The 48,235-nt window shown below is 64.9% G+C and carries 41 protein-coding genes and 2 pseudogenes (1 of these 43 only partly in view); 16 read left to right on the forward strand and 27 right to left on the reverse strand.

Features of this window, described 5'->3' with window-relative positions; all coding sequences use genetic code 11:
- From LB528_RS12645 to exbB, 6 genes are all read right to left on the reverse strand, one after another.
- Positions 1 to 190, reverse strand: partial view of an ABC transporter permease gene (locus LB528_RS12645; protein WP_224517074.1) — the 5' portion only. Its footprint begins 677 nt before the window's first position; the window shows 190 of its 867 coding nt (coding positions 1-190); the start codon lies at positions 188 to 190; its stop codon lies off the left edge, out of view.
- Between the two features lie 19 nt (positions 191 to 209).
- Positions 210 to 812: an ANTAR domain-containing response regulator gene (locus LB528_RS12650; protein ID WP_224516961.1), complete on the reverse strand. Its 603-nt coding sequence runs from the start codon at positions 810 to 812 to the stop codon at positions 210 to 212.
- The gene (locus LB528_RS12655; protein WP_224715122.1) at positions 809 to 1,903 is read right to left on the reverse strand and encodes a transporter substrate-binding protein; all 1,095 of its coding nucleotides are present in this window, start codon (positions 1,901 to 1,903) and stop codon (positions 809 to 811) included. The genes LB528_RS12650 and LB528_RS12655 overlap by 4 nt, the downstream gene beginning before the upstream one ends.
- Before the next feature lie 160 nt (positions 1,904 to 2,063).
- Entirely contained in the window at positions 2,064 to 3,050 is a 987-nt protein-coding gene (locus tag LB528_RS12660; RefSeq protein ID WP_224715123.1) for an energy transducer TonB, read from the reverse strand.
- Positions 3,047 to 3,553, reverse strand: coding sequence for a TonB system transport protein ExbD (gene exbD, locus LB528_RS12665; protein ID WP_224715124.1), 507 nt, complete (start codon positions 3,551 to 3,553; stop codon positions 3,047 to 3,049). The genes LB528_RS12660 and exbD overlap by 4 nt, the downstream gene beginning before the upstream one ends.
- A gap of 5 nt (positions 3,554 to 3,558) precedes the next feature.
- Positions 3,559 to 4,491, reverse strand: a complete 933-nt coding sequence (gene exbB, locus LB528_RS12670) for a tonB-system energizer ExbB (RefSeq protein WP_224715125.1) — start codon at positions 4,489 to 4,491, stop codon at positions 3,559 to 3,561.
- A gap of 203 nt (positions 4,492 to 4,694) precedes the next feature.
- Between exbB and LB528_RS12675 the strand changes: the two genes are divergently transcribed.
- The 3 genes from LB528_RS12675 (at position 4,695) to LB528_RS12685 (ending at position 6,731) form a co-directional block, all read left to right on the forward strand.
- Positions 4,695 to 5,369, forward strand: a complete 675-nt coding sequence (locus LB528_RS12675) for a cysteine hydrolase family protein (RefSeq protein WP_224715126.1) — start codon at positions 4,695 to 4,697, stop codon at positions 5,367 to 5,369.
- A gap of 124 nt (positions 5,370 to 5,493) precedes the next feature.
- Positions 5,494 to 5,820, forward strand: a complete 327-nt coding sequence (locus LB528_RS12680; RefSeq protein WP_224715127.1) for an antibiotic biosynthesis monooxygenase family protein — start codon at positions 5,494 to 5,496, stop codon at positions 5,818 to 5,820.
- Positions 5,817 to 6,731 carry a sigma-70 family RNA polymerase sigma factor gene (locus LB528_RS12685; RefSeq protein WP_224715128.1) on the forward strand — a complete coding sequence of 305 codons (915 nt, stop codon included), beginning with the start codon at positions 5,817 to 5,819 and terminating at the stop codon, positions 6,729 to 6,731. The genes LB528_RS12680 and LB528_RS12685 overlap by 4 nt, the downstream gene beginning before the upstream one ends.
- A 39-nt stretch (positions 6,732 to 6,770) precedes the next feature.
- On the opposite strand, the gene LB528_RS12690 is transcribed toward LB528_RS12685, so the two are convergent.
- The 3 genes from LB528_RS12690 to LB528_RS12700 all read right to left on the reverse strand — a co-directional run bounded on the left by LB528_RS12690 (position 6,771) and on the right by LB528_RS12700 (position 8,245).
- On the reverse strand, positions 6,771 to 7,709 hold the full coding sequence (locus LB528_RS12690; protein ID WP_224715129.1) for an LLM class flavin-dependent oxidoreductase: 939 nt from the start codon (positions 7,707 to 7,709) through the stop codon (positions 6,771 to 6,773).
- A gap of 142 nt (positions 7,710 to 7,851) precedes the next feature.
- The gene (locus tag LB528_RS12695) at positions 7,852 to 8,001 is read right to left on the reverse strand and encodes a hypothetical protein (RefSeq protein ID WP_224715130.1); all 150 of its coding nucleotides are present in this window, start codon (positions 7,999 to 8,001) and stop codon (positions 7,852 to 7,854) included.
- Between the two features lie 55 nt (positions 8,002 to 8,056).
- Positions 8,057 to 8,245 carry a hypothetical protein gene (locus tag LB528_RS12700; RefSeq protein ID WP_224715131.1) on the reverse strand — a complete coding sequence of 63 codons (189 nt, stop codon included), beginning with the start codon at positions 8,243 to 8,245 and terminating at the stop codon, positions 8,057 to 8,059.
- A 52-nt stretch (positions 8,246 to 8,297) separates the two neighbouring features.
- Here LB528_RS12700 and LB528_RS12705 point away from each other — a divergent pair, with 52 nt between their 5' ends.
- A complete protein-coding gene (locus tag LB528_RS12705; protein ID WP_224715132.1) occupies positions 8,298 to 9,065 on the forward strand; it encodes an SDR family NAD(P)-dependent oxidoreductase in 768 nt (255 codons plus the stop codon).
- Between the two features lie 58 nt (positions 9,066 to 9,123).
- Here LB528_RS12705 and LB528_RS12710 read toward each other — a convergent pair whose 3' ends face one another.
- The 7 genes and pseudogenes from LB528_RS12710 to LB528_RS12740 all read right to left on the reverse strand — a co-directional run bounded on the left by LB528_RS12710 (position 9,124) and on the right by LB528_RS12740 (position 17,572).
- Positions 9,124 to 10,068: an ABC transporter permease gene (locus tag LB528_RS12710; protein WP_224715133.1), complete on the reverse strand. Its 945-nt coding sequence runs from the start codon at positions 10,066 to 10,068 to the stop codon at positions 9,124 to 9,126.
- Entirely contained in the window at positions 10,065 to 11,120 is a 1,056-nt protein-coding gene (locus tag LB528_RS12715; protein ID WP_224715134.1) for an ABC transporter permease, read from the reverse strand. The genes LB528_RS12710 and LB528_RS12715 overlap by 4 nt, the downstream gene beginning before the upstream one ends.
- Before the next feature lie 239 nt (positions 11,121 to 11,359).
- Positions 11,360 to 12,610, reverse strand: a pseudogene (locus LB528_RS12720) (ABC transporter ATP-binding protein); the annotation flags it as partial.
- 194 nt (positions 12,611 to 12,804) lie between these two features.
- Positions 12,805 to 13,830 (reverse strand): BMP family protein, encoded by a 1,026-nt coding sequence (locus LB528_RS12725; RefSeq protein ID WP_224516987.1) that lies wholly within the window; start codon positions 13,828 to 13,830, stop codon positions 12,805 to 12,807.
- Positions 13,831 to 14,150: 320 nt separating this feature from the next.
- A complete protein-coding gene (locus LB528_RS12730; RefSeq protein WP_224715136.1) occupies positions 14,151 to 16,226 on the reverse strand; it encodes a 3-hydroxyacyl-CoA dehydrogenase NAD-binding domain-containing protein in 2,076 nt (691 codons plus the stop codon).
- 101 nt (positions 16,227 to 16,327) lie between these two features.
- On the reverse strand, positions 16,328 to 16,918 hold the full coding sequence (locus LB528_RS12735; RefSeq protein WP_224715137.1) for a hypothetical protein: 591 nt from the start codon (positions 16,916 to 16,918) through the stop codon (positions 16,328 to 16,330).
- 45 nt (positions 16,919 to 16,963) lie between these two features.
- Positions 16,964 to 17,572 (reverse strand): TetR/AcrR family transcriptional regulator, encoded by a 609-nt coding sequence (locus tag LB528_RS12740; RefSeq protein WP_224715138.1) that lies wholly within the window; start codon positions 17,570 to 17,572, stop codon positions 16,964 to 16,966.
- A gap of 78 nt (positions 17,573 to 17,650) precedes the next feature.
- Between LB528_RS12740 and LB528_RS12745 the strand changes: the two genes are divergently transcribed.
- Together LB528_RS12745 and LB528_RS12750 are read left to right on the forward strand one after the other, a co-directional pair.
- Entirely contained in the window at positions 17,651 to 18,934 is a 1,284-nt protein-coding gene (locus tag LB528_RS12745) for an MFS transporter (protein WP_224715139.1), read from the forward strand.
- A 265-nt stretch (positions 18,935 to 19,199) separates the two neighbouring features.
- Positions 19,200 to 20,774 carry an alkaline phosphatase D family protein gene (locus tag LB528_RS12750; RefSeq protein WP_224715140.1) on the forward strand — a complete coding sequence of 525 codons (1,575 nt, stop codon included), beginning with the start codon at positions 19,200 to 19,202 and terminating at the stop codon, positions 20,772 to 20,774.
- A 211-nt stretch (positions 20,775 to 20,985) separates the two neighbouring features.
- On the opposite strand, the gene LB528_RS12755 is transcribed toward LB528_RS12750, so the two are convergent.
- Positions 20,986 to 21,273 carry a hypothetical protein gene (locus tag LB528_RS12755; RefSeq protein ID WP_224715141.1) on the reverse strand — a complete coding sequence of 96 codons (288 nt, stop codon included), beginning with the start codon at positions 21,271 to 21,273 and terminating at the stop codon, positions 20,986 to 20,988.
- A gap of 195 nt (positions 21,274 to 21,468) precedes the next feature.
- On the opposite strand from LB528_RS12755, the gene typA reads away from it, so the two are divergent.
- Positions 21,469 to 23,298, forward strand: coding sequence for a translational GTPase TypA (gene typA / locus LB528_RS12760; RefSeq protein WP_224715142.1), 1,830 nt, complete (start codon positions 21,469 to 21,471; stop codon positions 23,296 to 23,298).
- A 50-nt stretch (positions 23,299 to 23,348) separates the two neighbouring features.
- Here typA and LB528_RS12765 read toward each other — a convergent pair whose 3' ends face one another.
- Positions 23,349 to 23,780, reverse strand: coding sequence for a DUF1062 domain-containing protein (locus LB528_RS12765; protein WP_411962155.1), 432 nt, complete (start codon positions 23,778 to 23,780; stop codon positions 23,349 to 23,351).
- Here LB528_RS12765 and LB528_RS30535 point away from each other — a divergent pair.
- Together LB528_RS30535 and LB528_RS12770 are read left to right on the forward strand one after the other, a co-directional pair.
- The gene (locus tag LB528_RS30535) at positions 23,694 to 23,963 is read left to right on the forward strand and encodes a hypothetical protein (protein ID WP_411962152.1); all 270 of its coding nucleotides are present in this window, start codon (positions 23,694 to 23,696) and stop codon (positions 23,961 to 23,963) included. The two genes, LB528_RS12765 and LB528_RS30535, sit on opposite strands and share 87 nt — an antisense overlap.
- 618 nt (positions 23,964 to 24,581) lie before the next feature.
- Complete coding sequence (locus LB528_RS12770; protein ID WP_224715143.1) at positions 24,582 to 25,193, forward strand: LysE family translocator; 612 nt, start codon at positions 24,582 to 24,584, stop codon at positions 25,191 to 25,193.
- A gap of 10 nt (positions 25,194 to 25,203) precedes the next feature.
- Here LB528_RS12770 and LB528_RS12775 read toward each other — a convergent pair whose 3' ends face one another.
- Both LB528_RS12775 and LB528_RS12780 read right to left on the reverse strand, forming a co-directional pair.
- The gene (locus LB528_RS12775; RefSeq protein ID WP_224715144.1) at positions 25,204 to 25,527 is read right to left on the reverse strand and encodes a hypothetical protein; all 324 of its coding nucleotides are present in this window, start codon (positions 25,525 to 25,527) and stop codon (positions 25,204 to 25,206) included.
- Positions 25,528 to 25,720: 193 nt separating this feature from the next.
- A pseudogene (locus LB528_RS12780) lies at positions 25,721 to 26,282 on the reverse strand (peroxidase-related enzyme); the annotation flags it as partial.
- 128 nt (positions 26,283 to 26,410) lie between these two features.
- Between LB528_RS12780 and LB528_RS12785 the strand changes: the two are divergent.
- Positions 26,411 to 31,177, forward strand: coding sequence for an NAD-glutamate dehydrogenase (locus LB528_RS12785; RefSeq protein WP_224715145.1), 4,767 nt, complete (start codon positions 26,411 to 26,413; stop codon positions 31,175 to 31,177).
- Between the two features lie 417 nt (positions 31,178 to 31,594).
- Entirely contained in the window at positions 31,595 to 32,968 is a 1,374-nt protein-coding gene (locus tag LB528_RS12790; protein WP_224715146.1) for an MFS transporter, read from the forward strand.
- 201 nt (positions 32,969 to 33,169) lie between these two features.
- On the opposite strand, the gene purH is transcribed toward LB528_RS12790, so the two are convergent.
- The 4 genes from purH to htpX form a co-directional block, all read right to left on the reverse strand.
- A complete protein-coding gene (gene purH, locus LB528_RS12795) occupies positions 33,170 to 34,786 on the reverse strand; it encodes a bifunctional phosphoribosylaminoimidazolecarboxamide formyltransferase/IMP cyclohydrolase (RefSeq protein WP_224715147.1) in 1,617 nt (538 codons plus the stop codon).
- A 113-nt stretch (positions 34,787 to 34,899) separates the two neighbouring features.
- Complete coding sequence (locus tag LB528_RS12800; RefSeq protein WP_411962153.1) at positions 34,900 to 36,645, reverse strand: heparinase II/III family protein; 1,746 nt, start codon at positions 36,643 to 36,645, stop codon at positions 34,900 to 34,902.
- Between the two features lie 126 nt (positions 36,646 to 36,771).
- Positions 36,772 to 38,151 carry an RsmB/NOP family class I SAM-dependent RNA methyltransferase gene (locus LB528_RS12805; RefSeq protein ID WP_263487237.1) on the reverse strand — a complete coding sequence of 460 codons (1,380 nt, stop codon included), beginning with the start codon at positions 38,149 to 38,151 and terminating at the stop codon, positions 36,772 to 36,774.
- Positions 38,142 to 39,176, reverse strand: a complete 1,035-nt coding sequence (gene htpX / locus LB528_RS12810; protein WP_224715150.1) for a zinc metalloprotease HtpX — start codon at positions 39,174 to 39,176, stop codon at positions 38,142 to 38,144. Before htpX ends, LB528_RS12805 begins: the two co-directional genes overlap by 10 nt.
- 104 nt (positions 39,177 to 39,280) lie before the next feature.
- On the opposite strand from htpX, the gene LB528_RS12815 reads away from it, so the two are divergent.
- Positions 39,281 to 39,502, forward strand: coding sequence for a DUF1674 domain-containing protein (locus LB528_RS12815; protein WP_224517019.1), 222 nt, complete (start codon positions 39,281 to 39,283; stop codon positions 39,500 to 39,502).
- Here the strand turns inward: LB528_RS12815 and LB528_RS12820 are convergent.
- On the reverse strand, positions 39,499 to 40,164 hold the full coding sequence (locus tag LB528_RS12820) for an HAD-IA family hydrolase (RefSeq protein ID WP_224715151.1): 666 nt from the start codon (positions 40,162 to 40,164) through the stop codon (positions 39,499 to 39,501). The two genes, LB528_RS12815 and LB528_RS12820, sit on opposite strands and share 4 nt — an antisense overlap.
- Before the next feature lie 174 nt (positions 40,165 to 40,338).
- Here LB528_RS12820 and LB528_RS12825 point away from each other — a divergent pair, with 174 nt between their 5' ends.
- From LB528_RS12825 to LB528_RS12835, 3 genes are all read left to right on the forward strand, one after another.
- Complete coding sequence (locus LB528_RS12825; protein ID WP_224715152.1) at positions 40,339 to 41,208, forward strand: transglutaminase-like domain-containing protein; 870 nt, start codon at positions 40,339 to 40,341, stop codon at positions 41,206 to 41,208.
- A 432-nt stretch (positions 41,209 to 41,640) separates the two neighbouring features.
- Positions 41,641 to 42,939, forward strand: a complete 1,299-nt coding sequence (locus LB528_RS12830; RefSeq protein ID WP_263487226.1) for a pilus assembly protein — start codon at positions 41,641 to 41,643, stop codon at positions 42,937 to 42,939.
- Between the two features lie 415 nt (positions 42,940 to 43,354).
- On the forward strand, positions 43,355 to 44,623 hold the full coding sequence (locus LB528_RS12835; protein WP_224715154.1) for an SAM-dependent methyltransferase: 1,269 nt from the start codon (positions 43,355 to 43,357) through the stop codon (positions 44,621 to 44,623).
- A 12-nt stretch (positions 44,624 to 44,635) separates the two neighbouring features.
- Here LB528_RS12835 and LB528_RS12840 read toward each other — a convergent pair whose 3' ends face one another.
- Together LB528_RS12840 and acs are read right to left on the reverse strand one after the other, a co-directional pair.
- On the reverse strand, positions 44,636 to 45,400 hold the full coding sequence (locus tag LB528_RS12840; protein ID WP_224715155.1) for an MOSC domain-containing protein: 765 nt from the start codon (positions 45,398 to 45,400) through the stop codon (positions 44,636 to 44,638).
- A complete protein-coding gene (gene acs, locus LB528_RS12845) occupies positions 45,400 to 47,355 on the reverse strand; it encodes an acetate--CoA ligase (protein WP_224715156.1) in 1,956 nt (651 codons plus the stop codon). The genes LB528_RS12840 and acs overlap by 1 nt, the downstream gene beginning before the upstream one ends.
- 303 nt (positions 47,356 to 47,658) lie before the next feature.
- On the opposite strand from acs, the gene LB528_RS12850 reads away from it, so the two are divergent.
- Entirely contained in the window at positions 47,659 to 47,931 is a 273-nt protein-coding gene (locus LB528_RS12850) for an usg protein (RefSeq protein ID WP_224517029.1), read from the forward strand.
- The last annotated feature ends 304 nt before the right edge of the window (positions 47,932 to 48,235 follow it).

Below are 48,235 nucleotides of genomic sequence, written 5' to 3' on the forward strand. Positions count from 1 at the left end.
TGGCGTTGGGCGGCAGAGGCGAGCCTTCGAGCGTCAGGCCGTCGAACATCTGCTCGTTGGGATCGTAGCCGGTCAGCCAGGGCGCGAGGACGGCGCCGGCGACGACGATGGCGATGATGAGGAGCCCGAGCAGCGCCAGCGGCCGCTTGAGCAGCCGGCGCCAGACGCCGGCGCGCGGCTTTGCCGGCATCCGGCCCGCCGCCGGAAGGTCAGGCGCGATGGGATTGGTCATCGCCGTCCTCCGCTTGCGTCATCGCCACGATGCGCCGCGCCGCTTCCTCGACGCTGATTTGCCAGCTCATCGCCAGCGATCTGAGCTGCGCGTAGGCCCGCTCGTCGTCGCCACCTTTCGACAGAGCCGCGACCGCGCGCACGATGGTCTGGCGTTCGCCGACCCGCTGGCGCAGCGACTCGATCTCATCGGCGAGCCGCTTGCGCGCTTCGAAACTCTGCCTGGCGATGAGCAGCGCGCTATAGACGCCGGCGGTGCCCACCGGTTTCAGCAATTGCGCATCGGCCTTGTGCGACAGCGCCCATTCGATGCGGCCCGGCGCTTCCGAGCCGATCAGCGCCACCAGCGGCATCGGCGCCTCGCCGGGCTTCCAGGGAAACTGCTCGTCGAAGCCGAGGTCGGCGTCGAAGAAGACGAAATCCGCCGCCAGCGCCTCCGCCGGCAGATGCGGCCAGCATTCGACCGCTTCGAGGCCGATCGCCGACAATTGCCTGGTGATCGCCTGCACCGTCATATGCGGACGATGCAGCACGAAGGCCTTGGCGCCGCCAAGATTGGGGATGCGCGCCACGCGGCTCACGACACCACCCTGAGCCGCGGACGGCCGAAGGTCTTGGCCGGATCGTAGCGCGAAAGATAGGGATCGGGCGCCACCTCTTCCTCGCGGCTCACCACCTCGAAGAAGCCGTCGGCAATACGCCCGATGATCACCGGCAGCGTCGCGTGTTGGGTGTTTGGATCTATGGCGATCGACCCCAGGCGGGTCGCGAAGCGGCGTTCGGCGAAGGCTTTCGAGAATTCCGCCGGGCCGGCGTCCGGGTTGCCGGAAAGCACGTCCGCCATCACCTCCACCGAGGCATAGGCGGAGGCCTCGAAGGATGAGGCGAAGGCGGCCGGACGCGACGCGAAATAGGGCCCCGCCGACAAATGGCCCTTGCCCGTTTCGCCGATCGCCGACAGTTCGGCTTCGGTGAGATTGCACGAGATCACCGGGCAGGCGTCAGGCTCGAAGGCCGCATCCTCGCGTCCCAGCTCGCGATAGGCGGCGAGAAAGGCATAGGACGAGGTGCCGATCAGGTTGTTGAGGATAAAATCCGGCCGCGTGACGCGGATTTCGTGGATCAGGCGCGAAACGTCGGTCTCGCCGATGCGCAGATAGCGTTCCCCGAGCACCTTGCCGCCGGCGTCGGCGATCAGGTCACGCGCGACGCGGTTCATCTCCCAGCCCCATATGTAGTTCGAGCCGAGCAGGAAGCCGTTGGCGCCGAAACGCGGCGCGACATGAGCCATTAACGGCACCAGATGCTGGTTCGGGCAGGCATGCATGTAGACGACATGCTCGTTGGCCTCGAAGCCTTCATACGGGCAAGCATACCAGAGCATGCCGCCTGCCTTCTCCAGCACGGGAATTGTCTCCTTGCGGCTCCAGGAAGTGATGCAGCCGACGACATGGCGGGCGCTGCTGGTGCGGAAGATGTCCTCGCAGAACGTCGCGTAGCGGTCGGCGTTGCTTTGCGGATCGCGTTCGACCGGAACGAGCTCGATGCTTTGCGCGCGGTCGGCGTTGATGTCGGCGATCGCCCGCATTGCGCCCAGCCGGCAGGCGTCGGAGACGAGCTGATAGCTGCCTGACCGGGAATAGAGGATGCCGATCTCGATACGTCGCTTCAAGCAAGGCCCCAGAAATGAAAAAGCCTCGCAGCCAGCGCCGGACGGGCGAGGCATACGAGGCATTCTTGCCGCCCGGCGACCAAAGCCGGTATTTTCGTGGGTTACCCTATTCCGTACCGTCCACCAGTCAAGCCTGAAAGTTGGGCCCGCCGCGGGCCGTTCAATTGCGCAGGCTGAAGACGAAGGGCGCAGTGCGGGTGACACGGGCACCGAGCTCCGCCGGCGGCGTCGGCACCGAGGCGCCCTGCAGCGCGCCGAGCGCCGCCCGGTCGAGATCGCCGTCGCCCGAGGATCGCGCTAGCCGGGCCGAGACCACCCTGCCGGAGGTGTCGACCGTGAAGGTCACGCTCGGCGTCCCCTCGGCCCGCCTGGAGCGCGCCGCGCTCGGATAGCGGGTGTGCCGCCTGATCCACGCCGCAAGACTGGAATTCCAGCGCGACGGGCCGACGCTCGAGCGCGGCGCCGCATTCGAGGACCGCGGTGCTGCCGCCTTCGCCGCCGCCTTGGCGTCGATGCTGGCGGTGATCGTCACCTTTGGCGGTGGCGCCTTTTCCTTTTTCACCCGTTCTTTCGGCTTTTCGACCGGTTTCTTCTCGGCCTTCTTCTTGGGCTCGACCGGCTTTTGCGCCTTCACCTCTGCTTGCACGGGTTTCGGTTGCGGCAGCGGAATGACGACGTCCGGCGCGATCGCCTCGACGGGGTCGGGCACGGGCTCATCCAGCGGCGGCTGCTCGCTCAGGGCAGCAATTGCAGCCGGCGCGGCCTGCTCGGCTTCTTGCGTGTCGTCGGCGTCGGATGGCTGGCCAGCGACCGGCTCGGTCTGTTCCACCACGGGCGCCGGATCGGTCACCGGTTTCACGTCGAGGGGCTTTTCAGTCTCCTCCGCCGCATCGGGCGGCTCCGGCGTCACCGCGCCCAGCATCGCCGTCTCTTCCGGCGCGGCGGGCGCGACGACCAGCGGCACCATCTCGACCGCCAGCGCCGGCGGCAAGCCGCCATCCTGCAGGTCGGCGAAACTCGAATTCTGCACCGCATAGGCAACCGCCACATGCGCAGCCAGAACGATCGCGGCCGCGCTCGTCCATAGACTGGCTTCGCGCACACCGAAGCGCGGCTGGGAAATGCGGGAAAGGGCGGCGACCGTCATGGCGCCGAACCGCCACCCGGGGCCGGCGCCGAGTTTGCACCAGTTGCCGGAGTTCCAGACGCGGCCGGTCCGCCAGCACTGCCCGACATAGTTTCGAGCCCCACCAGCGCGACCTTGAGATAGCCGGCGGCGCGCAAAAGGTTCATCACCTCCATCAGGTCGCCATAGCCCACGGTCTTGTCGGCGCGCAGGAAGATGCGGGTCCGCTTGTCGCCCTTGGTGCGGCTGTCGAGCACCGCGGCAAAGGTCGGGCGCGGCACGCTGTCATTGCCGATCGCCACCGTGAGGTCGCTTTTCAGCGTCAGGAACAGCGGCGTCTCGGGCCGCGGCGCCGGGGTCGCCGTCGATCCGGGCAGGTCGACATCGACGTCGACGGTGGCCAGAGGTGCGGCGACCATGAAGATGATCAGCAGCACCAGGATGACGTCGATGAACGGCGTGACGTTGATGTCGTGGCTTTCCTCGAGAGCGTCGCCGGAGGTCTCGCGAATGCGCGCAACCATCGCCGCTACTCCGCTGCGATCGCCGTTGCCGGCGGTACCGTGCGGAAATCGAGGTCGCGGCTCACCAGCCGCTCGACGCCGGCGGAAGCGTCGGCGAGGATCTGCCTGTAGCCGGCTATCGAGCGCGCGAAGACGTTGTAGATGACGACCGCCGGAATGGCCGCGACAAGGCCCATCGCGGTCGCAAGCAGCGCCTCGGCGATGCCGGGCGCCACCACGGCCAGGTTAGTGGTCTGCGCTTGCGAGATGCCGATGAAGGCGTTCATGATGCCCCATACGGTGCCGAACAGGCCGACGAAGGGCGCCGTCGAGCCGATGGTGGCGAGCAGGCCGGTGCCGCGCGACATGCGCCGGGACGCCGCCGCCTCGACGCCCGCAAGCCTGGAGGCGACGCGTTCCTTCAGGCCGTCGCCGGAAGCATGGTCGAGCGCGCCGGCCGAAAGCGCCCGTTCTTCTTCCGCCACCCGCACTAGCAGCGCGCCCGGGCCGCCGCTGTGGCCAAGTTCCCGGCTGGCCTGCATCAGCGTCGCGGCATTGCCGATCGCATCGGCGGCGCGGCGGGCCCGCAGCTTGCCGCCAAAGATCTCCAGAGACTTGGCGAGGCAGATCGTCCAGGTAACGAGGGAAGCGAAGGCCAGGCCGACCATCACCGCCTTCACGACGATGTCGGCATTCATGAACATGCCCCAGGGCGACAGGTCATGCGGCAGCGTCAGCGAGATGGACGGCTCTTCGCCGGCTACGCCGTTCGCAGCTGGCTGGAGGCCCGGTTCCACCGATGTCGGAGCGGGCGCCTGTGCCGTAGGCGTCTGCGGGGTTGGAGCGGCCGGCGCCTGCTCGACTGGCGCAGGCATCGCCGATCGTTCCTGCGCCGCGGCGACACCAGCCGAAAGAATGAGCGACGCGGCCAACGCCGCCAAGAGACTGTTTCGGGACAAGGCTCGTCCTCGCTTCATCATTGCAATGCGGCGGCCGCCACAGAGACAAGTGCAGGGCGAGCCATGCCGGTTGACTATGAAACATGAGTTGATGAGTCAACTATAAAGATGACTGTGCTGCTTAACAATCTGGCGATGCTCACCTCGGCAGCGGCCTGGACCGCAGGGCACGATGCGGATGATGCAAGAAGAGCAGGCGACCCATGATCAAGGCGATACCCTTCGACTTCCCCTATGACGGCAAGCTGGAGCCGCAGCATACGGCGCTGCTGGTGATCGACCTGCAGGAGGATTTCCTGTCGCCGACCGGTTACTTCGCCAGGAAGGGCTATGATCCAGCGCCGCTGAGAGCCATCCTGCCGGCGCTCAACCGGCTGATTGCCGCGGCGCGCGCCGCCGGCCTCACCATCATCCACACCAGGCAAGGCTACCGCTCCGACATGGCCGACATGACGCCTTACGAGAAATGGCGCCGCAAGCGGGCGGGGCTCGACGGCACCGATGTCCTGCTGCGCTCCGGCCCGGGCTTCCAGATCGTCGCCGACATCGACGTGGCGCCGCAGGACATCATCGTCGACAAGACCTGCAACAGCGCTTTCACCTATACGGATCTGGAGCTCGTCTTGCGGGCGCGCGGCATCACGCACCTCATATTCACCGGCTGCACGACGGATGTCTGCGTGCACACCACGTTGCGCGAGGCCTGCGACCGCAACTTCCAGTGCCTGACGATTTCGGACGCCTGCGCCAGCGGCGACCGGTATGCGCATGAAGCCGCGCTGCATATGGTGACGGTCGAGGACGGCGTCTTCGGCGTGCTGGCGGACTCGGAGGCCGTCATCGACGCGTTGCGGCAGCTCGCGGGCGCGGCGCGCTGACGGTTTTGGGTTTCATCGAAATTTTGGCCCCACCGTTCCGTTTTCGGTTCGGGCTTCGTCTTGAGGGTCGTAACGGGTGCGAGAGCCAAGACGGTCTCCGCCATAGGACAAACGGAGCCGAGCCATGTCGACCACAGTGACCTTGATCAACGTCTTCACCGCCAAGCCGGGCAAGCAGCAGGAACTCGCCAAGACGCTTGCCGAGGGCACGAGAAACTTCTTCAGCAAGCAGCCGGGCTCGCTGTCTTCGTCCGTGGTCGTCGGCGGCGACGGCAGCAAGGTCGCCAACATCTCGCAATGGCGTTCGGCGGAGGATATCGCTGCCTTCCGCAGCAATCCGCGCTTCGGCGAGTACATGAAGAGCATCGTTGAGTTGGCCGCCGGCGAGAGCATGATGGGTCACACGACCTATTCCCACACGGGCGGGGTGGAAAACCAGGAGGCTGCGTGACCGGTTCGCAGGATCAGTTAGTCGCGGCGACCCAGACCAGGCTTCGCGCCTTCGAGCGCGAGGCCGCTTCGCTGAGAGCCAAACTGCACCGCTATGCTTCGCGCATGGTCGGATCGGTCATCGACGGCGAAGACATCGTCCAGGAAGCCTTGGCCAAAGGCTTCGTGGCGATCAGGAACGGCGACATGCCCGACAAGACCGAACCCTGGCTGTTTCGCATCGCGCACAACACGGCCCTTGATTTCCTGCGCAAGCGGGCCCGCTTGCGGGGCCGCGAAAGCGAGGTCGAGCTCGACACGATCGCGGACGAGAATTCGGCGTTGGATGCGCGCATTGCCGCCGAGGCGAGCCTTGCCGAGCTGATGCAATTGCCGCCGGCGCAACGGTGCGCGGTCGTGCTGAAGGATGTGCTCGGCCACAGCCTGGAGGAGATAGGCGAAATCCTCGAAACCTCCGATAAGGCGATCAAGGGCGCGCTGCAGCGGGGCCGCGAGAGCCTGCGCAAGCTGGCAGTCGCGCCGCGCATGGCGTCGCCCCGCCCGGCGCTCGACCGGCAGGACATGCGGCGTCTCGGCGACTATGTGGCCGCCTTCAACGCCAGGGACTTCGATGCCTTGCGCGGCCTGCTGGCCGAGGACGTCAGGCTGGAGCTGGTCAACCGCCTGCGTGCCGACGGCAAGGAATATGTCGGCAATTATTTCGGCCGCTATGCCGACGAGACGCATTGGCATTTCACGACCGGGCTTGTCGAAGGCCGGCCGGCCATCCTGGTCACCAGCCCGGAACGTCCGGACGGACCGCCGCGCTACTTCATCCTCATCGATTGGGAGAACGGCCGGATTGCCGGCATCCGCGACTTCCTGTTTGCGGATTATGTGATGGACGGCCTGGACTACTCATCCCAACCATAGGGGCCGGCCATAAGGGGATTGCCGCCGGATCCGACCTGCTCAGCCTGCGTGGATCCCGGGGAAGAGACGGGGCGCAAGCATTCCCGGCTGCGGAACCTCGGCTTCGCGGCGCGCCAGCGAATTCGCGACCAGCGTGATCGTCTCGCGCCCGATGCGGGCGATCTCGCCTGGACGATCGATGCCGCCGATCATGAAGTCCTCGATGCCGAGTGCGGCATAGGGCAAAAGCGCCAAAGCCAGCCGCGCCGGCGGTCCGGCGATCTCGACCGCTTTGTGATCCGAGGTACCCGTCCAGCCGTCCGGATGGATGCGTACCGGCAGCGCGAAGCGCAGCCTGCCGCCGCGGCCGTGCTCGGCGGCGGCGCTGCGCGCGCGCTCCATCAATTGCCTCACCTCGTCGGGCGAACCGGCGGCCAGCTCGAAGACATCGGCATGCTTGCCGGCGACCTTCAGCGCAGTGCCTGACTGGCCGCCGAGCCGGATGACGAGATCGGCGCCATGCGGACCTTTGCGCGGCACGAAGCCGCTCCGGACGCTGTAGAAGGCGCCTTCGTGGTCGAACGGCCTGTCGTTCGACCACAGGCGCTTCAGCAGCACCAGATATTCGTCGATGCGCTGCCACACGACGCCGTGGCCGACCGGCCGCGCCTCGGCATCGCTGTCGTCCAGCGGCTCGCTCACCATGCGCAGCGACAGGCGGCCGCTGCCTCGACGGTCGAGCGACGCGAGCTGCCTTGCCGCCACTGTCGGTTCGATCACGCCGGCCCAGTGCGTCAGCACGACTTCGAGCGAGCCGGTGCGGTCGAGCGTCTGGGCGGCGATGTCCATATTGGTAAGCAGTCCGGCCGGATCGTCCACCACCAGCTTGCGGAAACCGGAATCCTCGATCAGCGACAATTTGGTCGCCGTCTCGGCAAAATCATAGAAGAAGCTGCCATTGGCAGGCTTGCCTGGAACATGCGTGAACTCGATCGGCATTGCCATCTCCTCCATCACGTTGGGCCGCCCCGCTCCGAACCCGAGTCAAATCCATCTCGTCGGCGCGCGTCAGCGCGCCGGTCTTCAGCTCCGATTACTCAACTCAAATTTTGGAACGGCGGGGCCTCTGGCCCCGGCTCAGTCAGGGGATGATCCCGAAAACGACGGCGCCAGTGAACACGAAGGCAAGCGCAAAGACGACGTAGGCGAACGTGCCGCCATAGGCGGGCCTCCATCTCTGGTCGGTGGCAAGCCTCTGGCCTTTGCGCTGGGCGTTCTGAATGTAGGACATGGTCGATCCTCCGTCGCGACCATTAATCTATAAAGTTACTAGACTTTGTCGATTGCTATTTTCGGGCAATTTCTGGAACAGCATTTTTGAAAACAGGCAATTTGCGGTTTTTCATACTCGCCGGATATGCGGCGTAGCCGATTTCAGAAACCAGGCGATCCAGCCAAACGGTTTGAAAAGCGCTTACGGGCGCTCGCACGCACAATAATCCAATCGCTCGAACGGTCTTGGCCGCCTCATGCATGGCGGATAGCATCGCGTGAGCCGATATGGGCGACACTGAAGGAGAGAAAAGAATGGGTGGAAGGCTGGCGGGCAAGGTCGCGATCGTTTCGGGCGGCGCGACAGGTATGGGCGGGGCGGCTTCGGAGCTGTTTGCCGCCGAAGGCGCCAAGGTGGCGATCATCGACCGCAATGGCGAGGCGGCGGGCAAGACTGCCGCGGCTATCCGGGCGCGGGGCCAAATCGCGGAGCATTTCGTCGCCGACGTTTCGGACGAGGCGCAGGTCGAAGCGGCGGTGGAAGCGGCAACGGCGAAGCTCGGCCCGGTCACGGTGCTGTTCAACCATGCCGGCACCATCGTCATCAAGCCGTTCCTGGAGACGACGCTGCAGGAGTGGGACTGGCTGCATGCCGTCAACGTGCGCTCGATGTTCCTGATGACCCGCGCGGTGCTGCCGGGCATGATCGCCGCCGGCGGCGGCTCGATCGTCTGCACCTCGTCGATCTCGGCCGTGGCGGCGACGCCAAACGAAGTGCTCTACGACACGACCAAGGGCGCCTGCCATATGTTCGCCCGCGCCGTTGCCGTGGAGTTCCGCGACCGCAACATCCGCTGCAACGCCGTCTGCCCGGGCTTCATCCGCACGCCGCACGGCCTGCGTGAAGTGGCCGATCTCGGCAAGCTCGGCGTCGACGTCTCGGACGCGGCCATGGCCGCGCAGCAAGGCCGCATCGGCGAACCGGAAGAAGTCGCCAAGGCCGCGCTGTTCCTAGCGAGCGACGAATCGAGCTTCGTCAACGGCGCGCATCTGTTTGTGGATAACGCCTTTACCGCGATCTGAGGCTTGGCACCCTTCCTCTCCCCCGATCGACGGGGGGAGAGGAAGGGGCGTTCCTCGTCTACCGCTCTTCCCTTCGAAACGGCTTCAGCAGCGCCGAAGGCGCGACCGCGTTGCGCGACATGAAGGCCATGGCGACAATGGTGAAGATGAAGGGCAGCATCAGGAAGGCTTCGTAGGGGATGTGGCCGAGGCCGCTCGCCTGCATCCTGAGCTGCAGCGCGTCGACGAAGGCGAAGAGCAGCGCCGCGCCCGCCGAGCGCCAGGGATCCCAGCGGCCGAACACGACCAGCGCAATCGCCACCCAGCCGCGTCCGGATACGACGCCGAAGGTGAAGGCGTTGAACTGCGCCATGGTGAGGAAGGCGCCGGCAAGGCCCATCAGCGCGCCGCCGAGGATCACCGCCTGGAACCGCGTGGCAATCACACTGACGCCGGCCGAGTCCGCCGCGCGCGGATTCTCGCCGACCATGCGCACCGACAGCCCCCATGGCGTGCGGTAGAGCACGAAGGCGGCGAGCGGGATGGCGATGATCGCCAGATAAACCAGCGTGAACTGGTTGAACACGGCCGGTCCGAGGATCGGGATGTCCGAAAGCAGCGGGATCGGCACCGTCTTGAAGCCGCCGATGCTCGGCGGCACCGATTGCTGGCCGAAGATCAGCCGGTAGAGGAAATAGGCGAGGCCCGAGCAGAACAAAGTCACGCCGATGCCGCAGACATGTTGACTCAGCCCCAGCGCCACGGTGAACAGCGCATGCAGCGCGCCCATCAGCGCGCCGACCAACACGGCCACCAGCACGCCAAGCCACAGGCTGCCGCTGAGGCTTGCCGCGGTGAAGCCGGCCATCGCCGACAACAGCATGATGCCCTCGATGCCGAGATTGAGCACGCCTGCCCGCTCGGAGAACATTTCGCCAAGCGTGGCGAAGGCGAGCGGCGTGGCGATGCGGATGATGGCGGCGAGGAAGCCGACCTGGAAAATCTGCTCGAACACCGCGCTCATGTCTGCGCTCCCACGCGGCGGATGCGGTAGGCGGTGAAGAGCAGCGCCACCAGCATGGCCAGCAGCGCCGTGCCCTGGATGACGTCGCTTAAGAAAGCCGGCACGCCGGTTGCGCGCGACATCGCCTCGGCGCCGGTCATGACGGCGGCCAGGAAGATCGCCGCCGGCACCACGCCGAGCGGGTTGAGCCTGGCGAGCATGGCGACGACGATGCCGGAATAGCCGTAACCCGGCGAGATGTCGCTCATCACTTGGAAGTGGACGCCGCCGACCTCGCCGACGCCGGCAAGCCCGGCCAGCGCGCCGGAGAGCAGCGCGGTGGAGAGCAGCACGCGCTGCACATTGATGCCGCCATAGCGGGCGGCTTCCGGATTTTCGCCGGTGACGCGGATGCGGAAGCCGAGCGTGGTGCGGGCGATCAGGAACCAGCAAAGGGGTGCCGCGATCAGCGCCGCGACGACGCCGAGATGCAGCCGCGTGCCCTCGATCAGCACCGGGAAATTGGCCGAATCCTCGATCGGCGGGGAGATCGGGTAGCCGGAGAAGGTGTCCTTCCACGGCCCCTCGATCAGTGCCATCAGCGCGTAATAGATGACCGAGTTGAGCAGCAGCGAGCTGACCACGTCGTCGACCTTGAATTTGACGCGCAATGTCGCCGGCACCAGCGCGACGAGAGCGCCCGCAGCCGCGCCTACAAGCGCCATCAGCAGCATGGCGAGATAGCCCGGCATCGGGATCGCGCCAACGAAGCAGCTTGCCACCGCGCCGGCGAGCAGCTGGCCCTCAGCGCCGATGTTCCAGAATTTTGCGCGGAAGGCGATCGCCACCGCCAGGCCGGTGAAGATCATCGGGGCGGCTCGCACCAGCGTCTCGGTGATTGCATAGCTGTCGCCGAGCGAGGCCGAAAGCATCACGCCATAGGCTTCAACGACGCCGGCGCCGGCAATCGCGATCAGGCCGCTGCACAGGATTAGCGTCGCGGCGATGGCGACCAGCGGCAGCGCGAGATTGAACCAGGCCGGCGTCGACGTACGGGCTTCGAGGCGAAACATCAGGCGTGGCCCTCCGCGCCGGTCATCATCAGGCCGAGCCTTGCGACGGTGGCGTCAGCGCTGGAAAGCGTGCCGGCGATGCGGCCTTCATACATCACGGCGACGCGATCCGAGAGCATCAGCAATTCCTCGAGATCCTCGCCGATGATGATGATGCCGCAACCCTTGGCGCGCATGGCGAGGAATTTCTCATGGATGAAGCGGGCGGCGCCGATGTCGAGGCCGCGCGTCGGCTGCGAGACGATCAGCACCTTGGGGTCGAAAGCGAGCTCACGCGCAAGAAGCGCCTTTTGCAGATTGCCGCCGGACAGCGCGCCGGCGCGCACCATCGGCCCCGGACAGCGGATATCATAGGCCTTGATCTGTTGCTCGGCGAAGGCGCGGATGGCGGCCGGGTTGAGCAGGCCCTTGCGGCTGAAGGCCTCGGTGCCGATGCGCGGCAGCACCATGGAGTCGGCTAAAGGCAAATTGGTGACCAGGCCGGTCGTCATCCGGTCTTCCGGGATGCGGCCGAGGCCGAGCGCCTGCAGCTCGCGCGGCGAAAATTGCGCAACCGCTTTGCCGGCTATCGTCATCGCTCCGGCCTCGGGCGGCAGCATGCCGGAAATGACATCGGCCAGCGCGCGCTGGCCGTTGCCGGAAACGCCGGCGATGCCCAGGATCTCGCCCGCGCGGACGAAAAGCGAGACGTCGCGCAGCGGCGTGCCGGCATGAGCGGAAGTGGATATGCGGTCGAGCGTCAGCACGGAAGCGCCGGGCGTCGAAGACTGTTTGACCGGCGGGACGATTTCGTGGCCGCACATCAGCTTGGCCATTTCCGCCGATGTGGTGCTTGCCGGATCGTCGACGCGGCCGGCGACCTTGCCGTGGCGCAGGACGACGCAGCGGTGGGTGAGGGCCCTGACTTCGTTGAGCTTGTGCGAGATGAAGATGATGCCGAGCCCTTGCGCCGCCATCGAGCGCAGGGCGGCGAACAGGCCGTCGACTTCGCTCGGCGCGAGCACTGCCGTCGGCTCGTCGAGGATCAAAAGCCTGGCGCCGCGAAACAGCGCCTTGATGATTTCCAATCGCTGCTGCTCACCGACCGACAGCGCCGACACCGGCAAGTTCGGATCGAGGCTCAGCCCATATTGCCGGCTGATTTCGTCCAGGCGGGCAAGCCCGCGAGCACGGTCGACGCGGCCGGACTTGCCGGGAATGCCGATCAGGAGGTTCTCCAGCACCGTCAAGCGCGGCGCTAAGTGAAAATGCTGGTGCACCATGCCGATGCCGGCGGCCAATGCATCGGCGGAGTTGTGGATGGCAACCGGCCTGCCCTCGACCAGGATCTCGCCGGCGTCCGGAGCATAGGCGCCGAACAGCACGTTCATCAGCGTCGTCTTGCCGGCGCCGTTCTCGCCCAAAAGACCGAGGATTTCGCCAGGGGCCACGCTGAGGTCGACGGCCTCGTTCGCCTTGACGGCGCCAAAGCTCTTGGTGATGCCGCGCATTTCGATAAGTGGGGCGGACAAGGGTGCTCCTGCGCTGGTATCCCTCCCCCATGAGGGGAGGGTGCCGAGCGAAGCGAGGCGGGAGGGGTCGCCTCAACCGCCTCGACGTTGATAAAGAGGATGGAGTGCGTCGCGGGCGACCCCTCCCGACCTTGCGGGCCACCCTCCCCTCAAGGGGGAGGGGAACGCCGGCGTCAATCCGAAACCGGCGTGTTCTCGTCGACGTCGACGCGGAAATTGCCTTCGAGGATCTCGGCCTTCTTCTTCTCGACCAGGTCCTTGACGTCGGCGGGCAGCGTCTTGTCGAATTTGTGGTAGGGCGCCAGATACGAGCCGCCCTTGGCCATGCGCGAGAAATCGCCATAGTCCTGCGCGGTGAAGACGCCGGCCTTGACCAGCTTGATCGCCTGTTCGACCGTCGGGTACATGTCCCACACCGGGCCAGTGATGACCGTATCCGGCCCGAGGCTGGATTGGTCGGACATGTTGGAGATGGCAAAAATCTTCTTCTCCACGGCCGCTTCGATGACGCCAAAGCGCTCGGCATAGATGACGTCGACCCCGGCATCGATCTGCGCCACGGCCGCTTCCTTGGCCTTGGGCGGATCGAAGAAGGAGCCGATGAAGGCGACCTTCTTCTTGACGTTCGGGTTGACCTCCTTGGCGCCGGCAAAGAAAGCGTTGACCAGCCGGTTGACTTCCGGAATGCCCATCGCCGCGACGGCGCCCACCGTGCCCGATTTCGACATTTTTCCGGCAATCATGCCGGAGAGATAGGCGGGCTCGTGGATCCAGTTGTCGAAGACGCCGAAATTGGGCTCGGCCGGACCGGCGCCGGAGCCGAACAGCCACGCCGTCTTCGGGAATTGCTTGGCCGTGCGGCGCGACTCGCGCTCGGCGGCGAAGGCGTCGCCCAGCACCAGCTGGTAGCCGCCCTGCGCATATTCGCGCATCACGCGGCTGAAGTCGGCGGTCTGCACCTTTTCCGACCATTTGTATTCGATGCCCAGCTCCTTCTCGGCCTTCTGCAGGGCGACATGGATCTGGTTGTCCCACGGCTCTTCGATCGGCGTGGCGAAAATCGCCGCCACCTTCAGCTTCTTGTCCTTGGCGAAGGCCGCGCCGGGCAGCACGGTGGCCGCGAGGCCGAGCGCGCCGAGTTCGAGCACGCTGCGCCGCGACAGGCCGGCGCGTTGCGTTTTGCTACGTTCGTTTTCCATTGAAGTGCCCCTCTGTTCGACAGCCGTGTCGAGCCGGCCGTTTCAAAATGTCAGACACCCAGGACTATGGAACGGCGCCTGAGATTTGTCCACATGGTCAAATTTGGTGTGTCGCCTCCGCGTTCGTCATCCACGGTCGGAGCAAGGAGCGTAGCGACGCAGCGCAGACCCGAGGATCCATGCCGCGACGTCTGAGCGCGGCGACGGTGCAGAATAATCGACGGCTGTGCCATCGCTCGTTCTGCACCGTTGCATTCTTTGTCTGATGGAACGGCCTGGATTCCAGGGTCTACGCTTCGCTTCGCCCTGGAATGACGAAGTTATGGGGCGCCGCCCGCACCTTCCCACGATCCCGTCTCGGCAAACCGCCTCAACGCCGGCGCCGGCTCGAAGATCGGCCGGCCGGTCTGCCGGTGCCAGTGTTCCAGCCGCTCGACGATCTTCGCCGCACCTTCAAGCCCGGCCCAGAACATCGGCCCGCCCTTGCCGATCGGGAAGCCGTAGCCATTGACCCAGACGACATCGATATCGGACGCGCGCGCGGCGATGCCTTCCTCGAGGATCCTGGCGCCCTCGTTGACCAGCGGATAGAGCGTGCGCTCGATGATCTCGTCGGCGCCGATCTCGCGCCGCGCAATTCCAAGCTCCGCCGCCTTGGCCCGGACCAGCGCCTCGACGCCCGGATCGGCAATCGGCTCACGCGAGCCGGTCTCGTAACGATACCAGCCGCGCCCGGTCTTCTGGCCGAAATGGCCCTGCTCGCACAGTGTATCGGCAATCACCGCCGCCTGGCCGCGCGCCTTGCGGTTGCGCCAGCCGATATCGAGGCCGGCGAGGTCGCCCATCTGGAACGGCCCCATCGGCCAGCCGAAACCGGTGAAGGCCTTATCGACCTGGCTTGGCGTCGCGCCTTCCAGCAACAGCGCCTCGTTCTCGGCGCCCCGCGCCGACAGCATGCGGTTGCCGACGAAACCGTGGCAGACGCCGACGACCACCGCCACCTTGCCGATGCGCCGCGCTAGTTCGGCAACTGTCGCCAGCACTTCGGGCGCGGTCCTCTCGGCGCGCACGATCTCCAGGAGCTTCATGACGTTTGCCGGCGAAAAGAAATGCATGCCGAGCACGTCCCCCGGACGCGAGGTCGAGGCGGCGATTTCGTCCACGTCGAGATAGGAGGTGTTGGTGGCGAGGATGGCGCCGGGCCTGGCGATGGCGTCGACTTTGCCGAACACCTCCTTCTTGACCGCCATGTCCTCGAACACGGCCTCGATGATCAAATCGCAATCGGCGAGGTCGGCATAGTCGGTGCTGCCCTTGAAGAGTCCGAGCCGCTTCCGCTTCGCCTCTTCGCTCAACGAGCCGCGGCTGACGGAGACGGTATAGTTCTTCTCGATCGTCGCCAGGCCGCGCCGCAGCGCCTCCTCGCTGGTCTCGAGCAAAGTCACCGGGAGACCGCCATTGGCAAAGGCCATCGCGATGCCGCCGCCCATCGTGCCGGCGCCGATGATGCCGACGCGTTCAATCCGGCGCTTCTGCAGGTCCTTGCCCGGTATCTTTGCGGCCTCGCGCTCGGCGAAAAACAAATGCCGCTGCGCCCGCGACTGATCGCCGGAAACGAGCTTCAGGAAAAGTTGCCGCTCGGCCTCAAGGGCTGCGTCGAACGGCAAGATGATCGCGTTGCGCACGGCTTCGGCGCAGGCCAGCGGCGCGTCCAGTCCGCGGGCTTTTTTGGCCAGATCGGCGGCTAGGCTGTCGAAGGATGCGAGATCGGTCCCGGCAAGGCGGTCATTGCGGTCACGCACCGGCACCAACGGCCCGCCTCGATCAGCCATTTCGCGGGCGAAACGAACCGCCTCTGTCAATAGATCGCCCTCGACAACCGCATCGGCAAGACCGGCGGCCTTTGCCTCACCGGCCGAGACCGGCGTGCCCGAGACGACCATGCCGAGCGCTTTCGCGGCGCCGACCAAGCGTGGCAAACGCACGGTCCCGCCGCCGCCCGGCAACAGGCCAAGCTTTACCTCCGGCAGGCCTAGCTTGGCGCCGGCGTCCGCGACGCGAAAATGGCAGCCGAGCGCCAGCTCCAGCCCGCCGCCCAGCGCCGTGCCGTGGATGGCGGCGACCGTCGGTTTGGCGATGGTTTCCAGCAGGGCGATGATGGCACGCAGTTCCGGCTGCTCGACCGGCTTGCCGAATTCGGTGATGTCGGCGCCGGCGACAAAGGTGCGTCCGGCGCAGGCGATAACGATAGCCCTGGCGGCCGGATCGTCGCGCAAAGCGGTGAGCGCCTCGTAAAGCGGCCTGCGGACATGAAAACTCAGCGCATTAACCGGCGGATTGTCGATGGTGACCACCGCCACGCCGTTCTCGTTCGCAACGTTAACAGAGCTGGACAAGCGGAACCTCCCAACCGGCTGCAATCGGAACACGGGTTTACTTGGCAAGTCGGCCGATGGAAACCCGATCCGGCGCTGGCCTAATGTTTGGCTAGGCTCCGCTAGTTATCAACTCTCCCGAAGGCCGGCACGTCGCCGATCACTTCGCGCTTGTCCTTGCCGCAGGTGAAGGTTTTCGCCTTCTCGTCGGCGAGCTTGCGCGCCTGGTCGTTGGCCTGCGGATTGCCGGTGGCTAAGACCAGGCCGATCGTGCAGCCTCGGTGTTCTTCCGGCTGCGCCACCTTGGCGACGACGAGCACCTCGGTCGATTTCTTCTCGTCCTCGGGATTGCTGACCGAGCGACGGTGGATGGCGGCGAAGGGGATGGCGACGTCGCCATTGGTCTCGATGCGCCATTCCACCTTCGGGCCGGAGCCGTTGAAGGCGGTGAAGCTCTCCCAGACCGCGGTCATGTCCTCGGACGGAAAGCCGTAATAGACGGATTCCCGCGCATCGTCGTAGCCGATCAGCACCGGGTAGCCGCGGTAGCCCGAGCAGGCGAGGCTCGCCCAGTCGCCGTCACCTTCCGCGGCCTGCGCATAGGTCACGCAGTCCTTCTTCCAGTCGAGATCGGTATAGGCGCTGGAGATGTCGCCGGCTTCGGCCGCCTGGCAGAAACCGGTGAGGGCAAGCGGGATCAGAAGGGCACGCATGACGGGCAATTCCGTTTCGAGGCGCCGGAAGCGTAATGCGGCCTGTTATTTCTTCAAGCTGGCTTCGATCAAGAGATCGGCGTTGCGGGCAACCGCCGCCGCCGGTCCGCCAACGCCAAACAGCTGGCCGCTGATATAAGCGCCCTCGATGAGCAGCAGCAGTCCGTCGCCCAGCGTGTCGGGATCGGCGGCACCCATCGCGGCGGCCATGGCGCGCAGGCGGCGGCGCAGTTCCATTTTGTTATTCTCGCTCACCACCCGCGCGGGATGGCCGCGCTCGGGATATTCCACCGCAGCGTTGGTCATGCCGCAGCCGCGATAATCGGGCTTTTGCGTGCGTTTGCCGACGCGGGTCAGGAAGGCGGTGATCTGGGCGCGCGGATCGCCCGGATGCGAGTCGACGGCTTCGTCGAAGCGCTCCCAGAATTCGAGGTCGTATTTGCGCAGATAGGAAGCGGCAAGCTCGTCCTTGGAGGGGAAGCTGCGATAGAGGCTCGGCTTGGTCACGCCGGCGCGCTTGACGATCTCGTCGACGCCGATCGCCCTGATGCCTTCGCGGTAAAAAAGGTCGCGCGCCACGTCCAGGATCTTGTCCGCCGCTCTGGGAGCAGGGGTATCGCTCACGGACGCTTCAATTTTATTGTCGGATGGCATTCAAACAACTCGCTTGACAATGTTACTGACCGGTACGTATGTATGGCCTCACTCCATTGCAACGTACCGGTCAGTAACATGATAATCCAGTCCCGTCCGTTTGGCCAGCGCTACGCCTTCGTTGTCGTTGCCGTCATTTTCCTATGCCTGCTGATCGCCGCCGGGCTTCGCTCCGCGCCGTCGGTGATGATGGTGCCGCTGGAGGAAAGCTTCGGCTGGCGTCGCGACGTGACGTCCTGGGCCGCCAGCGTCGGCATCCTGCTTTACGGCTTGACCGGACCGTTCGCCGCCGCGCTGATGGAACGCATCGGGCTGCGCCGTACGCTGCTTGGCGCGCTGCTGGTGATGTCGGGATCGACCGCGCTCAGCCTGTTCATGACTGAGCCCTGGCATCTTTTCCTCACCTGGGGCGTGTTTTCCGGCGTCGGTTCGGGCGCGGTGGCGAGCGTGCTGGGCGCCACCATCGTCAATCGCTGGTTCAAGACCAATCGCGGCCTGATGATGGGCCTGATGTCGGCCTCCAGCGCCACCGGCATGCTGGTGTTCCTGCCGGTGATCGCCTCGCTGGCGCAAAGCGGCGGCTGGAAGCCTGTCGCGACCGCCGTGGCGCTGACCACCGCCGCGCTGATCCCATTCGTCCTCCTGCTGGTGCCGGAACGCCCGGCTTCGATCGGCCAGGTGCGCTACGGCGCCGATGCGAATGACCTGCCGCCGGTGTCGCCGGCATCGCAGGGCAATTTCCTGGCGCATACGCTGAACACGCTGCGCCGCGCGGCCGGTACCCGGGTGTTCTGGTACCTGTTTGCCACCTTCTTCGTCTGCGGCTTCACCACCAATGGTCTCGTCGGCACGCATCTCATCGCCTTCTGCGGCGATATGGGCATCGGCGAGGTGCAGGCGGCCGGGCTGTTGTCGATGATGGGCATTTTCGACCTGATCGGCACGACGTTGTCCGGCTGGCTCACCGACCGTTTCGACCCGCGCAAGCTGCTCGGCGTGTATTACGCCGTGCGTGGGCTGTCGCTGATCTACCTGCCCTATTCCGGCTTCTCCGCGACCAGCCTGATAATCTTCGCCGTGCTCTACGGGCTCGACTGGATCGCCACCGTGCCGCCGACGCTGCGGCTGGCCAACGAGGCTTTCGGCGACCGCAGCGGGCCGATCGTGTTCGGCTGGATCGTCGCCGGACACCAGATCGGCGCCGCGGCCGCCGCCGCCTTCGGCGGCACGATGCGCGAGCTGCAGGGCAATTACGAGCTGGCCTTCCTGATCGCCGGCATGACGGGCATCGCGGCGGCGTGTATCTCGCTCTTGATCAACACCGACAGGCCGGCGTTCGAGCCGGAGCCGCAGGCGGCTTGAGCACCGCTAATCTCCCTCCTTGAGGGGGAGATGGCCGCGAAGCGGTCAGAGGGGTCGTCTCACATAGATCACCGACGATGTCTGTGTCACCGAGCGCGTTGCCGCTCCACGCCAGGCGACCCCTCTGTCGCCTTTGGCGACATCTCCCCTCGAGGGGGAGAAGATATCCTGTTCACTGTTATCAAAACTTCATGGTTCCGAGACACGCCTGAAACATTCAGGCGAGAGCTTGGCGGTCCCGTTCAAAGCCCATCCGGAGACAGCCATGAACAAGATCTTATTGACCCGCCGCGCTTTCGTCACCTCGGCCAGCGCCTTTGGCCTTGTCGGCGCCTCCGGTCTTGCGCTGCCCTATTATTCCCGCGCCAATCAGCGTCCGGCCTTCACGCATGGCGTCCAGTCCGGCGACGTCGACGCCACGTCGGGCATGGTGTGGACCCGCACCGATCGCCCGGCGCGCGTGATGTATGAAGTGTCGACCACCGAAAGCTTCGCCAATGCGACGCGGCTCGCGCCGCTCGATACCTCGCCGGCCAGCGACTACACGGTGAAGCGGCTGCTCACCGATCTCGCCTCCGACCAGGACATCTTCTATCGCATGGTCGCCGCCGACCTCTCCGACATCAATGCCGTGTCCGAGCCGATCGTCGGCCGCTTCCGCACCGCGCCGTCCTCGAAGCGCGATGTGCGCTTCGCCTGGTCGGGCGACACCGCCGGCCAGGGCTGGGGCATCGACGAGACCGGCATGAAGACCTATTCGACCATCGCCAAGCACACGCCGGATTTCTTCCTGCATTCCGGCGACACGATCTATGCCGACGGCGCCTTGAAGGATGAAGTCGACCTGCCCGGCGGCGGCAAGTGGAAGAACGTCGTCATGCTCGACGGCAAGCGCAAGGTCGCCGAGACGCTGGACGAGTATCGCGACCAGTGGAAATACAACATGATGGACAAGCATGTGCTTGCCCTCTCAGCGATCTGCCCGACCTTCTACCAGTGGGACGACCATGAGGTGCTCAACAACTGGTCGGACTCGAAAGACCTGACCGCCGACGACCGCTACAAGGAAAAGTCGATCCATGTGCTGGCGGCCAGGGCCGCGCGCGCCTTCCATGAGATGACGACCATCCGCTACGAGCCGTCGGAGCCAGGCCGCGTCTACCGCAAGGTCTCGCATGGGCCGCTGCTCGACGTGTTCTTCCTCGACATGCGCTCCTATCGCGGCCCGAACGGTCCCAATCTGCAGGAAACGCTGACGCCGAAGTCGCGCATGATCGGCGAAGAGCAGTCCAAGTGGCTGAAGCGCGGGCTGGCGAATTCCAAGGCGACGTGGAAGATCATCGCCGCCGACATGCCACTCAGCCTCGTCGTCTGGAATGACGCGGCGAAGAAGGTCGGCTTCGAGGCCGTCAGCAACAACGACAATGGCGCGCCGAAGGGCCGCGAGCTCGAATTTGCCGACGTGCTGCGCTTCATCAAGAATGCCGGCATCACTAACACGGTGTGGCTGACCGCCGACGTCCACTACACGGCGGCGCATTACTACAACCCCGACAAGGCGCAGTTCCAGGACTTCAACCCGTTCTGGGAATTCGTTTCAGGCCCGATCCATGCCGGCAGCTTCGGCCCCAACGATCTCGATATGACTTTTGGGCCGGAGCTGAAGTTCATCAAGGCGCCGACCGCCGAACAGGGCCAGAACCTGCCGCCGTCAGCCGGCCTGCAGTTCTTCGGGCTGGTCGATATTTCCGGTGCGACGGAGCAGCTGACGGTGCGCTTGATGGATCGCGATGACAACGAGCTTTACAAGGTGACGCTCGATCCGGTGCGGTCCGCGTAAGGTCGGCGCGAGGCACACCCCTCTCTGCCCTGCCGGGCATCTCCCCGGAAGGGGGGAGATTGGCAGCTTCGACCCTGCCGCTCGTCTTTCAGCGCTGGAGATTGGCGAAAGCCGACGCGACATCCGATCTCCCCCCTTGCGGGGGAGATGCCCGGCAGGGCAGAGAGGGGTGTGCCGGAACGCTACGCTTGTCGTATTGCAGCCGCGACCGTCAGTCCGGATAGCAAGCCCGTGGAACGTTGGGCCAGACTGCGGTGTCGCAGTTGGCATCCCTCTGGCGCTGCTTGAAGGCGGCGCTGACCGGGCCGGTGACGATCGGGTCGACTCCGTCAGGGGCGTCGGCGAACATCTGCTGCGCGGTCCTGGCGTCGGGCGGCGCGATCGGTTCGGCTTCCCTGAGGGCTGCCGCCGACTGCGCCGCGCCCGCCGCGACGAGCACGCCAAGCGCTGCCCACGCGAAAACCGGACGCAATCTGGACATCTGATCGGTCATGAACATCGAACTGCCCGGCCCCTCAAAGGTTCCGCCTTGGTTAACGGAATCATTTCACACCAAGACGTTTAAGAATCAGTGACCATGTATTTGGGGTCCGGCCTCCCCTTTCGCAATTGCGAAAAACCTTGTATGAGCCGCGCAACCGAAAAAGGCGGCGCTTTTGGGCCTGCCGCCTGCAACATTCCCGAGACCAGACACATGAACCTCCGCAATATCGCGATCATCGCGCACGTCGACCATGGCAAAACCACGCTTGTCGACCAGCTCCTGAAACAGTCCGGCGCCTTCCGCGACAACCAGCGCGTCGCCGAGCGCGCCATGGATTCCAACGACCTCGAAAAAGAGCGCGGCATCACCATCCTGGCCAAGGCGACCTCGGTCGACTGGCACGGCACCCGCATCAACATCGTCGACACGCCCGGACACGCCGATTTCGGCGGCGAGGTCGAGCGCATCCTGTCGATGGTGGATTCGGCGATCGTGCTCGTCGACGCAGCCGAAGGCCCGATGCCGCAGACCAAATTCGTCGTCGGCAAGGCGCTCAAGGTCGGCCTGCGCCCCATCGTCGTCATCAACAAGATCGACCGTCCGGACGCCCGCCATATCGAAGTGGTCAACGAGGTGTTCGACCTCTTCGCAGCGCTCGACGCCACCGACGAGCAGCTCGATTTCCCGATTTTATACGGTTCGGGCCGCGACGGCTGGGTCTCGGAAAATCCGGAAGGCCCGAAAGACCAGGGTCTCGCCCCGCTGTTCGATCTCGTCGTCAAGCATGTGCCGGCGCCGACGGTGCATCCCGGCCCATTCCGCATGATCGGCACCATCCTCGAGGCCAACCCGTTCCTCGGCCGCATCATCACCGGCCGCATCGAGTCCGGCACGCTGAAGGCCAACCAGGCTGTCAAGGTGCTGCATCATGATGGCACGCAGATCGAGACCGGCCGCATCTCGAAGATCCTCGCCTTCCGGGGCCTCGAGCGCCAGCCGATCGAGGAAGCCCAGGCGGGCGACATCGTGGCCATCGCCGGCCTGTCCAAAGGCACCGTCGCCGATACGTTCTGCGATCCGGCGGTGAGCGAGCCGCTGCATGCGCAGCCGATCGACCCGCCGACCGTGACCATGTCCTTCCTGGTCAACGACAGCCCGCTTGCCGGCACCGAAGGCGACAAGGTGACCAGCCGCGTCATCCGCGACCGCCTGCTGCGCGAGGCCGAGGGCAATGTCGCGCTGAAGATCGAGGAATCGGCCGAAAAGGACTCCTTCTTCGTCTCCGGCCGCGGCGAATTGCAGCTCGCGGTGCTGATCGAGACGATGCGCCGCGAGGGCTTCGAGCTCGCCGTGTCGCGACCGCGCGTCGTCATGCAGAAGGGCGATGACGGCCAGCTGCTCGAGCCGGTCGAGGAAGTCGTCATCGACGTCGACGAGGAGCATGCCGGCGTCGTCGTGCAGAAGATGTCGGAGCGCAAGGCCGAGATGGTCGAGCTGCGCCCGTCCGGCGGAAACCGCCAGCGCCTGGTCTTCCACGCCCCGACGCGCGGCCTGATCGGCTATCAGTCGGAGCTGTTGACCGACACGCGCGGCACCGCCGTGATGAACCGCCTGTTCTTCGCCTATGAGCTCTATAAGGGCGAGCTGCCCGGGCGCACCAATGGCGTGCTGATCTCCAACGAGCAGGGCGAGTCGGTCGCTTACGCCATGTGGAACCTCGAAGACCGCGGTCCGATGATCATCGATCCGGGCGTCAAGGTCTATCAGGGCATGATCATCGGCATCCACAGCCGTGACAACGACCTCGAAGTGAACGTGCTCAAGGGCAAGAAGCTCACCAACATCCGCGCCGCCGGCAAGGACGAGGCGGTGAAGCTAACCCCGCCGATTCGCATGACGCTGGAGCGGGCGCTCGCCTGGATCCAGGACGACGAGCTGGTCGAGGTGACGCCGAAGACCATCCGCCTGCGCAAGCTCTATCTCGACCCGAACGAGCGCAAGCGCTTCGAGAAGGCGTCCAAGGTGATGGGCGCGGCGTAAGGTTTCAGCCAAGGGTTCAAAAGAGGGAGTGAAAGCTCCCTCTTTTCGCTTCAGCGGCACGCAGCCGACAGGATGGTGCCGCAATCGGCCTCCCCGGCCAGATCGATGCGCACCGCCAGGCCGTTGCGAAGCGGTTTCCGCAACGCCTTGGCGCCGTCCGGTTCGATGGTCAGCCGCCTTCGGTTATCCAGGGCCTGAAGCCTTGACCGCGAAAGGCCGAGCTCGCCGGTAAGCAGGCGGTCCAGCCGTAAAGGCGTCGTGCCCTCGAGCCGAAGCTCGAGCGTGAGCGCGGTCGCGCATCCCGGCTCGCCGTCCAGAAGCTCCTTTCGGGCCGTGACGCTGGGAAATTCCTCGATCCGGCCAGCCCGACCGCGCAGCATAGCGCCATCGAAGGCGTGGCGGCGGACAAGGTGCGGATCGTTGCTTTCAAGCGCGGCGAGCAGCGCCGGCTCGATGTCGCGGCGGTTTCGCCGTTCCAGGATGGCGAAATTCCAGGAATTGTCGCAGTCGACGCAGCGATAGATCAGCTAGACGTCAATGCGCTTGCCATTGGCATTGACGCGGAATTTCCCGCCGCACTGATAAGGCTTGAGGCCGCCGCAGCGATTGCAATTGATGAGAGGTCGAGGCGCGATTGCGGGCGCAATCGTCCAGCGGATACATAGGGTAGACATGCCGGCAGGCCCTTCCCGTCGGGAAGTCCGTCAGGCCGGCGATGTCCGAGATGCCCCTCATGGGCCACGGCGTGGCGAAGACTGTGTGTTGAAGGTCAGGCGTCGGCGCGGATTGCACGCGACGGCGGCTCAGCAATGCCAAACCGGTCCCGAACCCCCGCCTGAAGAACACGTGAAATGGAGCAGGCGCCAATGACCGCGCCTGCGGTGCACTCAGAGAAGTTGGCGAGACCGGCCGTTACTGAGGCAAAGCGATGCTCGAAATGGATGTCGGGATGGGTCTTCTAGCGGGACGTTGACGAAGGAGCAAGGTTTAGGGTGCCGAGGTTGGCGCTGCCCCTCATTGCCCTGCCGGGCATTTCTCCCCGCAAACGGGGAGAGGCTGGCCGCGACGCCGGCGCCCATTCTGCGATGTTTGCGATTGGCGAAATCGTCAGCGCTATGTCCCTTCTCCCCGTTCAACGGGGAGAAGATGGCGGCAGCCAGATGAGGGGCGGCGCCGGCGCTGGCAGTTGTTGTCGCCTTGGATGAACGGTCGCGCCTTGCCGGGGCGTGCCAAATCTACTCTGATCGGCTATCGTTCTTTTCTATCTTATAGGAAGCGACCTCATGCATCTCGCCTCGCTGCTGATCTTCGCCGCCGCTTTGTTCGTTGCCGCCGGCTCACCCGGCCCGTCGATCGCAGCACTTGTGGCGCGGGTGATCTCGAAAGGGTTCCGCGACGTCTTCCCCTTCCTGCTGGCGATGTGGGTCGGCGAGGCCATCTGGCTGTCGCTGGCGGTGTTCGGGCTCGCCGTCGTGGCGCAGACCTTCCATTACGCGTTCGTCGTCGTGAAATGGGCGGGTGTCGCCTATCTCGCTTATCTCGCTTTCAAGATGTGGACGGCGCCGGTCGAGGCCAAGGAAGGCGAGATGCCGCGCGAAGACTCGCCCGTGAAACTGTTCTTTGCAGGCATGGCGGTGACGCTCGGCAATCCCAAGATCATGATGTTCTATCTGGCGCTGCTGCCGACCATCATCGATCTTGCCTCGGTCAGCGTTGTCGGCTGGGTCGAGCTGACGCTGACCATGGCTATCGTGCTGGTGGTCATCGACCTTGCCTGGGTACTGGCCGCTTCGCAGGCGCGCCGGCTCTTGAAGAGCAAGCGCGCCATGAAGATCGCCAACCGCATCAGCGCCACGACGATGGCGGGCGCGGCCGCGGCAATCGCCGCGCGATAGAGCGCCGGCCTCACATCATTTCAATGATCGGCGCGACCTCGACGCTGAAGCCAGCGTCCATCAGGATCGGGCAGTCCTTGGCTTTGGCGACGGCATCGTCGATGTCCCTGGCTTCAACGATTGTGTAGCCGGCAGTCGGATTGCTGCCGCCATTGTTCTCGATCTTGCCGCTGGGCAGCACCGTCTTCGACATGCCGACCGGATTGCCGCCGTCGACCACGGCCGAGCCGAGTCTGTCGTACCAGCCGGTCCAGGCATCCATAGCCGCTTTGCGTTCGGCGTCATCGGTCGGCATCTTGCCGGAGCCGTGATAGACATAGAGAAATTTCGCCATGTTCACCTCCCTTGTCGGCGGCGTCGAACCGGCATGCGGCAACGCCGCTTGCGATATGCAGCGGTGCTGCGATCCGATATGCAGCGGTGCTGCGATCTGTGATATGCGGCTTTGCCGCAGTCCTGATCATCGGACCAAACAGCGCCGCGGGCAATGAAAAATTCGAGATTGCTAATGTAAAGTCCGCGGCCTCTCTTGCCATGGCGTGATATTCGGGGTTCGGCCGCATATCGACTGCGGCGGCCACCCGGTTCGACATGTTGAAGAAGGCGGCGGTCGAGGCGATGTCCCAGATGTCGCGGTCGGAGAAGCCGGCCTGGCGCAAGGCGGCGCGGTCGGCTTCGACGATCCTGGCCGGCTCTTCGGTCAGCTTAACGGCGAATTCGAGCATGGCGCGCTGGCGGTCCGACAGATCGGCGGCCCGGAAATTCATCACCATCATCTCGCCAAGCGCCGGCTCACCCGACAGCTGACGCACCGCCGCGCCATGCGCGGTCAGGCAGTAGAAGCAGTGATTGATCGAGGAGACGACCACGGCGATCATCTCGCGCTCCAGCTTCGACAAGCCGGACTCGCCCAGCATCAGGTCGTTATACATATCGGTGAAGGCGCGCAGCTTCTTCTCGTCGAAGGCGTAGGCGAGAAGCACGTTGGGCACGAGGCCGAGCTTCTCCCGACATTTGTCGAAATAGGCTTTCGTCGCCTCGCTGAGTTCCGCCTGGACAAAGGTCAAGCGCGGTGATTTGGCCGGTCATCTGGTTTCTCCTCGCGAGCCGATGGCGTCGGTTCGAATTTTTTAAAGCGTCGTCAAACCTTTGTCGCCAAACAGCGCTCATCTGGCTACCATAGTCGCAAAAGCATATAGCGGGAGGGACTAAGCGTCATGGCCAGCGTGAAATCCAAGCCGAGGAAGAAAGCCGCCGCGAAAGCGGAGGAGAAACCCGCAAGGCTTTCCGACTATCTGCTGGCGCGGGCGCCTGCCGAGGACATCGCGGCCTATGATGTGACCGACCTGGAGCGCGCCGGCGAGCTCGCCGGCCGAGCGGTCTCCAGCCACAGGAAAGGCGACAGCGTCGTCGCCGTCGAAGCCGATTCAGGCGTTGCCTGCGACGGCCGGCCGGTCACGGTCATAACCGTCGTCAACGACAACATGCCGTTCCTGTTCGATTCCATCCTCGGCGAGATCACCGAGACAAGCGGTGAGCCGACCCTGGTCACCCATCCGATCGTCACCGTCCGCCACGGCAAGACCGGTGTGGTCGAGGTGCTTGGCGAAGGCGGCAAGGAGGATGACGACCGGCTGAGCGTCGTCCATGTGCATATTCCGCGGCTGACCGCCGACCAGGCGAAAAACCTCGCCGAGCGGCTGCGCAAGGTGCTTTCCCAGGTCCGCGCCGCCGTCGTCGACTGGAAGCGCATGCTTGCCCGTCTCGACCAAGCGATTTCCGAATTCCGCTATATGGCGGTGCCGCTCGACAAGAAGAGCGTCGCCGAGGCGATCGCCTTCCTCGAATGGCTGCGCGACGACAATTTCACCTTCCTCGGCATGCGCGAATTCAAATATATCGGCGGCGAGGAGAGCGGCAACCTTGAGCGCGCCGAGAAGCCCGGCCTCGGCATCCTGTCCGATCCCGACGTGCTGGTGCTGAGGCGCGGCACCGAGGCGGTGACGACGACGCCCGAAATCCGCGCCTTCCTGCACGGGCCGGAGCCGCTGATCGTCACCAAGGCCAACGCCAAGTCGTCGGTGCATCGCCGCACCTATCTCGATTACATCGGCATCAAGACCTACACGGCGAAAGGCGCGCTGGCGGGCGAGTTGCGCATCGTCGGCCTATTCACCTCCACCGCCTACACGCGCTCGGTGATGAAGATCCCCTATCTGCGCTCGAAGGCCGAGGCCGTCATTTCGAAATCCGGCTTCGATCCGCACGATCATTCCGGCAAGGCGCTGATCAACATCCTGGAAAGCTATCCGCGCGACGAGCTGTTCCAGGTCTCCGTTCCCATCCTGCGCAAGCATGCCAGCGCCATTCTTGGGCTCATCGAGCGGCCGCGGGTGCGGGCGCTGGTGCGCGTCGATCAGTTCGATCGCTTCGTCTCGGTCATCGTCTTCGTGCCGCGCGACCGCTATGACAGCGTCGTGCGCGAGAAGGTCGGCACCTATCTGAAAACCGTGTTCGAGGGCCGGCTGTCGGCCTATTACCCGGCCTTCCCGGAAGGCGGACTGGCGCGGGTGCATTTCATCATCGGCCGTTCCGGCGGCAAGACACCGAAGGTCGAGCAGTCGACGATCGAGGCGGCGATCCGCGACATCGTGCGCACCTGGGAGGACGCCTTGTCCGAAGCCGCGGAGGCGGCCGGCAGCGATCCAGGCTTAAAGGCGATCGCGGCGCGTTTTCCAGAGAGTTATCGCGATAGCTTCTCGGCCGCGGTGGCGCTGGCCGATGCCGGGCGCATCGCGAAGATCAGCGCCGACAATCCGATCGCCATCGATTATTATCGCCATGCCGACCAGAAGCCGCATCAGGCGGCTTTGAAGATCCACCATTTCGGCAGCCCGGTGGCGCTGTCTCGGCGCGTGCCGGTGCTGGAAAATATCGGCTTCCGCGTCATCAGCGAGCGCACTTTCGAGGTCGCCGACGCCGGTTCCGGCAAGGTCTTCATCCACGACATGGAGCTGGAGAACAGCTACGGGAAGCCGATCGATCTTACGGATGGCGGCGCGCTGTTCGAGGACGCCTTCCTGTCGGTCTGGCGCGGCGATGTCGACAATGACGGCTATAACGGCCTGGCGCAGACGGCCGGCCTGTGGTCCGGCGAGATCACCATCCTGCGCGCCTATGGCCGCTACCTGCAGCAGGCCGGCATTCCGCAGAGCCAGGATTTCATCGCCGCCGCGCTCAACCGCTACCCGGAGATCGCGCGCGGCCTGCACGCGCTGTTCGTCGCCCGGCTCGGACCGACGGCGGCAGGCGACGGCGTGGTCGCGGCCAAGCACCTCAAGGCCAAGATCAAGGATGCGCTGGAGGAGGTGCCCAATATCGACGACGACACCATCATCCGCCGCTATCTCAACCTCGTAGAAGCCTCGCTGCGCACCAATCATTTCGCAGCCGATACGAAAGCGAAAGGGCGGTCGCTGGCGATCAAGCTCGACTCGCAGGCGATCGAAGGCCTGCCGGCGCCGCGGCCATGGCGCGAGATCTTCGTCTACGGCTCCGAGGTCGAGGGCGTGCATCTGCGCTTCGGCCCGGTGGCGCGCGGCGGCCTGCGCTGGTCGGATCGCGCCCAGGACTACCGCACCGAGGTGCTTGGGTTGGTCAAGGCGCAGCAGGTCAAGAACGCGGTTATCGTGCCGGTCGGCGCCAAGGGCGGCTTCTATCCGAAGAAGCTGCCGATGAGCGCCGGGCGCGACGCCATCTTCGAAGCCGGCACCTCGGCCTACAAGAACTTCGTCTCCAGCCTGCTTTCGATCACCGACAATATCGGCGTCGACGGCGTCATCCCGCCGGCGGGCGTGGTGCGGCGCGACCAGGACGATCCCTATTTCGTCGTTGCCGCCGACAAGGGCACGGCGACCTTTTCCGACATCGCCAACGCGATTTCCGAGAAGCATCACTTCTGGCTGGACGACGCCTTCGCCAGCGGCGGCTCGGCCGGCTACGACCATAAGAAGATGGGCATCACCGCCAAGGGCGCCTGGGAAGCGGTGAAGCGGCATTTCCGCGAGATGAATCGCGACATCCAGACCTCGCCCTTCACCGTCGTCGGCGTCGGTGACATGTCGGGCGACGTGTTCGGCAACGGCATGCTGTTGTCTCCGGCCACGAGGCTGATCGCCGCCTTCGACCATCGCGACATCTTCATCGATCCCGATCCGGACATGGCCGCCTCGATGGCCGAACGCCAGCGCATGTTTGCGCTGCCGCGCTCGTCCTGGCAGGACTATAACAAGTCGAAGCTGTCGCAAGGCGGCATCATCGTCTCGCGCAACCAGAAATCGATCACGCTGCCGCAAGCGGCGGCCGCCGCGATCGGGTTGTCCAAGACCACGGCGACGCCGGTCGAGATCATGAACGCCATCCTCAAGGCGCCGGTCGATCTTCTGTGGTTCGGCGGCATCGGCACCTATGTGCGGGCTTCCGGCGAAAGCAATCAGGATGTCGGCGACCGCGCCAATGATGCCATCCGCGTCACCGCGCTCGATGTCCGGGCGAAGGTCATCGGCGAGGGCGCCAATCTTGGCGTCACGCAGCGGGCGCGCATCGAGTTCGGCATGAATGGCGGCCGCTGCAACTCCGACGCCATCGACAATTCGGGCGGCGTCAACTGTTCCGACGTCGAGGTCAACATCAAGATCGCGCTGGCGTCAGCCATGCGCAAAGGATCGCTGACCAGGCCGGCGCGCAACAAGCTGCTCGCCGAAATGACCGACGAGGTCAGCGCGCTGGTGCTCGCCAACAACTACCAGCAGACGCTGGCACTATCGCTGGCGCGCAAGCGCGGGCTCGCCGACATAGCGCACCAGGCGCGCTTCATGACGGCGCTGGAAGCGCGCGGCCTGCTCGACCGCGCGGTCGAGACGCTGCCTTCGCCGGCGGCGCTCGCCGAACGGGAGGCGCGCGGCGAGCCGCTGACCAGGGCCGAGCTCGGCGTGCTGCTCGCCTATGCCAAGATCGTGCTGTTTTCCGACATCGTCGCCAGCGACGTGCCGGACGATCAGCATTTCGACCGCGACCTGATGGGCTATTTCCCGGAACGCATGGCCAAGAAATTTGCCGGCGAGATCCACGACCACAGGCTGCGCCGCGAGATCATCGCGCGCGTCGTCGCCAACGACCTGGTCAATCGCGGCGGCCCGTCCTTCGTCAACCGGCTGCAGGAATCGACCGGCCGCACGGCTGCCGATGTCGTGCGCACCTTCGCCGTGGTCCGCGACGGCTTCACGCTGCCGGCGCTCTACAAGGAAATCGACGCGCTCGACAACCAGATCGACGGCCAGGTCCAGCTCGATCTCTATCAGGCGGTTAGCCGGCTCATCTTCATGACCAGCGGCTGGTATCTGAAGAACGAAGCGGGCTCCGCGCCGCTCGGGCAGCGCATCGCCGAATTGCAGGAAGCCCGCAAGGCGCTTGAACCGAAGCTTCTCTCGCTGCTGCCGGCCTTCTCGCGCGAGCGCATCGAGGAGCGGCGGCACGGCCTGTTCAAGGGCGGCGCGCCGGAAAAGCTCGCCGGGCAGCTCGCTCTGACCGAGGTGGCCGAGTTGATCCCGGATGTCGCGCTCACCGCACGCACCGCCAGTGCCGACATCGTCAGCGCGGCCAAGGCCTTCTTCGCCGTCAGCGACGCCTTCCGCATCCCACGCGTCGAGGAAGCCGCGCGTTCGATCATGCCGGCGGATTATTACGACCAGCTGGCGCTGTCGCGCGCGACCGACACGATCGGTGTGGCGCGTCGGGGCATCGCGGTGGCGGCGCTCACCGGTTACGGCACGGCGGCGGATCCGGTCGCGGCCTGGCTCGAAGCCGGCGGCGAGCGCGTCGGGCGCATCCGCGAACGGCTGCAGGCGCTGACCGAAGGCGGCGACATCACCGTGTCGCGGCTGTCGGTGGCATCCGGCCTGATGAGCGACCTGACGGGGATGTGAAGTTCCTCGCGCCCCTGCCAAAGCGGCTGGCCTTTGGCGATAGGTGCATGGCAGCTTGGCGCATGTATTGCCTATGCTGCACTGGTCGACCCCCACTCCGTGTCGGCTTCGCCGAGCCACCTCTCCCCCGATCGACGGGGGAGAGGAAAGGCGCCAAGCTTTTTGCCGTCACTCGTCCAGCAAGGCTCCCTTCCTTTCCCTCCGGAGGGAGGAAACGTGGCGCTGCGAAGCAGCGACGGATTGGGGAACCACGTGGCAATCAAGCCTCGGCGTGATCAGTCGCGCCAGTCACAGAAGATGTCTGCATAGCGTAGCCCACTCGTGGGGCGGGGAATTGGCCCCATGCTTGTTCATTTGCATCGCTGCTTGAAAACATGCAGACATGCGCCCGACGCGAGCGATGCCAGGGGAATCAGCATGGCGGCAGTAGAGACAGTGCAGCGGGCATCGGGGCGCGGCATCTGGGGCTGGATGTTCTTCGACTGGGCGGCGCAGCCTTTCTTCACCGTCGTCACCACCTTCATCTTCGGGCCATATTTCGTCTCTCGCATGGCGAGCGATCCGACCGCCGGGCAGGCCGCCTGGGGCTACGGCATTGCCGCCGCCGGACTGGTCATTGCGGTGCTGTCGCCGGTGCTCGGCTCGATCGCCGACCAGACCGGGCCGCGCAAGCCCTGGATCGCCTTTTTCGCGGCGATCAAGATCGTCAGCCTAAGCCTGTTGTGGTTCGCGGCACCGGGCTCGAACCTGTTCCTGGTCGTGCTGTTGTTCTCGCTGGCTTCGGTGGCTGCCGAATTCTCGACCGTGTTCAACGATTCCATGATGCCGCGGCTGGTGCCGAAGGAAGAGATCGGCCGGATTTCCAACGTCGCCTGGGGCCTCGGCTATCTCGGCGGCATGGTGGCGCTGATCTTCGTGGTGCTGTTCCTGGCCGGTAATCTCGAAACGGGCAAGACGATCATCGGCCTCGACCCGCTGTTCGGGCTCGATCCGAAGCTCGGCGAAGACGCGCGCTTCACCGGGCCGATGTCGGCCGGCTGGTATTTCCTGTTTATCCTGCCGATGTTCTTCTTCACGCCCGACGCCATCAAGGGAATCCCGATCGGGCCGGCGGTGCGCGAGGGTCTGTCCGAGTTGAAGTCGACGCTTGCCGAAGTGCGCCAACGCAGCGGCATCCTGCGCTTCCTCCTGGCCCGCATGGTCTATCAGGACGGCGTCAATGCGCTGCTCGCGCTCGGCGGCACGTTCGCAGCCGGCATGTTCCACTGGTCGATCACCGAGATCGGCATGTTCGGCATCATCCTCAACGTCGTCGCCATCTTCGGCTGTTGGATCGCGGCACGGCTCGATACCGCGCTCGGCTCCAAGGCCGTGGTGATGATCGCGCTGGTGATGCTGTCGGTCGCCACGATCGGCGTCATCTCGACCGGGCCGGGCTTCACGCTGCTCGGCCTGATCGCGCTGTCGACCGCCGATTCCGGCGGCCTGTTCGGTACCGCGGCCGAGAAAGCCTATATCCTCTACGGCCTGCTGATCGGGCTTGCCTTCGGTCCCGTGCAGGCTTCGTCGCGATCCTACATGGCGCGCAGCGTGACCGCCGCCGAGTCCGGCCGCTATTTCGGCATCTATGCGCTGGCCGGCCGGGCAACCAGCTTCCTGGCGCCATTCATGGTGGCGACCATTACCACCATGAGCGATTCACCACGGCTCGGTATGGCGGCGATCATCCTGTTCCTGGGCATCGGCATGGCGATCCTGGCGGGGACACCCTATCCGGCGGATAAGCGGTAGTATTTCCCTTCTCCCCTTGTGGGAGAAGGTGGCCGAGCGAAGCTCGGACGGATGAGGGGTGTTGGAAGGATCGCTGCCGAAAACGTAAGCGCCTGGAATCATTTGGTTTCCGGACGCCTCACTCTGCTGGAACACCCCTCATCCGTCTTGCCGCTTCGCGGCAATCCACCTTCTCCCACAAGGGGGAGAAGGAAAAAGCGCTCAATGCCTGAAGTGCCTCACCCCGGTGAACACCATGGCGATGCCGTGCTCGTCGGCGGCGCCGATGACGTCGTCGTCGCGCATCGAGCCGCCGGGCTGGATCACCGCGGTGGCGCCGGCCTCGATGGCCGACAATAGCCCATCGGCGAAGGGGAAGAAGGCGTCCGAGGCGACGACCGAACCTTTGGTCAGCGGCTCGGCGATGCCCGCAGCCTCCGCTGCGTCCAGCGCCTTGCGGGCGGCGATGCGCGAGGAATCGACGCGGCTCATCTGGCCGGCGCCGATGCCGACCGTCGCTCCGTCCTTCACATAGACGATGGCGTTGGACTTGACGTGCTTGGCGACACGGAAGGCGAATTTGAGGTCGGCCAGTTCAGCCGGTGTCGGCGCGCGCTTCGTCACCACTTTCAGCTCTAGGTCGTCGACAACGGCATTGTCGCGGCCTTGCACCAAAAACCCGCCGGCGACGGATTTCACCGTCCTGCCGGCGGCGCGCGGGTCGGGCAGGCCGCCGGTGACCAGCAGGCGCAAATTCTTCTTCGCCGCGACGATCGCGGCGGCCTCGTCGGTGGCGTCCGGCGCGATGATGACCTCGGTGAAGGTCTTGACGATTTCCTCCGCCGCCTCGGCATCGAGGATGCGGTTCATGGCGACGATGCCGCCGAAGGCCGAGACCGGGTCGCAGGCCAACGCCCTGGCGTAGGCCGATTTCAGCGTTTCACCTTCCGCGACGCCGCACGGGTTGGCGTGCTTGATGATGGCGATCGCCGCCGAGCGCGCGGGATCGAACTCGCCCACTAGCTCGAAGGCGGCGTCGGTGTCGTTGATGTTGTTGTAGGAGAGTTGCTTGCCCTGCAGCTGTCTGGCGGTCGCGACTCCCGGCCGCTTGTCGCCCGAGAGGTAGAAGCCTGCATCCTGGTGCGGGTTCTCGCCATAGCGCATCACCTGGTCGAGCCGGCCACCGAACGCGCGCCATGTCGGGTGCTCGATCTCCAGCGCCTCGGCGAACCAGCCGGAGATCGCCGCATCATAGGTGGCGGTGCGGGCGAAGGCCTTCGCCGCCAGCATCTTGCGGAAGTCGAGCGAGAGCGAGCCGAGATTCATCTCCAGCGCGTTGACGACGGAGGCATAGTCGACCGGGTCGGTGACGATGGCGACATAGGCGTGGTTCTTGGCCGAGGCGCGGATCATCGCCGGGCCGCCGATGTCGATGTTCTCGACGATCGAGGCATAGCCGGCGCCGGAGCGGCGGACGTCCTCGAACGGATAGAGATTGCAGACGACGAGATCGATCGGCTCGATGTTGTGGTCGTGCATCGCCTTGACATGCTCGGCGTCGTCGCGGATGCCGAGCAGCGCGCCATGCACCGACGGATGCAAGGTCTTCACCCGCCCATCCATGATCTCGGGAAAGCCGGTGAGCTCGGAGACGTCGCGGACCACCAGGCCCGCCCCGGCGAGGGCCTTTGCCGTGCCGCCCGTCGAAACCAGCTCGACGCCGGCCGCGGCGAGCGCCCTGGCGAAGTCGATCAGGCCGGTCTTGTCGAAGACGGAAAGCAGCGCGCGGCGCACCGGAACGAGGTCAGGCGCCGGAATGTTTTTTGTGGGCACGGCCATGACGGGCGGCCTTTCAGAGCTGTTGGAAGGGGATGCTGGCCGGCCCTAGCATATGAGGCCCGGAAATCAAGTGAGTCTCGGAAATCAAGCACGCAGCTGGGTTTGTCCGAAATTCAGTTGTTCTCGGGATGGCCGGCGATATCGGTGCGGGTCAGTTGCCAGTGGACCTCGGCAATTTCCGAGGCCTTGAAGGCGAGCACGATCTGCCGGCTGCGGCGTGGGCCGCCCAATCCGGCGAAGTAGATCGATTCCTCGACCTCCGGCGCCACCTCGGCACAAGTGAAGACCCAGCTGTCGCCCTGGGCGGCGGCAAGAGTGAGCCGGTCGTGGTCGTCCTGCAGCAGGCCGATATCGGGGTGGACATGAAAACGCACCGTGACGAAGTCGCGGCCGTTGTTGCGGATCGCCGCATTGCCCGGGCGCAGGAAACGGTCGCGGCCGGCGAGCACGTTGCCGTTCGTGGTCAGCTTCAGCTCGCGCTCATGCAGGAAGCCGAATTGCTGGACATAGCCGTCATGGCGGGCGACGAAGCCGTGCACGCCCTTCTGGTCGAGGCGTTTGCAGGGCACATGCTGCGGGCCGCCGATCAGCGGCGAACCCAAAAGATCGCTGACGCGCAGCGAGTGGCTGAAGCGCGCTGAGGAGGTGTCGTTGATAGTGGCAGTCGAATGCGCGGCGGTGGCGCGGGCGAGCGGGCGGAATTCCGGGGCGCCGTAGGTGTCGATGCCGGCATTGACGATGAAGTGGTGGCGGCCGGAGGAGAGTTCGAAGGCGAGACAGCCGGCATGTGCTGCGTTGGAGACCTCGACCGGCGGCGGCAGGCCGGTGTCGGCGATCACCGTCACACCACCCATCGACAGACGCTCGTAGCCGGAATGCGGCGCATGCAGCAGCGGCGCGCCCGCCGTGTCGTCATGGCGCATGATGGTGGCGATGCGGTCGTGGATGGTAGCACCCATGCCGTTGAAGCGGGCGAGGCTGCCGTTCTGGTGACGGAAGAAACGCAGCGCCGGCAGCATGCGGTCGATGGCGCCGATCAGCGCCGACGGCGGCGCCTCGGCCTGGTTGGCATAGGTCTGGCGCAGCGGCAGGAGATCGGCCAGCACTTCCAGCACCGCCATCGGGTTGCGCGAGATGTGGCCGCCATCGGGCAGGATCTGGCGGTCGAGCTCCTCGGCCAGATTGCGCGTCGCGGCGCGCAGCGCCGAGGCCGGCGCCGGCAGCGATAGCGCCGCGAAGGCGAGCGCGATGCGGGCGCGCAGCCTGCCTTCGCCATCCGGCATTTCGCGCGCCATCGAACGCAGGTAACGGATCTGCACGGCGAGCGATTTGAGGAAGGCGCGATAGAAGGGAAATTCGGCGCCTTGCAGCACCACCGTGGAATGCTGCAGCCAGGCGATGACGCGCTTGGCCGTCGTTCCGGGCTCCCAGGCGATGCCCGAAATCTGGTTGCCGTGCATGGCGATCCAGTCGGTCACGAGCGCCCTGGCATTGGCCGCGGCAAGCTCGGTGCCGGTGGCGCGCATGTGGCGCAGCCAGCGAAAGCCGTGCAGCGATTTCTGCCAGCCGCGATTGGGCACGTCGACCTGGAAGGGCGACCTGCCGCCGGTCTCGACCAGATGGCCGGACAGCGGGTAGCGGCCGTAATAGATCTCCAGCGCGATCTGCGGATCGGCAAGCCGCAGGTCAGGCGGGGCGATCAGGACGCGTTCGGGCGTGCGGCCGGAATAGCGCCAGCGATAGATCGGCCCGGCGCGGAGGCGCTGGCGCGTTTTGCGCCAGAACTCCCTCGCGACAAGCGTCCAAAGACGCGTCGTGCTGCCGGCAACAAGTGCCAATAGCCCTCCTGATGTCCCCATAACCCAAGCACAAGCTTATGCGATTCAAGAACTTATGCGAAGGCGGATTTCGCCGTCGTGAGCCACTTCACGCCGCCTTGCCCGTGCAGTCGCTAAAAAAGTCAGCAAGTTTTATGAGATAGCGTTTCAATCGGTCCGCCTCATCCGCGCGGCAAAGAAGCCGTCCAGGCCTGAAATCCCGGGCGATTCCAGCGCGAGGTCGGCCGGCGTGGTGCGCAATGTCCCATCCGACGTCAGGAATGGATCGACGCCGGCAAATTCGCCGGTCCGGATCGGATCGGCGGCGACCCCGGGCTTGCCGGCGAGGAAGGCGCGACAAAGCTCCTCCCCCTCGATCGGGTCGAGCGAGCAGTTGGAGAACACGATCCGTCCTCCGGACCTGACGAGGCCGACAGCATGCGCAAGCAGCCGGCACTGGAGATCGGCGAGCTTTTCGACATCCGCCATGGTCTTGGTCCAGGGCACGTCGGGGTGGCGGCGCACCGTGCCGGTCGAGGAGCAGGGCGCATCGAGCAGCACGGCGTCGAACAAGTGCGCCGGCCGGTAATCCAGGAGGTCGGTCAGAACGAGATCGGCCGTCAGGCCGAGGCGGTCGAGATTCTGCTTCAGCCGCGCCAGCCGGTTCTTTGAGGCATCGATAGCGGTGACCTGCGCGCCGGCCAGGATAAGCTGCGCCGTCTTGCCGCCGGGCGCGGCGCACAGATCGGCAACGCGCTGGCCCCTGATGTCGCCGAACAGGCGCGCCGGCAGGCTTGCGGCGGCATCCTGCACCCACCAGGCGCCGTCTGTGAAACCGGGAAGGTCGGCGACATTGGCAGCGAGTTTTTCGACACGCACCGTGCCGGTCGGCAGCACGATACCGCCCAGCCGCTCGGCCCAGGCCGCCGGATCGGCCTTGACCGTGAAATCGACCGGCGCCTCGTGCCGATGCGCGGCAAGGACGGCGCGTGCCTTGTCCGCTCCGTAGGCGGCAGTTAGCCGCTCCGAAAACCATTGCGGCGCCTCGCGGGTGGCGGCAAGCGCTGGAGCAAGCTCGGTCTCCTTGGCGCGGGCCAGCGAGCGCAGCACACCGTTGACGAGGCCTGAAAAGCGCAGCGTTCGCGGATCGGACTTGGCGTGGGTTACGGCAAGGTCGACGGCGGCGCTGTCGGGAACATCGAGGAACAGGATCTGCGCGGCGGCGACATGGAGGATATGCGAGAGCGCCGTGGCGTTGGGCGGCAGCGGCTTTTCCAGGCGCTTCGACAGCAACCCGGCAATGGTCATGCGGTGGCGCAGCGCGGTCACCAGGATGGCGCGCACCAGCGCGCGGTCGCGGCTGTCCAGCGCCTTGTATTGCGGGTGGCCGTGCTCGTTGTCGGTCAACCCGTCCAGCGGCGTGCGTGCGTCGATGACGGCGGCAAGCAGCCGCGCCGCCGCCTTGCGCGCGGCAAGGCCGGCTATCTCGTCACCGGCATTGCGTTGCGGATAGGCTGAATGTCCGCGCCTCGGCGGCGTCACGACCAGGGCCCCTTCGAGCGGACATTGCGCGGTCCGGTCGGGTTGCGGCCCCAGGGATTGGGCTTTGGCGGCGGCGGTTCGGTCTCCGGGGCCGGGTCTGCCGGCTTACCCCATGGCCCCGCTGATGGCTCCTCGGGCTGGATGGGTGGCGGAGAAGCCGCGCGCCGACTAGCCGGCGCGGCGCCGGCCATCGCGCGCGCCATCTCCTGCAGCGCCGCAATGCGGTTCTCCGTGCTCGGATGGGTCGAGAACAGATTGTCCATGCGCTCGCCATGCAGGGGGTTGATGATGAAAAGATGCGCCATCGCCGGATTGCGCTCGGCATCCTCATTGGGGATCTGTTCGGCGCCGCGCGCGATCTTGTTGAGCGCCGAGGCCAGCCATAGCGGGTGGCCGCAGATTTCGGCGCCGCGCCGGTCGGCCTCGTATTCGCGGGTGCGGCTCACCGCCATCTGCACGATCATGGCGGCAAGAGGCGCGACCAGCATGGCCACCAGCACGCCGACAAAGCCGAACGGATTGTTGTTCTCCCGGCTGCCGCCGAAGAAGAAGGCAAAATTACCGAGCATCGAGATGGCGCCGGCAAGCGTCGCCACGATCGTCATGGTCAGCGTGTCGCGATGCTGCACATGGGCAAGCTCATGCGCCATCACCGCCGCGACTTCTTCATGCGAGAGCCGCTCGAGCAGGCCGGTGGACGCCGCAACGGCAGCATTTTCGGGATTGCGGCCGGTGGCGAAGGCGTTGGGCTGCGGGTTGTCGATCAGATAGGTCTTCGGCATCGGCAGGCCGGCCTGCTTGGCCAGCGCCTGGACGATCGCGTAATATTCGGGCGCATTCTTCTCGTCGACCTCTACGGCGTGGTTCATCGACAGCACCATCTTGTCGGCGTTCCAATAGCTGAACAGATTGGTGCCGGCGGCGATCAGAAGCGCGATGATCATGCCACCCGAGCCGCCGATCAGATAGCCGACGCCCATGAACAGCGCCGTCATGGCGGCAAGAAGCATGGCGGTGCGAAGCGTGTTCATCGTTTCATCCGTCTGACGTTGTGGCGAATAAGGGTCGATCCTTCTCGTATCATGGCTATATGATGGGAGGCGCCGGTCTTCGTTTCAATCGGCGGGAGTATCGCATGACCGAAGAACCCAGCAAAACCGAAGCAGTTGCAACGACCAAAGAGCTGCAAAAAACGCTGACCCCAGCGGCGCAGCGCGCATTGGCCGAAGCCGAAGCGCGTCGCCGGAACTACCGGGCGGCGGAAGCGCAATTGCCGAAGGAAATCGGCGGCCGCGGCGGCAAGGAGCCCGGCCGCTACGGCGACTGGGAGGTGAAGGGGCTCGCCACCGACTTCTAAGCGACCGCGCGCTCGGGCGCGAGCGCGATCCAGCCACTGACGTCCACCGCGATGCCGAGTTCGTCATAGGAACGGATTGCCGGATGTGGCGTGACGAGGGGGTGGACATGCGTGGCGCCGATCACCATCACCGACGCGCCGGAAGCCTCGGCCGCCGCGATGCCCGCCGGCGCATCCTCGAAGACCAGGCAGTCGCGCGCCTCGACGCGGAGACGGCTTGCCGCCAGCAGGAAGCAGTCCGGCGCCGGCTTGCCGTGGGTGACGTCTTCGGCCGTGACCATCATGGCCGGAACCGGAATGCCGGCCGCCTTGATGCGCAGCAGCGCCAGTTCGCGCGGCGCCGAGGTGACGATCGCCCAGCGCTCTGGTGGCAGCGAATCCAGGAACGCGACGGCGCCGGGGATAGGGACGATGCCTTCGAGATCGTCGGCTTCGGCCTTGAGCAGCAAATCCGCTTCCGCAACCGGATCGACGCCTGGAAGCTTCAGCGCGGCGATCGTCTCTCGCGCGCGCCTGCCATGGATCGTCGGCAGGAAGGCCGGGACATCGAGCCCGTGATGCTCCGCCCATTTCGTCCACACCCGTTCCGTCGCGGCGATCGAGTTGAGCACCGTGCCGTCCATGTCGAACAGGAAGGCGGCGAATTTTCTGCCTGCAAACATCGGATGTCCTGGAGAATCGTTTTTCGGGAGGGGCGAAACGCGAAGACCAGTCTAGACCGGCCGGCATCGCCTGAGAAGGCGATACGCCGTCAATTCGACCCGACCCTGGAACAAGCTCCGGCTCGCGGCGTTGAACAAGCGGTCTTTCCAAAATTATCAAAAGGGGGCGTGCGGATGCTGATCCGGCTCGGCTATGAAATCGCCATCGAATGCGCCGCGGTGACGCCGATCATCTCGCTTCTCGACATCCATCCCGAACGCCATGCCGACATCAAACGGCAGACGCGGGTTCTGACCTCGCCCTCGGTGCCGACCCGGACCTATCGCGACCGCCACGGCAATATCTGCCGTCGTTTCACGGCGCCGGCAGGCAACTTCCGCATCCTCTATGACGCGGCGGTCGAGGACAGCGGCGAGACCGACGAGGTGAACACGCTGGCGCACGAGACGCCTGTCGCGGAACTGCCGGACGATGTGCTGGTCTATCTGCTCGGCAGCCGCTATTGCGAGACCGACCACGTCAGCAACACCGCCTGGCAGCTTTTCGGCCAGCTGCCGCCCGGCTGGGCGCGCGTCCAGGCGATCGTCGATTATGTCAACAGCCGGCTTTCCTTCGGCTACGGCTATGCGCGCGCCACACGCACGGCGGCCCAGGCGCATGAGGAGCGTGTCGGGGTATGCCGCGATTTCGCGCATCTGGCGATCTCGCTTTGCCGATGCATGAACATTCCGGCGCGCTATGTGAACGGCTATCTCGGCGATATCGGCGTGCCGGTCGACCCGGCGCCGATGGATTTCTCGGCCTGGATGGAAGTCTACCTCGACGGCAAATGGTACACCTTCGATCCGCGCCACAACCGGCCCCGCATCGGCCGCGTCGTCATCGCGCGCGGCCGCGACGCCACCGACGTGCCACTGCTGCACAGTTTCGGCCCGCACCGACTCACCCTGTTCAAGGTCTGGACCTATGAGCAGGAGGGCCATCTCTTCAATCCGCCGCATCACGGCGTCGATCGGACGGCCAGCGCGCAGATGCTGGCATAGAGGTCGGTTGATGTTCAGGTGATGCCGGCCCGAGAATGGCTGTTGCGCTTTCCTCGCCCCAAGACTCTCCGGCCGCGCCCTGTTCCATCACGGCTAACGCAGCCGCTGGCCCGCTTCGGCACAGTTCGATTGTGCCGAAGAGAGAACGACCGCGACAGCCCTCGAGATTATGGTAAGCGCTTCATGAAGGTCGCCTCTCCAGTGCATTTTCATTTACTTCGCATTCAGCTTTAACTTTGCCGAAAGCCAGCAAAAACAATTGGTTAACTGCCTGTTAAGCGCCTTTCGGCGACTGCCGGCCGGGTATGGCCGAATTCCTGCAAAGCCTCTGCCGAGCGGCGCGAAGCCGCAGACGATGGAGGCGGATGGGATGCGGCAGTTCAGAGGTGTCGTTCGTGGGTGGACGGCTTTACCCGGAATCGCGAAGGCAATTTGGCGGTTCTGTTCGGAGCTGCCGCATCTGTCCTCGCGCTGGGGGTGGGATTCGCGGTCAATATCTCGCAACTCTACGATGCGAGATCGAGCTTGCAGGGCGTCGTCGACGCGGCTGTGACCTCGACGGCCCGCGATCTCACCCTCGGCGTCATTACGGAAACCGATGCCAACAAAACCGTGCAGGCGTTTCTCGACGCCAACAGCACGGCCGGCACACTGCAGGCCAACCAGGTCGTGCTCGACAAGCTCACGGTCAACAGGACGGCCAATACGGTACAGGCGGATGCGCATGTCGATGTCGGCCTCTTTTTCCCGCTGTTCAGCACCAGCAACATGCGGCGCGTGACCGCCTCGACCACGGCGCTTTATTCCGACAAGACCATCGAGGTGGCGATGATGCTCGACGTCACCGGTTCGATGGCGGGCCAGAAGATCAAGGACCTTAGGACAGCGGCCGGCAATGCCGTCAACTCCTTCCTCACCGGCCAGAACGCCGCCAATCCGCGGGTGCGGGTGGCGATCGTGCCTTATGCCAACTCGGTCAATGTCGGCTCGCTCGCTGCAAGCACGGTCTTTGTCGAGACCAAGGCCAGCGAGCGCAAGCAGGCGCCGGGCGACGACGACCCGAAATACGTCTCGGCATCGACGCGACCGGATAACTGCGCAACCGAGCGCAAGGGCGCCTATCAATATTCGGATGCTGGTCCCGACGTGAGCATGGTCAACCGCGATCTCTATTTGTCCGACTTTGCCAAGCAGACACACACGCGAGCCTGCCCCGTCGCGACAATACAGCCGCTGACCACGGATGCGTCGGCTCTGAACAACGTTATCAAGGACCTCGATGCCTCCGGCGGCACCGCCGGTCATATCGGCGCGCAATGGGCCTGGTACATGCTTTCGGAGAACTGGGGCAGCGTGATGAAGGCCTCGCAACGGCCAGCCAAGATGGATCCGAAGAAGGTGGCGAAATACGTGATCCTGATGACCGACGGCGAATTCAACCTGTCCTATTTCGACGCCAACAGCCCCGATCAGGTCTATAACGACGCCGGCAAGGTGCAGACGCGAACCGCGGCCACGACACTCTGCGCGGCGATGCGCGACCATGGCATCGAAATATTCACAATCGGCTTCGCCCTCACGGAGAAAAACGCCAAGTCGACGCTGCAATCATGCGCCAGCCCCGATACCGGCAATGCCAAGCATTTCTATCAGGCGGCCAGCGGCACCGAGCTTGACCAGGCCTTCCAGGATATCGTGCGCAACATCGGCAAGCTGACGGTAACCAGATAACGGCGGCCATCCCGCCCATTGAAAGCCGACCCCAAACGGAAAAGGCCGCCACTTCTTGACGAAGCCGGCGGCCTTCCGTGTTTCCGTCCATGACGCGGCTCCTGGCGGCAGCCCCACGGGCTACCTGCCGCGCGTCTCGCGCCTTAACGGGAAGACTGCTTCCCGGAAGTGCAATCCGCGGAGCTCACGTTATGGAAAACGAAATCACTCGACATCGGATCACCTCCTTTCAGTTCGTTGAACACACTCAGATGATGGGGTGCGCCGCGGCAAAAGACAAGATGACGCAACGGAATGGTCGTGCCACGAGCCGGGAAACTGCTCTTGCGGTGCTTTTGCGCAACAGATCGGGATTGCGGTCCACAGGCCGGTGGACGACAGTGCGGCTTTGGGGGCGACATATCGGGAGGTGGGAATGGACGCCGCCGACAGAGCCGCGCGGATCGTACGCAAGGTCGTCGAAACGCTGAAGCCGGGTTTTGCGGTCCGGCTGTGGACGGGCGAGCGGATCGGACCCGCCGGCGGTCCGGTGCTTGCCATCAACGATCAGGATATCGTCTGGCAGCTGGTTCGCCGGCCGACCTTCTCGACGCTGGTGGAGATGTGGATTTCCAAAACGGTCGATATCGAAGAAGGCACGCTGTTCGATTTTTATGCCCTGCCTTCGCAAGGCAAGCTCAAGACGAAGTTCAAATCCCTGCCCAAGCTGGCGATCCTGCGCGACCTGCCCATGGTGTTGTTTTCGCGTAAGCAGATGACGGCGCGCAGCGATCTTTCCGGCCGCAAGCCTTTCGTCAGCGGATCGAACAAGGAGGCGATCCGGCACCATTACGATATTTCGAATGATTTCTACCGGCTCTTCCTCGACGAGCGCATGGTCTATAGTTGCGGCTATTTCCACGATTTCGCCAATGGGATCGACCAGGCGCAAGTCGACAAGCTCGACCACATCTGCCGCAAGCTCAGGCTGAAGCCCGGCGAAAGCCTGCTCGACATCGGCTGCGGCTGGGGTGCGATGCTTATCCATGCGGCAAAGAACTACGGCGTCTTCGGCCATGGCGTCTCGCTGTCGCAAGCCCAGACCGACCTTGCCCGCGAACGCATTCGCGCCGAGGGGCTGGAGGATCGCATCACCATCGAGATAAAATCCTATGCCGAACTCTCAGGCACGTTCGACAAGATCTCGTCGATCGGCATGTTCGAGCATCTGGGGCTCGCCAATCACGACGCCTACTTCTCGGCCGTCAATCGCCTGCTCAAGCCCGGCGGGATCTATCTGCATCACGCCATCACCAGGCGCAGCAAGGGCGACCTCCGCAAGACGTTGCGCAAGGGGCCGGAATACAAGGCCCTGATCAAATACATCTTTCCCGGTGGCGAGCTCGACACGATCGGCATGACGCTCGGCAATCTCGAGGCGCACGGATTCCTCGTCTATGACGTGGAGAACCTGCGCGAGCATTACGCGCAAACCTGCCGCCTGTGGGCGGAGCGTCTGCACGCGCGCTTCGATGAGGCGGTCGCCGAGGTCGGCGAGCCCAAGGCGCGGCTGTGGCTGCTCTATCTGACGGGTTGCTCGATCACCTTCGAGCGCGCCTCGGCGCAGATTTTCCAGACTGTCGCCACCAAGCGCGCCCGCGGCCCGAGCGGCCTGCCGCCGACACGGGCGGATTTGTACCGGTAGACCCGACCCGCTTCAGTCCATCAAGCGCATCGGCGCGCCGATCTCGATCCGTGCGGGCCGGTCGACCGTGCAGTATACGCCAAGATTGTGAGCGTTATGGCGGACCAAATTGCGCAGGATGCCGGGGTCGGTGTCGAAGCCGTCCTGGGCGATGATGGTGAAGCCGCAGCGGCGGCAGGGTTCCGAGACGGTGAGCAGCAGATCGCCGACCGCGAGTTTCTTGCCGATCCATTCCGTTTCGGGAAAAGCGCCTTCGACCGGCGGCATGTCGACGACGATATTGGGGCGGAAGCGGCGCGGATCGGGCGCGCCCTCGGGGTGCAGCGCCTTCAGCCTGGCCAGTGAGGCGGTGGTGAGCAGATGGACCGGCGCCTTGGCATAGCGCGCCTCGGTCAGCGGGCCGGCGTAGCTGGGCGCTGCGTTCTGCGCGCCGAACGGCCGGATCGAGGCCTCGAAGCCAAGAAAGGCCGATACCGCGCGGTCGCTTTCAGGATCCGGCGCCGGCAGCCATTCGCCGCCGGGCACCGCCACTTCGAGCCGCCATTCCTTGTTCATCGGAGCCTCGCTCAACCGGGTGCGGATCAGCGGCACCTTGTGCCATCTGGCTTCGCGGTCGGGCCTGGCGATCTCGCCGGAGGCGTCGACCAGTCCGAACAGCCGGTCGCCATCGACGGTCTTCAGCCCGACGGAGATGGCATCACGCCGCTCGCCGGCGAGCGAGCTCGCCGGATAGCGCCAGAGCTGGCTGACGGTGCCGAGGATTGCCTCGCCTGCCATCAGCCCTTCTTGTTCTGGCGGTTGGCGACGAGGTCGTCGACCACGGCCGGATCGGCGAGCGTCGAGGTGTCGCCGAGCGCGCCGAAATCGTCCTCGGCGATTTTGCGCAGGATGCGCCGCATGATCTTGCCCGAACGGGTTTTCGGCAGGCCGGGCGCGAACTGGATCTTGTCGGGCGTGGCGATGGCGCCGATCTCCTTGCGGACATGCGCGATCAGCTCCTTGCGCAATTCCTCGCTCGATGGAGTGCCAGCCATGAGCGTGACATAGCAATAGATGCCCTGGCCCTTGATGTCGTGCGGATAGCCGACGACGGCGGCTTCCGACACCTTGTCATGGCTGACCAGCGCCGATTCCACCTCGGCCGTTCCCATGCGGTGGCCGGAAACGTTGATGACGTCGTCGACCCGGCCGGTGATCCAGTAGTAACCGTCCTCGTCGCGGCGGCAGCCGTCGCCGGTGAAGTATTTGCCCTTGTAGGTCGAGAAATAGGTCTGCACGAAACGGTCGTGGTCGCCATAGACGGTGCGCATCTGGCCCGGCCAGGAATCGGCGATGCAGAGATTTCCGTCGGTGGCGCCCTCCAGCACCTTGCCGTCGCCGTCGACCAGCTGCGGCTGGACGCCGAAGAAGGGCCGCGTGGCGGAGCCGGCCTTGAGGTCGGTGGCGCCGGGCAGCGGCGTGATCATGATGCCGCCGGTCTCGGTCTGCCACCAGGTGTCGACGATTGGCACCTTGGCGTTGCCGACGACGTTGTAATACCACTCCCAGGCTTCCGGATTGATCGGCTCGCCGACCGTGCCGAGCACGCGCAGCGACTTGCGCGAGGTCTTCTTCACATGGCTGTCGCCGGCGCCCATCAGCGCGCGCAGCGCCGTCGGCGCGGTGTAGAAGATGTTGACCTGGTGCTTGTCGATCACTTCCCAGAAGCGCGACTGCGAGGGATAGTTCGGCACGCCTTCGAACATCAGCGTCGTGGCGCCGTTGGCCAAAGGTCCGTAGACGATGTAGCTGTGGCCGGTGACCCAGCCGACATCGGCCGTGCACCAGTAGATGTCGCCGTCGTGGTAATCGAAGACATATTGGTGCGTCATCGAGACATAGACGAGATAGCCGGCGGTGGTGTGCAGCACGCCCTTCGGCTTGCCGGTCGAACCGGAGGTGTAAAGGATGAACAGCGGGTCTTCGGCCTTCATCTTCTCCGGCTTGCAGTCGGCCTTAACGGTCTGCGCCTCCTCGTGGTACCAGACGTCGCGTCCCGGCACCCAGCCGGTCTTGCCGCCGGTGCGGCGCACCACCACGACTTTTTCCACCTTGGTGCCGGCCCTGGCGGCGATCTCGACCGCCTTGTCGGTGTTGTCCTTGAGCGGGATCGGCTTGCCCCCGCGCAGGCCCTCGTCGGCAGTGACCACGATGGTCGATTTGCAGTCGTCGATGCGGCCGGCGAGCGCATCGGGCGAAAAGCCGCCGAACACGACCGAGTGGATGGCGCCGATACGCGTGCAGGCGAGCATCGCATAGGCCGCTTCCGGGATCATCGGCATATAGAGGGTGACGCGGTCGCCCTTCTTAACGCCATGCTTCTTCAAGACATTGGCGAAGCGGCAGACATGGGCATAGAGCTCGTTGTAGGTGATCTTGCGATCGTCGTAAGGGTTGTCGCCCTCCCAGATGATGGCGGTCTGGTCGCCGCGCTTCTTCAAATGCCGGTCGATGCAATTGTAGGAGACGTTGGTCTGGCCGTCCTCGAACCACTTGATCGAGACCTTGCCGTCGAAGGAGGTGTTCTTGACCTTGGTGAAGGGCTTGAACCAGTCGATCCGCTTGCCGTGCTTGCCCCAGAACTTGTCCGGGTTCTTCACGCTGTCGGCGTACCATTTGAGATAGGTGTCGTTGTCGATCAGCGCGTTCTTCTTCCACGCGGGCTGGACGCGGTGGACATGGACATCGGACATTTTTCAGCTTTCCTCCGGAACCGTTCCGCCGGCTTGAAACGCCGACAGCATCGCGGCGAAGCGGCCGCGAATTCGCGGGCATTATTAACAGTTCCGCCGTGACGGCAATATTAGACGTTGGATTCGCGCGGCGGGATGACGCACGGGCAATTGGGCCAGCTATCAGCACTCTCGCTTCGCGGCTGCTAACCGCCTGTTTTAACGACAAAAATTTTGAAGAGCCGCGAAGAAATCGATAGACAGTTAAGCAACCGTGGGCACAATTCAGCGTTGGGAGGAAGGAGAATCAACCAAGGAAACGCAATGCGCGACAATTCCGAAATGGATCTGATGCTCAGGGGATACGGGCTGACTACGGCTAAGATCCTTTATCACTACCCCGATCACCCGCACCTGCTGCAAAGCTATGTCTGGCAGGACTATGACCTAGCTCCGGAATTCCCGGTGCTGATCCGCTTCATCGAGTTCTGGAAGACCAAGCTCGAGGGCCCGCTGCATTCGGTCACCTATACGCATCACAGGCTGATCGCGCCGAACGAGTGGCGGAAGGTGGATGGGGAGTTTCGGGTGCATTGAGCGGCGCATTCTCCCCTTGAGGGGAAGATGGCCGCAAAGCGGCCAGAGGGGGTTGCCGCGTGGAGCGCCGGCACCTTTGCAGGGTCGGAGGAGGTTGGCGCTCTACGTGAGACGACCCCCTCTGTCGCCTTTGGAGACATCTCCTCCTCGAGGGCATATGCGCTAAGATAGCTTTGGCATGGCTTGAAATTTGCGCTTTCGAGGTGGCTCGCGCCAACGATGTCGCAAGGCATGGAGATTTCGGCGCAGGATTGCCAAGGGCGGCTGAGTAAAGATGGCTGTGATCAGGGAGGCGACGATCTGG

Origin of the sequence: Mesorhizobium sp. CA4 (assembly GCF_020165075.1) — a bacterium.
Taxonomy (GTDB): Bacteria; Pseudomonadota; Alphaproteobacteria; order Rhizobiales; family Rhizobiaceae; genus Mesorhizobium.

What these genes read in the sequence shown, in the direction of transcription:
- LB528_RS12675 (WP_224715126.1), top strand. Translation starts at nt 4,695, where the DNA reads ATGATCAAGGCGATACCCTTCGACTTCCCCTATGACGGCAAGCTGGAG.
- typA (WP_224715142.1), top strand. Translation starts at nt 21,469, where the DNA reads ATGAACCTCCGCAATATCGCGATCATCGCGCACGTCGACCATGGCAAA.
- acs (WP_224715156.1), bottom strand. Translation starts at nt 47,355, where the DNA reads ATGTCCGATGTCCATGTCCACCGCGTCCAGCCCGCGTGGAAGAAGAAC.
- LB528_RS12700 (WP_224715131.1), bottom strand. Translation starts at nt 8,245, where the DNA reads ATGCATGAGGCGGCCAAGACCGTTCGAGCGATTGGATTATTGTGCGTG.
- LB528_RS12815 (WP_224517019.1), top strand. Translation starts at nt 39,281, where the DNA reads ATGACCGAAGAACCCAGCAAAACCGAAGCAGTTGCAACGACCAAAGAG.
- LB528_RS12770 (WP_224715143.1), top strand. Translation starts at nt 24,582, where the DNA reads ATGCATCTCGCCTCGCTGCTGATCTTCGCCGCCGCTTTGTTCGTTGCC.
- LB528_RS12725 (WP_224516987.1), bottom strand. Translation starts at nt 13,830, where the DNA reads ATGGAAAACGAACGTAGCAAAACGCAACGCGCCGGCCTGTCGCGGCGC.
- purH (WP_224715147.1), bottom strand. Translation starts at nt 34,786, where the DNA reads ATGGCCGTGCCCACAAAAAACATTCCGGCGCCTGACCTCGTTCCGGTG.
- LB528_RS12785 (WP_224715145.1), top strand. Translation starts at nt 26,411, where the DNA reads ATGGCCAGCGTGAAATCCAAGCCGAGGAAGAAAGCCGCCGCGAAAGCG.
- LB528_RS12850 (WP_224517029.1), top strand. Translation starts at nt 47,659, where the DNA reads ATGCGCGACAATTCCGAAATGGATCTGATGCTCAGGGGATACGGGCTG.
- LB528_RS12710 (WP_224715133.1), bottom strand. Translation starts at nt 10,068, where the DNA reads ATGAGCGCGGTGTTCGAGCAGATTTTCCAGGTCGGCTTCCTCGCCGCC.
- LB528_RS12825 (WP_224715152.1), top strand. Translation starts at nt 40,339, where the DNA reads ATGCTGATCCGGCTCGGCTATGAAATCGCCATCGAATGCGCCGCGGTG.
- LB528_RS12755 (WP_224715141.1), bottom strand. Translation starts at nt 21,273, where the DNA reads ATGTTCATGACCGATCAGATGTCCAGATTGCGTCCGGTTTTCGCGTGG.
- LB528_RS12745 (WP_224715139.1), top strand. Translation starts at nt 17,651, where the DNA reads ATGATAATCCAGTCCCGTCCGTTTGGCCAGCGCTACGCCTTCGTTGTC.
- LB528_RS12715 (WP_224715134.1), bottom strand. Translation starts at nt 11,120, where the DNA reads ATGTTTCGCCTCGAAGCCCGTACGTCGACGCCGGCCTGGTTCAATCTC.
- LB528_RS12705 (WP_224715132.1), top strand. Translation starts at nt 8,298, where the DNA reads ATGGGTGGAAGGCTGGCGGGCAAGGTCGCGATCGTTTCGGGCGGCGCG.
- LB528_RS12695 (WP_224715130.1), bottom strand. Translation starts at nt 8,001, where the DNA reads ATGTCCTACATTCAGAACGCCCAGCGCAAAGGCCAGAGGCTTGCCACC.
- LB528_RS12690 (WP_224715129.1), bottom strand. Translation starts at nt 7,709, where the DNA reads ATGCCGATCGAGTTCACGCATGTTCCAGGCAAGCCTGCCAATGGCAGC.
- LB528_RS12775 (WP_224715144.1), bottom strand. Translation starts at nt 25,527, where the DNA reads ATGGCGAAATTTCTCTATGTCTATCACGGCTCCGGCAAGATGCCGACC.
- LB528_RS12820 (WP_224715151.1), bottom strand. Translation starts at nt 40,164, where the DNA reads ATGTTTGCAGGCAGAAAATTCGCCGCCTTCCTGTTCGACATGGACGGC.
- LB528_RS12680 (WP_224715127.1), top strand. Translation starts at nt 5,494, where the DNA reads ATGTCGACCACAGTGACCTTGATCAACGTCTTCACCGCCAAGCCGGGC.
- LB528_RS12835 (WP_224715154.1), top strand. Translation starts at nt 43,355, where the DNA reads ATGGACGCCGCCGACAGAGCCGCGCGGATCGTACGCAAGGTCGTCGAA.
- exbD (WP_224715124.1), bottom strand. Translation starts at nt 3,553, where the DNA reads ATGGTTGCGCGCATTCGCGAGACCTCCGGCGACGCTCTCGAGGAAAGC.
- LB528_RS12740 (WP_224715138.1), bottom strand. Translation starts at nt 17,572, where the DNA reads ATGCCATCCGACAATAAAATTGAAGCGTCCGTGAGCGATACCCCTGCT.
- LB528_RS12735 (WP_224715137.1), bottom strand. Translation starts at nt 16,918, where the DNA reads ATGCGTGCCCTTCTGATCCCGCTTGCCCTCACCGGTTTCTGCCAGGCG.
- LB528_RS12790 (WP_224715146.1), top strand. Translation starts at nt 31,595, where the DNA reads ATGGCGGCAGTAGAGACAGTGCAGCGGGCATCGGGGCGCGGCATCTGG.
- htpX (WP_224715150.1), bottom strand. Translation starts at nt 39,176, where the DNA reads ATGAACACGCTTCGCACCGCCATGCTTCTTGCCGCCATGACGGCGCTG.
- LB528_RS12840 (WP_224715155.1), bottom strand. Translation starts at nt 45,400, where the DNA reads ATGGCAGGCGAGGCAATCCTCGGCACCGTCAGCCAGCTCTGGCGCTAT.
- LB528_RS12800 (WP_411962153.1), bottom strand. Translation starts at nt 36,645, where the DNA reads ATGGGGACATCAGGAGGGCTATTGGCACTTGTTGCCGGCAGCACGACG.
- LB528_RS12660 (WP_224715123.1), bottom strand. Translation starts at nt 3,050, where the DNA reads ATGACGGTCGCCGCCCTTTCCCGCATTTCCCAGCCGCGCTTCGGTGTG.
- LB528_RS12750 (WP_224715140.1), top strand. Translation starts at nt 19,200, where the DNA reads ATGAACAAGATCTTATTGACCCGCCGCGCTTTCGTCACCTCGGCCAGC.